Raw genomic sequence first — 55,857 nt, 5'->3', positions numbered from 1 at the left:
CGGCCGCCAGCTGCCGGTGATGGCGCTGATCCTGCCGTTCTACGTGATGGGGCTCTATGGCGGCTGGCGCTCGATCCGCGCGCTCTGGCCGGTGCTGCTGACGGCGGGCCTCAGCTTCGCCGCCGCCCAGTTCGCGGCCTCCAACTACATCGACTACACGCTCACCGACGTGCTCGCCTCGCTGGTCTCACTGGTCGTGACCCTGGCCTTCCTGAAGGTCTGGCGCCCGGCGCCCGACCCGGCCTTCGCGATCCAGGATGAGGCGGCGCTGGAGGTCCGCAAGCCGGGCGCGCCGCCGGCCTGGCAGGGCTGGCTGCCCTGGGCGATCATCTCGGCCGTGGTGGTGGCCTGGACCGCCTTCAAGGTCGCCAACATCGGCCAGCGGGCCATCCATTGGCCCCTGCTGGACAAGGCGATCTCGATCACCCTCTACCACGACAAGCCCTACGCCGCGGTCTGGACCTTCCAGCCGCTGGCCACCGGCACCGCGATCCTGCTGGCCGCCATCCTCACCGCCGTGGTCGTGCGGCTGTCGCCCGGCGGCTTCATCGCCTGCGCGGTGCAGACCGTGCGCCAGGCCTGGAAGGCGGTGGTCACCGTCATGCTGATCGTGGGCCTGGCCTATCTGATGAACTACTCGGGCCTCGCCTACACCCTGGGCCTTGGCGCGGCGTCCACCGGGCGCGCCTTCGTGCTGCTGTCGCCGTTCCTGGGCTGGGTGGCGGTGATGCTTTCGGGCAGCGACACCTCCGGAAACGCCCTGTTCGGCAACCTGCAGGTGGTCGCCGCAAACCAGCTGAACCTGAACCCGGTGCTGTTCGCCGCCACCAATTCATCGGGCGGGGTGATGGGCAAGATGATCTCGCCGCAGAACATCGCCACCGGCGTCTCGGTCACCGGCATGACCGGCCAGGAGGGCCGGATCTTCGCCCGCACCTTCCCGCACAGCATCGTGCTGACGATCATCCTGGGCGCGCTGGTGGCCGCCCAGCAGTATCTGATCCCCTGGATCATCCCGGCGCACTGAAAACCCTCCCCCTAATGGGGAGGGACAGGCGCGCAGCGCCAGGGTGGGGAAGTGTTGTTCTAGGCGGTGAGCTCGGTGTCCTGGCCGAGGCTTCCCCGCCCTGACCGCTCCGCGGTCTGTCCCTCCCCATTAGGGGAGGGCGTTGTCCAACCCTCCAGATCCGCCAGCGCGCGTTCGCCCATCAGCCGCTTCCTGGCCCGGCCGCGCTCCTTATGCGGCAGGCGCTTGCCGTTGGCCCCGTGCTTGGGGCCTTCCAGCGGCGGCAGCAGGCCGTAGTTGATGTTCATCGGCTGGAACGAACCTTTCCCGCCGTCCAGATGCCCGCCGGTGATGTGGCCGATCAAGGCGCCCAGGGCCGTGGTGGGCGGCGGCGGGACGAGCGCGTGGCCCAAGGCCTCGGCGGCGGCGAAACGGCCGGCCAGCAGGCCCACGGCGGCGCTTTCCACATAGCCCTCGACGCCGGTGACCTGGCCCGCGAAGCGCAGGCGCGGGTCGGCCTTTAGCCGCAGCGAGCCGTCCAGCAGGGCGGGCGAGTTCAGGAAGGTGTTGCGGTGCAGGCCGCCAAGCCTCGCGAACACCGCCTTCTCCAGCCCCGGGATCATCCGGAAGACCTCGGTCTGGGCGCCGTGCTTCAGCTTGGTCTGGAAGCCGACCATGTTCCACAGGGTGCCCAGCGAATTGTCCTGGCGCAGCTGGACGACCGCATAGGCCTTCTCGGTCGGATTGTGCGCGTTGGTCAGCCCCACCGGCTTCATCGGCCCATGGCGCAGGGTCTCGCGGCCCCGCTCGGCCATCACCTCGATCGGCAGGCAGCCGTCGAAGTATGGCACGTGCTCCCAGTCCTTGAACTCCGACTTCGGCCCGGCCAGCAGGGCGTCGATGAAGGCCTCGTACTGGGCGCGATCCATCGGGCAGTTGATGTAGGCGGCCGCGTCGCCGCCCGGGCCTTCTTTGTCGTAGCGCGATTGGCGCCAAGCCACGCCCATGTCGACGCTTTCCAGGTGCACGATGGGCGCGATGGCGTCGAAGAAGGAGAGCTGGCCCTCGCCGGTCAGCGCCAGGATCGCCTCGGACAGGGCCGGCGAGGTCAGGGGCCCCGTGGCCACCACCACGCTGTCCCATTCCGGCGGCGGCAGGCCGGCGACCTCGCCGCGCTCGATAGTCACCAGCGGGTGGGCCTCCAGCCGCGCCGTCACCGCTTGTGAGAAGCCGTCCCGGTCCACCGCCAGCGCCCCGCCGGCCGGCACCTGGTGGGCGTCGCCGCAGGCCATGATGATCGAGCTCAGCCGGCGCATCTCGGCGTGCAGCAGGCCCACGGCGTTGCCGGTCCAGTCGTCGGCGCGGAAGGAGTTGGAGCAGACCAGCTCGGCCAGGCGGTCGGTCTGGTGGGCGTCGGTGCCGCGCACCGGGCGCATCTCGTGCAGCACCACCGGCGCGCCGGCCTGCGCGATCTGCCAGGCGGCCTCGGAACCGGCCAGACCGCCGCCCACCACATGCACAGGCCGAAGGGCTTTGCTGGTCGTCATGCGTGGCTAACTAGCAACGATCCCGGCGGATCGCGAGCGGGGCCTTGCGTGCGCCACGGCCCAGCCCCAACCTTGGAACCCGAAGGGGTGGCTGACTCGTTCCTCAACGGAGCGGGCAGGCCGAAGGACGGGGATGTCGGAGTTCAAACCCACTGAGGCCGCGCTGGAGGGCTTTCGCCTCGCGCGGAAGAATCCCAAGGCGTTCCGCACCTGGATTGTCCTCAACCTGGCGGTCAGCGTCCTGGCGGTGATGATCGACGTCTTCATGCCGGCGGAGATCCGCCATGGGCTGGATACGCTCAATGGCCCCGACACGCTCACCCTGCGCCAGTTCGCCGACGCCATGATCCTGGCCGCGCCGGTGCTGGTGCTGGCGCTCGCGGTGATCGCCATGATGGCCGCGGCGGTCTACCGGCTGATCTTCCGCCACGCCGACGACCGCTTCGGCTATGTGCGCCTGGGGCCCGATGAATTCCGGCTGATGGGCACGACGGTGATCTGCAGCCTGATCCTGATCCTGGCGGTGGTCGGCGCGACGGTCGGGATGGGGATCGTGTTCGGCCTGATCGGCCTGTTCGTGCCGCAGTTGAGCGCCATCCTGACGGTGCTGGGCCCGTTGGTGATCGTGGGCGTCGCGGCTTTCACCTTCGTGCGCCTGTCGCTGGCGCCGGCGGCGACCTTCGCCGAGCAGAAGGTGGTGGTCTTCGAGTCCTGGACCCTGACCAAGGGCCATTTCTGGGGCCTGCTCGGCGCCTATGCCCTGGCGATCGCCTGCATCGCCACGATCTGGATCCTGGTGATCTTCATCTGCTTCGGGGTCACCGGGTCGATCGTGCTGATCGAAGGCGGCCAGCTCTCCGAGGTGAAGAGCCTGCTGACCGCCACCGGCGGCTCGCTGACCAGCTATCTCAGCGTCGGCGTCATCGCCTATGGCGTCGTCAACAGCGTGCTGTCGGCCCTCTACTACTCGGTCATGGCCGCGCCGGGGGCGGTGGCCTACCAGCAGCTGCACGGCTGGCCGCCGGAGGGCCATCCGCTGACCATCCAGCCCGAGGCGGGCTGACCCGTCATGCGCGCCTTTTCCGCCAGCGACGCGGCCCTGGAGGGCTTCCAGGTGATCCGCGGCCGATGGCGGCTGGTCCTGGGCTGGTGCCTGTTCTCGCTGCTGAGCTTCGTGGCGCTGCTGATGATCGCCTTCCTGGGCATCGTGGCGGTCGCCGTCGCGGCCAGCACCCAGGATGAGGCGAACCTGATGGGCGGGCTCGTGGGCCTGGTCGTGCTGGGCTTCGGTGGCGCGGCGGTGCAGTGGGTGGTGCTGGCGGCGCTCTACCGGCTGGAACTGCGGCCGCAGGCGGAGCCTGGCCTGTTCTACCTGCGCTTCAGCCGCGACGAGGCGCGGCTGTTCGGCCTGTGGCTCACGGTGGTCGTCCTGCTGGGCGGGCTTTTCCTGCTGGGCACCCTGCCGATGATCTGGGCGCAGAAGTTCAGCCCCTGGGCGTCCCTGGGGGTCCTGGTCGTGGTGCTGGGCGCGCTGACCTGGCTCGGAACGCGGCTCAGCCTGGCGGGGCCGGCCAACTTCGCCACCGGCCGCTTCGGCCTGAAGGACTCCTGGCGCCTGACCCGGGGGCGGTTCTGGAGCCTGTTCGGCATGGCGATGTTGGCCGCCTGCCTGCTGCTGCTGATCGCGCTCGCGGTCTTCATCCTGACCGCGGTGGTCCAGGCGGCGATCGGCGGCTTCCACACCCTGGCGCCGGTGAGCCTGGCCGACCCCGAGGCGTTGGCCGAGCGGCCGGGCGCCTATGTCTTCGCCCTGATCGCCGAACTGCTGATCGCCCCGATCTACATGCTGATCGGCCAGGCGCCGTTCCTGGCGGCCTACAAGGCGGTCACCGCTGAGCCGCAGGCCGCGGCGACGGCCTAGCTAGGCCCGCGCGCTGGGCCGGCCCGCGGCGCGCGCGTGCCAGGCCGCCAGGTTGGCGTGCTCCGGCTCCATTTCCAGGCCGATCCACTTGGCGAAGTCCACCGTGGTCAACAGGCAGATGTCGGCCATGGAATAGCGGTCGCCGGTCAGCCATTCGCGGCCTTCGAGCTCGCGATCCAGCCAGCGCTGGGCGCCCTTGTAGGTCTCGCGGTTGCTCTCGCCGAAGTCCTTGAACTGGGTCAGCAGGGCGGCGGTGCGCGGGTGGGCGTGACGCCAGAACATGCCGACCGGCGTCATCACCGTGAACTCGATGCGGCGCACCCACATGTCGACCAGCGCCTTGTCCTTGGCCGTGGTCCCGAACATCGGCGGGTCGGCCTTGGTCTCGTCGAAGTAGCGGCAGATGGCGACGGTCTCGGAGATGAAGCTGCCGTCGTCCAGTTCCAGCGTCGGCACCTGGCCCATGGAATTGCGCGCCCGGTGCTCCGGCGACTTGTGCTCGCGCTGCATCATGTCGACCGGCGTCTCGGGCAGGTCGATCCCCTTCTCCGCCAGGAAGATGCGCACCCGGCGCGGATTGGGGGCGGGGTACGGCGCGCCGTAGAGGATCATGGGGAGGTTCCTAGGCTTGATCCCTCCCCTAAAGAGGAGGGATGATTTCAGTCTACGCCGACACCGTCTGCTTCTTTGCCGGAGCCTGTTGCGCGCGGCGGCGTCCGGCCTGGCGTTCGAGGAGTTCGGCCAGGTAGCGGCCGGTCCAGCTCTTCTTGTTGGCGGCGACCTGTTCGGGCGTGCCGGTGGCCACGACCTGGCCGCCGCCGTCGCCGCCCTCGGGGCCGAAGTCGACGATCCAGTCGGCGGTTTTCACCACGTCGAGGTTGTGCTCGATGACCACCACGGTGTTGCCCTGGTCGACCAGCTCGTGCAGCACCTCGAGCAGCTTCTTGGTGTCCTCGAAGTGCAGGCCGGTGGTGGGCTCGTCCAGGATGTAGAGCGTCTTGCCGGTGGCCCTGCGCGACAGCTCCTTGCTGAGCTTCACCCGCTGCGCCTCCCCGCCCGAGAGCGTGGTCGACGACTGGCCGACCTTCACATAGCCCAGGCCGACGCGCTTCAAGGTCTGCATCTTCTCGCGCAGCACCGGCACGGCCTTGAAGAACTCCGCCGCCTCGTCGACCGTCATATCAAGAACATCGGATATGCTCTTGCCTTTGAACAGGATTTCCAGGGTTTCACGGTTGTAGCGGTGGCCGTGGCAGACGTCGCAGGTGACATAGACGTCGGGCAGGAAGTGCATCTCGATCTTGATCAGCCCGTCGCCCTGGCAGGCCTCGCAGCGGCCGCCCTTGACGTTGAAGCTGAAGCGGCCGGGGCCATAGCCGCGGGCTTTGGCTTCCGGCAGGCCGGCGAACCAGTCGCGGATCGGCTGGAAGGCGCCGGTGTATGTCGCGGGGTTGGATCTCGGCGTGCGCCCGATCGGCGACTGGTCGATGTCGATGACCTTGTCGAACAGCTCCAGCCCCTCGATCCGCTCGTGTGGCGCGGGCGCGTCGGAGGCGTTGTGCAGCCGGCGCGCGGCGGCCTTGTAGAGGGTCTCGATGGTGAAGGTCGACTTGCCGCCGCCGGAGACGCCGGTGATGCAGGTGAAGGTTCCCTGCGGGATCTCCGCGGTGACGGTCTTCAGGTTGTTGCCGGTGGCGCCGATCACCCTCAGCACCTTGGTCCTGGAGATCGGCCGCCGGTCGGTCGGCACCTCGATCTCGCGCGCGCCGGACAGGTACTGGCCGGTGATGCTGCGCGGTTCGGCCATGATGTCCTGGGCCTTGCCCTCGGCGATGATCTCGCCGCCGTGGACGCCGGCCGCCGGGCCCATGTCGATCACGTGGTCGGCGGTGAGGATCGCTTCCTCGTCGTGCTCCACCACCAGCACGGAATTGCCGAGGTCGCGCAGGCCCTTCAGGCTGGTCAGCAGCCGCGCATTGTCGCGCTGGTGCAGGCCGATGGAGGGCTCGTCCAGCACATAGAGCACGCCGGTGAGGCCCGAGCCGATCTGGCTGGCCAGCCGGATGCGCTGGCTCTCGCCGCCGGAAAGGGTGCCCGAGGCGCGCGACAGGTCGAGATAGTCCAGCCCCACGTTCACCAGGAAACGCAGCCGGTCTGAGATCTCCTTCAGGATCCGGCGCGCGATCTCCATCTGCTTGTCGGTGAGCTTGCCTTCCAGCGCTTCGAACCAGGCTGCGGCGTTCTTGATGGAAAGCCGGCTGACCTGGCCGATGTGGGTCGCGTCGATCTTCACCGCGAGCGCCTCGGGCTTCAGGCGGTAGCCCTCGCAGGCCTCGCACGGCGTCTCGGACTGGTAGCGGCCCAGCTCCTCGCGCACCCACGAGCTGTCGGTCTCGCGCCAGCGGCGCTCGAGGTTCGGCAGCACGCCCTCGAAGGTCTTGTTGACCTCGTACTTGCGCGCGTTGTCGTCGTAGATGAAGCGGACCTTCTCCTCGCCCGAGCCATAGAGGATCACCTGCTTGGCCGCGTCGGGCAGCTTGTAGAACGGCGTGTCCATCGAGAAGTCGTAGTGCCGCGCCAGCGCCTGCAGGGTCTGGGTGTAGAGCGGCGAGGGGCCCTTGGCCCAGGGCGAGATGGCGCCCTTGTGCAGGGTGCGGTCCTTGTCCGGGACCACCATGTCGGCGTCGAAGGCGAGCTTCATCCCCAGGCCGTCGCAGACCGGGCAGGCGCCATAGGGATTGTTGAACGAGAACAGGCGCGGCTCGATCTCGCTGATCGTGAAGCCGGAGACCGGGCAGGCGAACTTCTCGGAGAAGATGATCCGCTTCGGCTCCGCCTCCGTCGGGTCCTTGTCGGCCCATTCGGCGACCGCGATGCCGTCGGCCAGGCGCAGCGCCTGTTCCAGGCTGTCGGCGTAGCGGGTCTCCATCCCGACCTTGGTGACCAGCCGGTCCACGACCACGTCGATGTCGTGCTTGAACTTCTTGTCGAGGACCGGCGCGTCCTCGATCGAATAGAATTCGCCGTTGATCTTCAGCCGCTGGAAGCCCTGCTTCTGCCAGTCGGCGATCTCCTTGCGGTACTCGCCCTTGCGCCCGCGCACCACCGGCGCCAGCAGGTAGATGCGGGTCCCCTCGGGCAGGGCGATCAGCTTGTCGACCATCTGGCTGACGGTCTGGCTCTCGATGGGCAGGCCGGTGGCCGGCGAATAGGGCACGCCCACCCGCGCCCAGAGCAGGCGCATGTAGTCGTGGATCTCGGTCACCGTGCCGACGGTGGAGCGCGGATTGCGGCTGGTGGTCTTCTGCTCGATGGAGATGGCCGGCGACAGGCCCTCGATGAGGTCCACGTCCGGCTTGCTCATCAGCTCCAGGAACTGGCGGGCGTAGGACGACAGGCTCTCGACGTAGCGGCGCTGGCCTTCGGCGTAGATGGTGTCGAAGGCGAGCGAGCTCTTGCCCGAGCCCGACAGCCCGGTGAGCACGACGAGCTCGCCGCGCGGGATGTCGACGCTGACGTCCTTGAGGTTGTGCTCGCGCGCGCCGCGCACACGGATGAGGTTCTGATGATCGGCCATTCGGTTCCGGAAACAGCAAAACGCCCGCGGAAGGTCCTGTCGAGCGCGTTCCCAATGTAGGTCCGCGAGTCAGGTTTATCACGTGAACGTATAGCGAACAAACGCCCAGCGGCGAGGCGCCGCGCCCGTCCTGCTGACATCACGGTGGCAGCAGGCGGGGTTTCCGGGGGCAAAAGGACCTCAGGCCCGGTCGATGCGGGCGAGATAGCAGCCCCAGCCGACGGTGTGGGCGTGCAGGTAGGCGACGTCCGGATTGGCGAAGAAGCGGCCGATCGCGGCTTCCACCTCGCCCCGCTGCGCGAACCCCGCATCGATCATCATCCCGTCCTCGCGGAAGGCGCGCAGCGAGACCGCGTCGCGGGCGGCCAGCGCGCCCGGCAGCCGGTTCACCGTGCGTCGGGTCTCTTCGGCCTTCTCGTTGACGAAAATCGCGTGGCTGGCCCGGAACGGGGTGTCGGCGGGCTGGTGTTCGTAGTTGAGCAGCAGGACCGTGTCGCCGACCTCGGCGTCCTCCAGCTCGACACGGCTCGGGTAGCCCACCGCGCTGTCGACGATTCTGCGGATCACGCCGCGCGCGGCGAGCGCTTCGTCGGACAGGCCGAACAGCGGGGCGAACTGCTCCAGCGGCAGGCCGCTCACGACATAGGCGGCGACCAGGGACGCATCTGGGGTTTCGGGCTTGGACATGGCGGTCTCCTTTGTGGCCGGGAACATCGGGTTGCAGGGACCGCCATCCAATCTGGCGAAATCAACACAGGTCCGAAAGCCGCGACCTTGACCGCATGGATGACGCGTGTAATTCATGTAAATTACAAACATAAATCGGAAAGCCTCATGCGCCTGTCCCATATCCCGCTGATCGTCCTGGCCGCCGGCGCGGCGCTCGCTGTGGCCGGGCCGGCGCCAGCGGAGCTGGCGGTGGTCAGCAAGGTCCCGGCGCAACAGCCGTTCGGCGACCGGCTGGAAGTGCATTCCGACGCGCTGGGCCGGGACATGATCGTCACGGTCACGCCGCCGCTCACCGGCCTGCCGAAGGGCGAGAAGGTCCCGGCGATCTACGCCCTGGACGAGGGCTATGGCGTGGCCGGACCGGCGGGTTCGGCCATGGCCGGTGGCGGGGCCATGGCGCCGGCCCTGGTGGTGGCGGTGGGCTGGGTTCCCGGCCAATGGGACAAGCGCGACGAGGACCTGCTGTATGGCGCGGCCGCCTACGACGGGCGCAGCCTCCACGGCCGCGGCCCCGCGTTCGAGGCATTCCTGCTGCAGGAGCTGAAGCCCTTCATCGAAAGGACCTATCCGGCCGATCCGGCGCGCGCGGTGCTGTTCGGGCACTCCTCGGGCGGCAACTTCGCGGCCGAGATCCTGGGCCGCAAGCCGGACGCCTTCTCAGCCTATGTGATCGGCAGCCCCGCCTTCTGGGTCGACACCGAGGCCCTGCCGGCCGTAACCCAGGCGGTGCGGTCCGGCGCCGCCAAGCAGGTCTTCGTGGCGGCGGGCGGCGCGGAGACCCCGGTGATGCTGCGCGACGAGGCGGCGCTGGTGGCGGCCCTGACCGCGCCGGGGTCACGCATGAGCGTCCGCAGCCACGTCTACGCCGGCGCTCGGCACGGCGGCTATTTCACGCCGCTGTTCGCCGAGTCCTTCCCCTGGCTGTTGCCGCCGCCGGCGGAGCAGGCCGAGGTCCCGGTCCAGGTGCTGGCTGGCTATGCGGGCGCGTTCCGGCTGCCGGACGGCCGCGTGCTGCGGATCACCGCGCGCGGCGGCCAGCTGTTCGCCGACATGGCGGGGTTCGCCGAGCGCGAGCTCCTGGCCGTTGACCGGCAGACTTTCCGCCTGCCCGACGCGCCGATCCGCTACCGCTTCACTGAGGGCGGGAAGGGCGTGGTGATGCACGCCAATGGCGCCGACACCCCGGGGCAGCGGATCGGTACGCCGGGGGCCTAGCCCAGCTCGCTCAGGCGCCCACCGGCGCCAGCAGGGTCGGCGGGGCCGGGGCCTTGGCGGCCTCCTCCAGCAGCCATTCGCGGAACGCCTTGAGGCCGCGCTTCGGCGGGTCGCCCGGCGTCACCAGATGAAAGCGGATCGGCGTCTGCACAAAGCCGCATGGGGCCGCGAGCTTCCCGGCGGCGATGTCGTTGGCGACATAGATCCAGGGCGAGAGCCCCACCCCGCCGCCCGCCATGGCCGCCTCCAGGGTGTAGAAGATGTGCTCGTATTCGCGGTTCTCCCGCGCTTCGGGAATGCGCACATGGGCGTGGTCGGCCCACTCGTCCCAGGCCTGGCGATGGGTGCGGGTGTGCAGGCGGGGCAGGGCGGCGATCGCCTCCAGCCCGCGTCCCTCGCCCAGCAGGGCCGGCGACACCACCGGACCGTGGAAGTTGTCCAGGAACGGCGTGGCGGTCAGCCCCTCGCCGTGGACGCTTTCGGCCAGCCGGATCGCGGCGTCGAAGGGTTCGCGGGTGAAGTCCACCGGACCATAGGCCTCGGTGACCCGGATCGAGAGTTCCGGGTGGCTGGCGTGGAAGCCGGGCAGGCGCGGGATCAGCCACTTCATGGCCAGCGTGCCGACGCAGGAGACGTGCAGCTCCTTGTCGCCGGCGGCGCGGACATCGCGGAACAGGGCCTCCAGTTCGTCGAAGGTGGTGGCCAGGGTCCGGGCCATCCGCTCGCCGGCGTCCGTGAGTTTCAGGGCGTTGCGCGGGCCCTGGGTGAGTTTCACGCCGCAGACCGCCTCCAGGCTGCGGACCTGGCGGCTGACCGCCCCGTGGGTGACGCAGAGTTCGTCGGCGGCCAGGCTCATCTTGCCGAGGCGCGCGAAGGCCTCGAAGGCGCGCAGGGCGGTCAGCGGAAGTTGGCTGCGCTTGGCCATGGGGCCTCGCCGAGGGTGTCCGCTCGTCTGTGAGCTGACCTCAAGTATCAGCGCAAGCCAGCGGCGCCGCAAACGACATCTGGGCGCCCTGTTCGTGATTTCAGATCACGGACGCAAGCGGCGTCAGAACGGCCGGCTGACCTCGACGCCCTCGCCGCCGAAGCGCACGCCCTGGTCGGTCAGCCATTCCGGCTTGGGATCGGCGGGCGTGATCCGCGGGGCGTTGGCCGCCGAGGCCTTGTCGGCCGCGCGCTGGGCCGCGGCGGGGCGCGAGAAGATCGCCGCCGCCAGGGCGCGGCTCTGGTGCGCATCCTGCGGCGCCGGGCCGGTGGCCTCGAGGCTGGAGGTCACATGCGGCTTGGAGGTGGGCGCGCCTTGCACCGGGCTGCGCCACGGCTCCTGGTTGTCCGAGTTGTTGGTGGGCTGCGCCAACGCCGGGGTGGCGCCCAGGGCAAGGGCTGCGACACCGGCGAGAAGCCGCAAGACCCGCGGAGGGGAGGATTGGGTCATGGAAAGCGAACCCCCGCATCGGCGTCGCGGTTCCAGGCGCACCTGAAAGACGGGCGTCAGGGCGGGCCGAAGCCCTTCGCCAATACCACGACAGCCGCGCCCGCGGCCAGCCGGTCGCGGGCGCGGAATGCAGCCTCCGTTACGCCGCGGCTCTCCGCGAGCGGTCGTCCAGCACCTTGAAGACCGCGTTGGCGCGCGCCACCGGCTGGCCGTCGGCGGTGACGAAGGCCTGGGCGAAGGCGAGCGTGCGCCCCGGCTTCACGAACACCGTGTCGAACTCCAGCCACTGGCCGGTGAAGGCCGAGCCCAGGAAGTCGACGCTGAGGCTGACGGTGACCAGGCCGCTGACCTGGCCGAGCCGCCGCGCGCACGACAGGCCCATGGCGTTGTCGCAGAGCGCGCTGATCAGCCCACCATGGACGAAGCCGCGGGCGTTGGCGTGCGCTGTCCCGGCCCAGAGGCCGAGCACGACCGCGCCCTCGGTCTTGCGGCTGTAGAGCGGCTCCCAGGGATCGGTGAGCGGGCTCTTGCGGTCATGCGGCTGGAAGCCCGCGGGCGGGACGAGGGGTTCGGTGTGCATGGCGCTCGCCTCACGCCGCCGCCGAGAGCCGGGCCAGGCTGTTCAGCGCGCCCACGCAGGCCTGCGCCGCCTCGCGTCCCTTCACCCGGAAATGGGCGTGGAAGAACCGCTCATGGACCTCGTGCTCATGGAAGTGGTGCGGCGTCAGCACCACCGAGAAGATCGGCGTCTCGGTGGCGAGCTGCACCTGCATGAGGGCCGACACCACCGTCTCGGCCACGAACTCGTGGCGATAGATGCCGCCATCGACCACGAAGGCCGCGCCGACCACGGCGGCGTAGCGGCCGGTCTTCGCCAGGGTCTGGGCGTGCAGCGGGATCTCGAAGGCGCCGGGCGTCTCGAACAGCTCCACGGTCTCGGCGCCGAAGCCGAGGGCGGCCATTTCTTCCAGGAAGCCCTCGTAGGCCTGGCTGACGATCTCGCGATGCCAGCGGGCGTGGACGAAGGCGATCCGCGCGGCGCGGAAGGCGCCGTTGGCGGTGGGGAACTCCAGCGCCTTGCCGGCCGGGGTCTGGCCTTCGGTGGCCTGGGTTTGGGTCGTTTGGGTCATGGTCTTTCTCCCTGACGGGTTCGAGGAACCACGACTCAGGGAGACGCCGCCCACGCGCGCCTGGCCGAAGCCTGAGCGCACGCGTTCAGCGGTTCTCATAACCGGACTCTAACCGTCGGCCCCGGGATCGCACCGGTGTCTGCTTGTCCCCGCGGCCTTTGGAGGGCCACAGGCGCCCGCGGGCTCGTCCCACCCTCGCGCCGGAAGCGCCAAGGAGGGCATTACCGCCGGTGGGGACTTTCACCCCGCCCTGAGAACGTAGATCGCCGGAAACGCTCCGACGACGGGCGCAGGCTAACGCCGTCCGGGTCGGCGCGTCAAACGGTTGTTTGAATCAGGCGCGTTTGTTGAGTGTGATGGCCACCGCCGCACCGGCGGGGCTCTGGACGCCGTTGGCGCCGTAGCTGACGCCCTTGTGCCGCTGGCTGGCGACTTCCTCGGCGATGGCGCGGACCAGGCCCTCGGTGACGGTCTTGGCGGCGCCGACGGCGCGGGCCTGGCGGGCGAGGACCGCGTCGAACGCCTCGGTGGAGCGCACCAGGCGCAGGCGCAGCTCGCGCGGCGCGGCGGCGACCAGCGCAGGCGCGCCCCGCACCCGCGCCGATTCGTGGCGGTAGAGGTTGGCGAGCCGGCTCACCTCCTCGCCGAACGCCAGCGCGTCCTGCGGGCGGCGGGCCTCGAAGCACTTGGCCTGCTCGGCGACCAGGCCGGTCAGCCGGTCGGTCAGGATGATGAGCTGTTCGACCCGCGCGCGGGCGTCGTCCGGCGTGGCGCTCATCAGTGCAGGCCCTGCATCTTGAGCATCTCGCGCTGCACGGCCGACGCCAGGCCGACGCCGCCGTTGGCGACCATCTTCTTGGCCATGGCCTCGGCCAGGAAGGACTTGAACATCTGGGCGCCGTCGCCGCCGCTGAACGCCTTGTCGACGCCTTCGTCCTCGTGCTCGAACATCTGGCCGATCATCACCGACAGGAACGAGGCCTCGAACTTGTTGGCGGTGTCTTTGATCTGGGCGCGCTTGGCCGCTTCCGAGGCGCTCATCTGCGGGCCAGTGGTCCCGGGAAGGCTCGGGGCGGTCAGCAGGCTGGTCGGGACGACGGCGGCTGAGAGGTCGCTCATCACTGCACCTCGATTTCGGCCTGCAGGGCGCCGGCGGTCTTGATGCTCTGCAGGATGGAGATCATGTCGCGCGGTGTGACGCCCAGGGCGTTGAGACCGGCGACCAGGTTGGACAGCGACGCGCCGGCTTTCAGGGTCACGAATTTCTTGCCCTTCTCCTCGTCCACCGAGACGTCGCTCTGCGGCACGATGGCGGTGGTGCCCTTGGAGAAGGCCCCGGGCTGGCTGACCTGCGAGCTCTCCTTGACCGTGATGGTCAGGTTGCCCTGCTGGATGGCGACGGTGGAGATCCGCACCGCCTCGCCCATCACGATCACGCCGGCCACCTCGTCGATCACCACCTTGGCCGGGGCGTCGACGTCGACGGTCAGGTTCTCCAGCTGGTTCACGAAGGCCACCATGTTCAGGCCGGCCGGCGGGCGGATCGCGACGACCGCGGCGTCCTGCTGCTGGGCGCAGCCGGGGAAACGGGCGTTGATCGCCTCGGCCACGTGCTGGGCGGTGGTGAAGTCGGGATTGCGCAAGGTCAGGCGCATGGTCTGCATGTTGACCAGGTCGAAGTGGGCGTCCGTCTCCATGATCGCCCCACCGGCGATGCGGCCGGCGGTCGGCACGCCTTTCGAGACCGTGGAGCCCGAGGCGCCCGAGGCGCTGATCGAGCCGGTCTGCACCGTGCCCTGAGCCGAGGCGTAGGCGTCGCCGTTCGGCGCGGAGAGCGGAGTCATCAGCAGGGTGCCGCCCAGCAGGCTCTTGGCGTCGCCCATCGCCGAAACCGTGACGTCGAACTTGGTGCCCGGCGTGGCGAAGGGCGGCAGGTTGGCCGTCACGATCACCGCGGCCATGTTCTTGGTGTTCAGCGTCAGGTCGGCGGCGCGGGTGTTGAGGCCCGACCGCTCGAGCATGTTCTCGAGGCTCTGCTTGGTCTCGGCGTTGTTGCGCAGGGCGTCGCCGGTGCCGTTCAGGCCGACCACGACGCCGTAGCCGATCAGCTGGTTCTCGCGGACGCCCTCGAAGTTGACGATATCCTTGATGCGCGACTTGGCGGCGGCCGGAATCGCGGCGCCGAAGGCAAGGCCCAGGGCGGCGAGCGCGATGACGATGGAGCGGAGGGACAGACGCATGGAGTCCTGACGAAGCTTCTTGGCGTTCGTCCCATGCGAGGCCCGTGCCAGCTCAAGGAGGCCGGAATCTTCAAGGAAAACAAATGCCGGCCATGAGCCTTTACGTCGGCGTCGGATGCCCGGCGGCAGATTTTGCCCGGCATTAACCATGCTGCAAGCGTTGCAGCCGAGAACAGGGTCCAAGTGGCTTAGAACTAGAGGGATCAGGCGCTCAGCATGAAGGTCACCGGCCCAAGCGGGATCGGATCGTCCTCGGGCGCTGCGCCGTCGCGCCCGGCTGCGGGCGGCGATGGGTTCCATATCGCCACGCCCGGCCCGGCCGCGGGCGCCGCACAGGTGGCTTCGAGCGGCGCGGTGCGCGGGGTGGTGGGTGTCGACGCCCTGATCGCCTTGCAGGAACTGGGCGGGCCGCTGGAGCGCAAACGCCGCGCCGTGCGCCGTGCGGGCCGGATCCTGGACGTGCTGGACGAGATCAAGGTGGGCCTGCTGGAGGGCGAGATCGGCGGGGCCGACCTGGACCGCCTGCGCCGCGCGATCCGCGACGAACGCGAACTCACCGAGGATCCCGCACTGGAAGCGGTGCTGGACGATATCGAGCTGCGGGCCGCCGTGGAAATGGCCAAGCTGGAGCAGGCCTCCCGTGCGGCGTAAACGCGCGTAACCACACCGCAGCGTTGAAACCACTGTTTTCTTTGCTATAAGCGCCGCGCGTGTCGTCGGAGTCAGGGGCTCGGAGTTGTCGATGAAGGCGTCAGCCGCGTTGGTCGAGAATTCGACTTACAGTCCTTCCGAGGACGAAGAGTTCATGAATGAGCGGCAGCTCGAATATTTCCGGCTGAAGCTGCTCACGTGGAAAGAGGACATCCTCCGCGAATCTGGAGAGACCCTCAAACATCTACAGAGCGAAACCGAGAATCATCCGGACTTGGCGGATCGCGCCTCGTCGGAGACCGACCGCTCACTTGAACTGCGCACGCGCGATCGTCAGCGCAAGCTGATCTCCAAGATCGACGAGGCGCTGCGCAGGATCGAGGACGGCAGCTACGGCTACTGCGAGGAGACCGGCGAGCCGATCGGCGTCGCCCGCCTCGACGCGCGGCCCATCGCCACCCTCAGCCTCGAGGCCCAGGAGCGCCACGAGCGGCGCGAGCGCGTCCACCGCGACGACTAAGATCGTTAGCGTCCTCCTCCCCTTGTGGGAGGAGGTGTCAGCCGGAGGCTGACGGAGGTGGGGTCGCGCCTGCCATCCGTGAATGACGCCAATTCTGCCAACGCCGAGAGTCCCAGAGACCCCACCTCCGACCCGCTCCGCAGGCCACCTCCTCCCACAAGGGAGGAGGCCGATCAATGACTCGCCACCTTCCCCTATGGGGAGAAGGATTTTTGCCATTTCTCAACGCTCCACCTATATATGCTCAAAGTGAGCATTTCTCCCGGGCGGCAAATCGGTCGTTGATGCGGGGATGACCTGACGAGGGGCAGCCACTCGTGAGCCGACCGTTCCACGCGATCCACAGTCACGGCTTCGTGCGCGTCGCCGCCTGCACGCCGGCGCTGGCGGTGGGCGACCCGGGGTTCAACGCCGCCGAGACCCTGGCCTTGGCGAAACAGGGCCACGCCGAAGCCTGCGACCTGATGCTGTTCCCCGAGCTGGGGCTTTCCGCCTACGCCATCGACGACCTCTTGCTGCAGGACGCCCTGCTGGAACGGGTCGAGGCCGAGATCGCGAGCCTCGTGGCGGCCAGCGCCGACTTGGCGCCGGTGCTGATCGTCGGCGCCCCGGTGCGCGCGACCGGCGCGCTCTACAATTGCGCGGTGGTGATCGCCCGGGGCAGGATCCTCGGAGTCACGCCCAAAAGTTTCCTGCCCAACTATCGGGAATTCTACGAGAATCGCTGGTTCGCACCGGGCGCGGGCCTGGGCGGCCTGACGGTCCGGCTGGCGGGGCAGGAGGCGCCGTTCGGGACCGACCTGGTGTTCGAGGCGGCAGACCTGGCCGACTTCAGCTTCGCCGCGGAGATCTGCGAGGACCTCTGGGCGCCGGCCCCGCCGTCGACCCGCGCGGCGCTGGCCGGCGCGCTGATCCTCTGCAACCTCTCGGCCTCCAACATCGTGGTCGGCAAGGCCGATGACCGCGAACTGCTCTGCGCCTCGCAGTCCATGCGCTGCCAGGCGGCCTACCTCTATTCGGCGGCAGGGCCGGGCGAGAGCACCACCGACCTGGCCTGGGACGGCCAGGCCTCGATCCACGAACTGGGCAAGCGGCTGGCCGAGACCGCGCGCTTCCCGGCCCACGCCCAGATGGCGGTGGCCGACATCGACGTGGAGCGGCTGCGGCTGGAGCGGCTGCGCACCCCCACCTTCAACAACGCCGCCGTCGCGGCCGGGCGGCCGGAGGCCAGCTTCCGGCGCATCCGCTTCGAGCATCGCCCGGCGTTCGAGGACGTGGGCCTGATCCGCCCGCTGGACCGTTTCCCCTTCGTGCCGTCCGACCCGGCGCGCCTCGATCAGGACTGCTACGAGGCCTTCAACATCCAGGTGCAGGGCCTGACCCAGCGCCTGCGCGCGACGAAGTCCAAGCACATCGTGATCGGCGTCTCCGGCGGCCTGGACTCCACCCATGCCTTGCTGGTGGCCTGCAAGGCGTTTGACGCGCTCGGCAAGCCGCGGTCGGACATCCTGGGTTTCACCATGCCGGGCTTCGCCACCAGCGAAGGGACCAAATCCAACGCCTGGGCGCTGATGAAGGCGCTGGGCGTCACCGGCGCGGAGATCGACATCCGCCCCGCCGCCAACCAGATGCTGGGCGACATGGGCCACCCCTTCGCCAAGGGCGAGGCGGTCTATGACGTGACCTTCGAGAACGTCCAGGCGGGCCTGCGCACGGACTATCTGTTCCGCTTGGCCAACCACAACCGCGCCCTGGTCGTCGGCACGGGCGACCTGTCGGAACTGGCGCTCGGGTGGTGCACCTATGGCGTCGGCGACCAGATGAGCCACTACAACGTCAACGCCTCCCTGGCGAAATCGCTGATCCAGCACCTGATCCGCTGGGTGGTGAAGACCGGCCAGCTCGAGAAGGCGGCCAGCAAGACCCTGCTGGCGATCCTCGACACCGAAATCTCGCCGGAACTGGTGCCGGCCGACGCGACGGGGGCCATCCAGTCCACCCAGGCCAAGGTCGGCCCCTATGAGCTGCAGGACTTCAGCCTGTTCCACATCACCCGCTATGGCCTCAGGCCTTCCAAGGTGGCGTTCCTGGCCTGGCACGCCTGGCGCGACGCCAAGGCTGGCCCCTGGCCGCCCAACTTCCCGGAGGAAGCGCGCCACCAGTACGACCTCGCCGAGATCAAGGCCTGGCTGAAGCTGTTCCTGTTCCGCTTCTTCGAGATCAGCCAGTTCAAGCGCTCGGCCGTGCCCAACTCGCCGAAGGTGATTTCCGGCGGCGCCCTCTCGCCCCGCGGCGACTGGCGCGCGCCCTCCGACGGCACGGCGCGGGTGTGGCTCGAGGAACTGGAGGCGAACGTCCCCTGACACCCTCCCCTAATGGGGAGGGACAGATCGCGCGGCGATCAGGGTGGGGAAGTCTGCTTCATTTGCTGAGTTCAGCACTCCGGCCGACACGTCCCCACCCGACCTCGTTTCACGCGGCCACCCTCCCCATTAGGGGAGGAGGTCAGCTGATCGCGGTCAGCAGGTTCGCCTTGCCGGCCGGGGCGCCCTTGTACAGCGACGGCACAACGGCCTCGATACGGTCGACCACGTTCCAGGCGCCCATGAAGCTGGGCGGGGTCAGCTTGGCGTCGACGGTGTGCTGGAACAGCTTGAACAGCGGCTCCCAGAAGTTGTCGGGGTTGTAGAAGACCACCGGGCGGGTGTGCAGGTCGAGCCGGCGCCACGACAGCAGCTCGACGATCTCCTCCAGGGTGCCGATGCCGCCCGGCAGGATCACGAAGCCGTCGGATTCCTCGAAGAACTTCTGCTTCCGCTCGTGCATGGAGCGCACGATGATGTGCTCGACGACCTCCAGGGCCCGCTCCTTGCCCACCAGGAAGTCCGGGATGATCCCCAGCACCTTGCCGCCCGCCTCGTGCGCGCCGCGCGCGCACGCGCCCATCAGCCCCACGCCGCCGCCGCCATAGACCAGGCGCAGGTCGGCCGCCGCCAGGGCGGCCCCCAGGTCGCGCGCGGCGGCCAGCCAGGCCGGCTTGGCCGCGTCGGAAGAGCCGCAGAACACACAGACGGACTTCAGGCTGTTGGGCGCTTCGCCCATCGATTGGATCTCCCAGGAAAGCTTGGGGCGGAATCTCACGCGCGCTTGTCGCGGCGCGGCGAAAGCCTGATTAGCTAGGCCCAGGGTTAAGGAGTTTCAACCGAACCGTGACTTTCCGGATCCTTGCGGCGCGTTTCGCCCTGGGCGGGTTCGCCCTCGGCCTGCTCGCCGCCTGCAGCGAAAAGCCGTCGGCAGCCGCCGACAGCGACACCACCCAGGAGGCGGGCTATCTCGCGCCGCCGCGCGTGGAGACGGTGCGCCCCGGCCCCGGCGGGGTGACGCTGAGCGGGATCGCCGCGCCCGGCGGGCAGGTGCGCCTGGCGACGCCCGCGGGCCAGGTGCAGTTCGCCCCGGCCGACGCCAGGGGCCATTGGACCGTGGTCCTGCCGGCTTCGGCCCAGGCGCGCATCTTCGGGCTTTCGGCCACCACCCACGGCCGCTCGGCCCAGGCGGAGGGCTACCTGCTGGTCACGCCGTCGGGGCAGGGCGCCCTGCTGCGCGCCGGCGCGAGCGCGGTGCGGATCGATCCCCCGGCCAAGCCAGGCTTGCGGGCCGTCGACTTCGACCGCGGCGGCGGCATGGAGATCAGCGCCGGCGTGGCGCCCGGCTCGGTGGTGACGATGCTGATGGACGGCCGCCAGATCGCCCAGGGCCGCGCCGACTCCGCCGGCCGCTATCAGGTCAGCCTGGGCGGCCAGACGCCGGTCAAGCCCGGCGCGCATCGCATCCAGGTTTTCGGCGACGGCTACGCCCTGATGGACCAGGCCACGGTGCAGGTCTCGGCCGCCGCGCCCCTTGCGGAGGGGCCCGTGCGTAGCCAGCTCACCTCCGCCGGCCTTCGCGTCGACTGGTTGACGCCCGGCGGCGGCGTGCAATCCACCCTGCTGGTCCACTGACGGAGCTTTCGCCCTGGCTTTCGCCCACCCTGGAATGGCCGGACGGTTCGGCGGCGCGCCCGCCGCGGCCGGGGTGAAGTTCGACTTCTGGCGCTCCATGGCCGACCTGGGCCGCCTGGTCATGCGCTCCGGCGCGCCCTGGCTGCGCCTGCGGATCACCGCGGCGCTCGGCCTGGTGATCGTCGGAAAGTTCGCGGGCGTCTGGGCGCCGGTGGTCATCGGCGACGCCATCGACGGGCTCAAGGAAGGCCTGGGCGGGATCACCAGCGCCGCCCTGCCCATGGGCTTCGTCCTGGGCGCGGTGAGCTATGCGGGCCTGATGCTGCTGGCCGCCTGGGTGCCGTTCGTCCGCGACGCGATCTTCGCGCGGGTCTCGCAGGCGACCATGGCCAAGGCGGCGGTCGAGACCTTCCGCCACGCGCTTTCGCTGTCGATGGACTTCCACCAGTCCAAGCAGCTGGGCGCGCTGTCGCGGATCATCGACCGCGGGTCGCGCTCGACGGACTTCCTGATCCGCAGCGTGGTGTTCAACATCGGCCCGACCGCCATCGAGCTGATCATGGCCATGGCGGTGTTCTGGACCAGGCTCGGCCTGCGCTTCTCGCTGACCACGCTGGCGACCATCGTCATCTACACCGTGGTCACCTTCCGGATCACCGACTGGCGGCTGTCGCACCGGCGCGAATGGGCCGAGGCGGATTCCCGCGTCGCCGGGCTCTCGGTCGACGCCCTGATCAACTACGAGACGGTCAAGACCTTCGGCTCCGAGGTCCGGGTGGTGGAAGGCTACAGCGGGGCCATGGACCACTACGTCGACGTGGCGGTGCGGGCGAACAATTCGCTGAACCTGCTGAACGCCGCCCAGTCGCTGATCCTCAACGTCGGCCTGGCGATCATGACGGTGATGGCCGGCGCGGCGGTGTCGCACGGGACCCTGCGCATCGGCGAGATCATGATGGCGGTGCTCTTGCTGCGCGGCCTCTACCAGCCGCTCGGCATGCTGGGCTTCAACTACCGCGAGATCCGCCAGGCCTTCATCGACATGGAGCAGATGGTGGAGCTGCGCGCGGTCGACCCCGACATCGTCGACGCCGCCGACGCCCGTGAGCTGCCGCCGGAAAGCGGCAAGGGCGCTTCGATCGCCTTCGACCACGTCGCCTTCCAGCACGACGCCCGCTCCGTGGGCCTGCGCGAGGTGAGCTTCGCGGTCGCGCCGGGGACCACCACGGCCATGGTGGGCCCGTCAGGCTCGGGGAAGACCACGGCCGTCCGGTTGGCCATGCGCCTGCTCGACCCGAAGCAGGGCCGGGTGCTGATCGACGGCCTGGACATGCGCCAGGTGAAGCAAACGGCCCTGCGCCAGGCCGTCGCCCTGGTGCCGCAGGACGTGGCGCTGTTCAACGAGAGCCTCTACGCCAACATAGCCTTCGCCCGGCCCGGGGCCTCCAACGACGAGGTCCGCGCGGCCGCCGAGGCCGCCGAGCTCGGCCCCTTCATCGACAGCCTGCCGAACGGCATGTCGACCCTGGTGGGCGAGCGCGGCCTGAAGCTCTCCGGCGGCGAGCGCCAGCGGGTGGGCATCGCGCGGGCCCTGCTGGCCAACCCCCGGGTGCTGATCCTCGACGAGGCCACCAGCGCGCTCGACGGCCCCACCGAGGCGGCGATCCAGGAGACCCTGCGCAAGGTCAAGGCCGGGCGCACCACCCTGGTCATCGCCCACCGCCTGTCGACCATCGTCGACGCCGACCAGATCCTGGTCCTGCGCCGCGGCCGCATCGTCGAGCGCGGGACCCACGCCGAGCTGCTGGCCAAGACCGGCGAATATGCGGCCCTGTGGCGCCGCCAGACCCGGGAAAGCTAGTTCAACCGTCATCCCCGGGCCTGTCCCGGGGACCCATACGCGCGGGCGGCGCCAGTCTTCCTGCGGCGGCGGAGTTCATGGGTGGCCGCGACAAGCCCGGCCATGACGGTCAAATGGATCTGCCCATCCGCACCAGCGGCACCGGCGCGCCGCCGCGCCGATCGACGATCTCCTCGATCGGCGCGAAGCCGTAGCTCTCGTAGAGCGGGCGGCCGGACAGGGTCGCCATCAGCTCCAGGCGGGCGAAGCCCTCGGCGCGGGCGGCGGCCTCGCACAGCGACAGGATCAGCCGGCCGACGCCGCGGCGCGCGAAATCGGGATGGGTGTACATGGCGCGGACCCGGGCCGCGTCGTGCGCCGGGTCCAGCAGGTCCGGATCGCGGCCCGGGGTGTGGTCGCCGCCATAGAGGGTGGCCCTGCGGCTCCAGCCGCCGCAGCCGGCGATGCGGCCCGCCTCCTCGACGATGAAGTAGGTGCGGTCGGCGACCAGCTGGCGGTCCAGGCCCATGATCGTGCGGCTGGCGGCGATCTGCTCGGGGCTCAGGAACCCCTTCTGCAGTTCGCCGATGGCGGCGTCCATCACCGCCTCCAGGGCCGGCAGGTCGGCTTCGAGCGCCAGGCGCGACGTCAGCCCGCTCAAACGCCTACTCCGCCGCCCTCATTCCGCGGCCCTCACTCCGCGGCCCTGGGGACTTCGTAGGGCTTCACCGGCTTGGGCGCCGGCGCGCCGCGCACCAGCCGCCACAGCCATTGGAAGCGGGCGGACATCACCTTCGGCGCGGCCAGCATCACCGGCGTCAGCATCAGGGTCAGCAGGGTCGAGAACGACAGGCCCCAGATCACGGCGGCCGACAGCTGCACCCACCATTCCGACCCCGGCGACTTCAGCTCGATATGGCCGTTGCCGAAATTGGGGCTGATCTGGAACATCATCGGCAGCAGGCCCGCCACCGTCACCACCGTGGTCAGCATCACCGGGCGGAAGCGCTGGGCGGCGGCGCGGACCGCCGCCTCGTCGGCCGGGAAGCCCTGGCGGCGCAGTTGGTAGAAGGTGTCCACCAGCACGATGTTGTGGCCCACCACCACGCCGAACAGCGCCACCACCCCGGTGCCCACCAGGATCACCGAGATGTAGTCGAAGGTGTGCAGGAAGTTCACCTCGATCCCCAAGATCACCCCGATGGTCGACAGGATCACCGCGAACAGGGTCACGACCATCCCGTAGAAGCTGTTGAACTGCCAAAGCAGGATGGTGCCCATCAGGAAGATGGTGGCCCCCGCGGCGCCCAGGAAGAACAGGATGGCGTTGTTGCCCTCCTCGTCGGCGCCGACGAACTTGACGTGAACCTCGGGGTCGAGCCCGGCCTTGGCGATCCAGGGCTTCAGCTGGGCGATCTTCTGGTTGGCGGCGACGCCCTTGACCGTGTTCGCCTGCACCAACACCAGCCGCTGGCCCTCGCGCCGCTGGATCTGGGAGACCTGCTGGGCCGGCACCTGCTTGACGAAATAGCTGGCGGGCACCGGGCCCGACGGCGTGGTGATCTTCAGCTGGTCGAAGGCCGCCACGGTGCGTGACGTGGCCGGGAAGCGGACGCGGATGTCCAGCTCGTCCTGAACGTCGTCGGGCCGGTAGCGGCCGACCAGCACCCCGTCGGTGAGGAACTGGATCGCCTGGCCCACCGACAGCACGTCGACGCCGTAGCGGCCCGCGGCCACCCGGTCGACGGCCAGGTTGTACTCGATCCCCGGCGAGGTGCGGTTGTCCTCCTGGTCGATGAGCTGCGGGTCGGCGGCGAACTTGGCCTTGACGATGTCGGCGGCCTTGTTGAGCGCCGCCGGGTCGTGGCTCTGGAGCTGCACCTGGATCGCCTTGCCGATCGGCGGCCCGCTTTCCGGCTCGCGCACCTCGATCTGCATGCCGGGCAGGTTGGCCACGCGGTTGCGGATTTCGGTGGCGACGTCCTCGCCGCTCAGGCCCAGCGCCTTGCGGCCCGCGTAGCTGTCGAACTGGACCTCGATGCGGCCCACCGTGTCGTTGGGCGGCGAGCCCGGCCCGCCGTTCGACAACACCCCGCCGGCGCGCACATAGAGATCCTGGACGCCCTTGATCCCCATCAGGCGAGCCTCGACCTGGCGGGTCAGCTCGTCCTGCGCCTCGGGCGACAGGTTGCCCCGCGCCTTGATGTAGACCGTCACCTCGTCGGGGTCCTGGTTGATGAAGAACTCGGTCCGGTGCGGCGTGACGATGAACCCGCCCAGGATGACGACGATCACCAGCAAGGCGGCGGCGCCCGTGCGCCCGGGATGGTGGCCCAGGTAGTCGAGCGATCGGGCGTACCAGCCCATGAAGCCGGTCATCTGGCGCGGATCGCCGTGCTCGGACTTCTCGATCTCGGCCAGGTGGGCCGCGTCCACCGCCGCGGCGCGCCCGAAGATCGAACCCAGGGCGGGCGTGAAGATCAGCGCCACGAAGATCGAGGCGCCCAGGACGAACAGCAGGGTGAGCGGCAGGAAGCTCATCATCTTGCCCACCACCGAGTCCCAGAACAGGAACGGCAGGAAGGCGGAAAGGGTGGTGAGCGTGCCGTTGACCACCGGCCAGAACATCCGCTTGCCCGCCGCGGCGAAGGCCTCGGCCTTGGGCATGCCCTCGGCCATCTTCCGATCGGCGTACTCCACCACCACGATGCCGCCGTCGACCAGGATGCCCACCGCCAGCACCATGCCGTACATGACCATCTGGTTGAGCGTCACGCCCATGCCGTGGATCATCATGAAGGCGATCAGGAAGCAGACCGGGATCGCCAGGCCCACCAGGATCCCCTGGCGGATGCCGAGGCTGGCCACCACGATCAGCATCACCAGCAGGCTGGCGGTGATGATGCCGCTCTGCAGCATGGTCAGGATGCCGCCGATGTAGTCGGAGGTGTCGTGGGTGTAGTCGACGCGGACCGTCGCGGGCCACTGCTTCTGTTCGTCTGCCACCACCTTGCGGACGGTCCTGACCGTTTCCAGGATGTTGGCCCCGTTGCGCTTGGTGACGTCCAGCGCCACCGCCGGCTGGCCGTTGAAGCGGGTGATGAAGTCCGGCTCCTTGAAGGTGCGCCGCACGCTGCCGATGTCGCCGATGGTGACCAGCTTGTCGCCGTTCTTCTTGATCGGCAGGGCCAGGATGTCGGCCGGTTTCTGCACCACGCCGGGGATCTTCATGGCGAACAGGCCCGCGCCGGAGCGCAGGTCGCCGGCCGGCACCAGCTGGTTGTTGCGCGCGATCACCGCCGACAGGTCGTTGGCGGTGACGTTGTAGGCCTCCATCCGCAGGGGATCGATGGCCACTTCCAGCATCTCGGTGCGCGCGCCGCTCTCGAAGGCCTCCTGCACGCCCGGCGAGCTTTCCAGCCGTTCCTTCAGGTCGCGGGAGATGCGCGCCAGCTCCCGCTCCGGCGCGGCGCCGTGCAGCACGATCTCGATCACCGGCTGGTCGGCGTAGCTCTGCTCCTCGATGTCCGGCGGCTCGGCGTCGGGCGGGAACCTGGCGCGCGCCAGGTCGACCTTGGAGCGGACGTCGTCGAGCGCCTTCTGCTTCGGGAAGTTGGGGTCGAACTCCAGGACGGCGACGGCCACGCCCTCGCGCGCCACCGCGCTCAGGTGCTTCACCCCCTGGATGGTCTGCAACTCGACCTCCAGCGGCTTGATGATCAGCCGCTCGGCGTCCTCCGGCGACACGCCGGGGAAGGGCACCGTGACGTAGATGTAGGGCAGGTCGATATCCGGATTGGCCTCCCGGGGCATCGACAGATAGGCGAACAAGCCGAACAGGCAGGCGATAACCGTGACGCCCAGGACGACCTTCCTGCGCTTGATGGCTCCGTCGATCAGGGCCCCGATCATCTGTCCTCTCCTGTCGCCTGGACGCTAGCGCGCCTGGGCGACCTGAACCTTCTGGCCATCGGCGACGTAGGACTGGCCGACGGTGATCAACTGCACCGGGCCGCTGAGGCCGGTGACCCACAGGCCCTGCGGCGTCTCCTCGACCACCTTGATCGCCGCGAAGGCCACGCGGCCGTCGGCCTGGACGTAGCGCACGCCCTGGCGGCCGGCGCTGTCGAGCACCAGGGCCGAGGTCGGCACCAGGTGCGCCGGGCCGGAGCCCGCGCCGATCTGCAGTTCCGCCGACAGGCCGGAGCGGATGTCGAGGCGGGGGTTCGGCGCGGTGACCTCCAGGTGATAGGTGCGGGTCTGCGGGTCGGCGTCGTGGGCGACATAGCGGATGTGGCCGGCGATGGTCTGGCCGCTGACCAGCTTGGCGGTGGCGGCCGCCCCGACCTTGACGGCGGCGGCCTCGGTCTCCGGCACGTCGCCGACGATCAGCATCGGGTCGATTTCGATCACCGTGCCGCACGGCTGGCCCGGCGCGAGATAGGCGCCGACCTCGGCCGCGCGCTGGTCGAACACGCCGTTGAAGGGCGCCTTGATGTTCACCTGGGCGAGCGCGATCTCGGCGGTGCGCACGGCGGCCTTGGCGGCGTCGAGGTTGGCCTGGCCCTGCAGCACCTGGGTGGGCGAGCGGTAGCCCTTCTTCGCCAGCTCCTCGTTCTGCTGCTGGGCCAGCACCGCCGACTGCTGGGCCGCGTGCGCCTGGTCCAGCGCCGCCTGGCGCGCGTCCACCGCCAGCCGGCAGAGCACCTGGCCCTGCTTAACGTAGGCGCCCTGCAGCACCGGGGTCTGGGCGACGACGCCGGCGGTCTCCGAGCGGACGACGACGGTGCGGGTCGCCTGGGTGCGGCCGCGCACCATGACCTCATAGGTGCGGATGGCCTCGGGGATCAGCTTGGCCTGGACGGTAGGCGGGCCGGCGGCCGGCGCCTTCGGCTTGGCCTGGGCCACATGCGCGCCGCCGCCGAACAGGCTGCGCGCGATGAAATAGACCGCGATCACCGCCACCACGACGACGACGAACAGGTATTGGGACTTCATCCGCATCGAGCCGGTCTATCCCCCTAGTCGCTCCGGCGAATCACGCCACCTGAAGTTTAGCGCCTCTCATGGTAGAGGCTTGCGCCGCTTGTGATGCCGCTGTTACGCGAGTTCAACCGAATTCACGGGCAGTTTGGCGCAATCGGCGTTTATGGGCCGTTCGCGCCGGGCTATTCAGGCGTCCGCTATTGCAGCACAGAAGCGCAGGCTTCGCCGCGTGACCCCGTGTCGCGCAGGCTCACGGCGCAAGGGATGGTTGAAGTGAAGTATCTGCACACCATGGTCCGGGTCACCGACCTCGACGCCTCGCTGGCGTTCTATTGCGACAAGCTGGGGTTGTCGGAGGTCTCGCGCGTCGAGAACGAGCGCGGTCGCTTCACCCTGGTCTTCCTCTGCGCCCCCGGCGACGAAGCCGCCGCCAAGGCCCACAAGGCGCCCATGGTCGAGCTCACCTACAACTGGGACCCGGAGGCCTATGAGGGCGGTCGCAACTTCGGCCACCTGGCCTATGCGGTGGACGACATCTACGCCACCTGCGAGCGGCTGAAGGACAAGGGCGTCACCATCAACCGCCCGCCGCGCGACGGGCACATGGCCTTCGTCCGCTCGCCCGACAACATCTCCATCGAACTGCTGCAGGCCGGCCCGGCCCTGCCGCCCGCCGAACCCTGGGTCTCGATGCCCAACGTCGGCGCCTGGTAGCCGCGAAGGCCTGCTTTCGGCCAGCCCGCGACAAGGCCGGCTTCGACCCGTTGCGGACGTTTGGGGAGTCCGCCCCTCTCCCAGGCGCGGCAGCGCCGTGGGAGAGGCTGGGAGAGGGCGGCGCCGGCCGGCGGGACCACGCGGCATTGGACCCGAAGGTCCCCGATCCACGCTATCTGGCTGTTCCAGAACCGCAGCACCCGAAGGCCTCTGGCGCGGAGATCGTTGTCGCGGCGGGCGTCATAATCCACCCGCTCCGCGCCGGCCAACACGCCACAGCCCCCACTCGCCGACACCGGCTAAAACCCCCGCTCATCCCGGCGAAAGCCGGGACCCAAGCTGAGTCTGCAATCCTGCCGCCGCGCGCGCCGAGACCCCCTGCGCCCTATGGGTCCCGGCTTTCGCCGGGATGAGCGGGAGTCAAAGCCACGAACCCACGCGGAAGGCGGCCGGGGAAACCTGTCCGTGTGGTCCGTGTATTCCGTGGTTCCCCTTAGGGCGCGCCACCCGCGCCACCGCCGCACCCTTGGCGTCTTGGCGGTTCCTGAAGGCGTCTCCCGCTGCGCCCGCCGATCCGGGTTTCAATCCGCGACAGTCGCGACATCATCCTAACCTCGCGCTAAGCGATCCTGGCTAAGGCGGCTCAAGTTCGAGTCGTCGTCCGGAACTCTCCATGGGCCACATCCCGCAGGTGGGCGAACCCGCGCCGTTCTTCGCCGCCGCGACCGACGGCGTCGACCGCTACAGCCTGGACGTGGCGGCGGGGCGCTGGATCGTGCTGATGTTCTTCGGCACCGCCGGCCAGGCCGCGACCGCCGAGGGCCTGGCCCTGGCGCTCGAACGCCGCGAGCTGTTCAACGGCCGCGACGCCGCCTTCTTCGGGGTCAGCATCGATCCCGCCGACCGGGCCCAGCGGGGCCTGGTCAACTCCGACCCCGGCGTGCGGTTCTTCTGGGATTTCGACCTGGCGGTCTGCAAGCTCTACGGCGTGGCCGACGCGGCCAACCTGCAGCCCTGCCTGTTCCTGATCGACCCGGCCTTCCGCATCGCCATGAGCGCGCCGATCGAGGCGACTGCCGTGGTCCTCGACCGCCTGGCGCAGGAGCTGGCCGACGCGGCGGCGGCCGCCGAGCGCCAGAACGCCCCTGTGCTGACCCTGCCGCGGATCTTCGAGCCGGAGCTGTGCGCGGCCCTGGTGGAGTTCTACCGGATCGGCGGCCCGACGCCCTCCGGCTTCGCCAGGGACGTGGACGGCCAGACCGTCCAGCAGATCGACACCTTCCTGAAGCGGCGCAGCGACGTCTTCATCGAGGACCAGGCGGTGCTCGACGCCCTGCGCGAGCGCCTGGAGGCGCGGCTCTTCCCGATGGTGCGCCGCGCGCTGGGCTGGCAGCCGCAGCACATCGAACGCTATCTGATCTGCCGCTATGGCGAGGAGGAGGAGGGCTTCTTCTCCCGCCACCGCGACGACGTCACCGCCGGCACCGCGCACCGCCGCTTCGCCGTCTCCCTGAACCTCAACGACGGCTATGAGGGCGGCGACCTCTGCTTTCCGGAGTTCGGGCCCCGGCTCTATCGGCCGCCGCTGGGCGGGGTCACGGTCTTCGCCTGCGGCCTGCTGCACGAGGCGACGCCGGTGACCCGGGGCGAACGCTTCGTCTTCGTGCCCTTCCTCTACGACGACGAGGGCGCGAAGCTGCGGCAGAAGAACCTGGCCCGGGTCTCCGTCGACCTGCGCGGCAACCGCCAGCAGCGCCGGGCCGAGCGGCGGCGCTAGGCCGCCCGCATTTCGCGAGGCGTCCGCCGATCATCGCTGGGATCGACCAGGCCTGGCTCGCTTCCGGCCCGGCTGCGCTAGGCTGGCGGTCGGAAGGGGAGCGATTCCATGGCTTCACGCGGGCGATCGAACAGCCTGGCCCTGGCGGCCGCCATCGGCATGGCCGCCGGCCTCTGCGGCCTGGGCGTGCTCAGCCTGATCTACCAGGACACCGCCCTGCAGTGGGAGCCGGTCCCGGCGTCCTGGCCGCAGCACGCGGTGTTGGGCGCGCTGTCGGGCCTGGTTCTGCTGGGCGCCGGCGTGATGATGGCCATGAGCCGCTACCGCGCCCTGGGCGCGGGGATCGCCGGCGCCTTCATCGGCCTGTGGGTGCTGGGGCTGCACCTGCCGAAGGTCGTGGCTCATCCGGCCGACCTCACCTTGTGGCTGGCGGTCGCGGAGTGCGCGGCCATGGCGCTGGGCGGCTTCCTGCTGCGCCGCGAGATGCTGGCCGGGCCGGGGACGCTCACCGACATCGAACTTCGGCTGTTCGGCGCCTGTTGCGTGATGTTCGGCGTCTCGCACTTCGCCTACGCCAGGTTCACCGCGGGCATGGTCCCGGCCTGGCTGCCGGAGCGGCTGGGCCTGGCCTATCTGACCGGCGCGATCCACCTGGGCGTGGGCCTGGCCCTGGTGGCCGGCATCCGGCGGCGCTGGGCGGCGACGGCCGAGGCGTTGATGATGACGTCCTTCGTCCTGCTGGTGCATCTGCCGCGGGTGGCGGCCAAGCCCGGCGACCGCACCGAGCTCACCCTCCTGTTCGTGGCCGTGACGCTCACCGCCGCCGCCTGGATCGTGGCGACCTCGCGCACGGCGCTGAAGGGCCGCTAGGAGCAGGAAGGTTCGATGGCTCCCCGAGCAGGACTCGAACCTGCGACAAGTCGGTTAACAGCCGACTGCTCTACCAGCTGAGCTATCGGGGATCAGGCCGTCGAGGGTGGGGCCTATACGCTGGCCCGTCCGTCCATGCAAGCCGGCCAGGACCACAGGCGGAACCGGCGCGGCGCCGCACTCGAAAAAAGAGCCCGGCGCGAACGCCGGGCTACACAAAGTCGGTGATGGTGGGGTGTCTTCAAGGAAGACAGTGCGAGGTTGGACTCGTGTGGTTAAACGTCGGTTAACGCCGCGCGGGCTTCGAAAGGCGATCGTAAGGACGCTTAAGGCGCGACGCCTGCGGCGCCGGGTCCCGATTGGAGCGCGAGGGGCTCTGGGCTAGTCCTGGGGCGTCCGGGCGCGGCGGGCGAATCGACGCGCCCAAGCTCAACGGGTCACCAGGATGCGCATCCACTTCACGGGCATCGCCGGCGCCGGCATGAGCGCCGCCGCGGTGATGATGCGTGGGGCGGGCCATCAGGTCTCCGGCTCCGACGAGGACGTCTTCCCGCCGATCTCGACCTATGTGGAAGGCCTGGGCTTCCCGTTCTTCCGCAGGTTCGACGCCGCCAACCTGCCGGCCGATCTCGACATCCTGGTGCTGGGGACCAGCGCCAAGCTGGGCGGCGAGGCCAATCCCGAGGTGGCCGCGGCCCGCGCACGCGGGATCAAGGTGACCACCTTCCCCGAGCTGGTCGGCGAGGCGACGGCCGGGCGCGTCAACACCGTGGTGGCCGGCTCGTTCGGCAAGTCCACCTGCGCGGCGCTGATGGCCCATGTCCTGCGCCAGGCGGGCGTCGACGCGGGCTGGATGGTGGGCGCCATCTCGCCGTCGCTGCCGGACACCGGCCATTGGGGCGCGGCGGCCCAGGTGGTGCTGGAGGGCGACGAATACATCGTCTCGGCCGCCGACCGGCGCTCGAAGTTCGTGCTCTATCACCCGCGCGACGTGCTGCTGACCTCGCTGGTCCACGACCATGTCAACGTCTTCCCGACCTTCGCCGACTACCAGGCGCCGTTCCGCGAGCTGCTGCGCCTGTTGCCGGCCGACGGCCTGCTGACGGCCCGCGCGCATCCGGCGATCCGCGCCATCGCCGGCGAGGCCGCCAGCCGCATCGTCTGGTACGACACCGATCGCTGTGACGGCTGGTGGGCCGACGCGGTGGCCTTCGGCGAGACCACCCGCTTCGACCTCGTGCGGCCGGACGGCGGGCGGATCGCGCTCGCCACCACCTTGCTGGGCGCCCACAACATCGAGAACATCGTGGGGGTCTCGGCCTACCTCTTGGAGCGCGGCCTGGTGGCCGAGGCGCAGCTGGCGGCGGCCGTGGCGAGCTTCGCCGGCATCCGCCGCCGCCTCGATCGGCTCACGAGCGGCTCCGCTATCCCGGTGATCGAGGGCTTCGGCTCGTCCTACGAGAAGGCGCGCTCGGCCATCGAGGCCTTGCTGCTGCACTATCCGCACCGACCGCTGGTGGTGGTCTTCGAGCCGCACACCTTCTCCTGGCGCAGCGCCGACGCGCTCTCCTGGTACGACACCGTGTTCGAGGGCGTGAGCCGCGTGCTGATGCTGCCGCCGCCGACCCACGGTGCGGCCAGCCACCACCAGTCGAGCCAGGCCGACATCCTGGCCCGCACCGCCGCGGCCGGCGTCGATGTGCGTGGCGTCTCCGGGGCGGAGGAGACGACGCGCGCGCTCTCGGCGCTGCAGGGCGACGAGGTGGTGCTGCTGCTCTCCTCCGGCCCGCTGTTCGGCCTGCCCGACAGCCTGCCGCCGGTGTTCGACCGCCTCTACGGCGACGCCGCGGCGGCCTAGACCCTGATGGGTTCAGGCCGAAGCGGCCTGAACGCTGAATCAGGGTCTACATCTTTGAATCTAGGCCCCGATGCCCTGTTCCTTGAAGGCCCGGCGCTTGGGCCCGGCGTAGCCGAACAGATAGGCGGCGACCTTGCGGATCTGGATCTCCTCCGAGCCCTCGGTGATCCGATAGCGGCGGTGGTGGCGGTAGATGTGCTCGAAGGGCTTGTGGCGCGAATAGCCGATGCCGCCGTGGACCTGCATGGCCCGGTCCGCCGCCTCGCAGACCAGGCGGTTGGCCCAGTAGTTACACATCGACACCTTGTCGGAGATGGTCCGCTCGATCTCCTTGTGGTCCATCCGGTCCATCTGCCAGGCGGTCTTGCGGATCAAAAGGCGCAGCATCTCGGCCTGGGTCGAGAGCTCCACCAGCGGCCACTGGATCGCCTGGTTCTCGGCCAGCGCCTTGCCGAACGGCTTGCGCTCGCGGGCGTACTTCACGCTCTCCTCGATGCAGAAGACCGCCGCGCCCAGCGACGAGGCCGCCTGGCGGATGCGGTTCTGGTGCACGAAGCTCTGGCCGAGGCCCAGGCCGCCGCCGATCTCGCCCCAGTAGCTGTCCTCCGGCACCCAGACGTCGGTGAAGCTGACCCGCGGGTGGTCGGTGGGCATGTTGAAGGTCCACAGGTACTCCTCGACCTTCACGCCGGGCGTGTCGGCCGGGACGATGAAGCAGGTGATGCCGGCGGCGTCGCCGTCCTGGCCCGAGGTGCGGGCGAAGACCATGCAGTGGGTCGCCACGTGCATGCCCGTCGTCCACATCTTCTCGCCGCGGATCAGCCAGCCGGGCTTGCCGTCCTTGTCCTGGCGGACGGCGGTGGTCTCCATGAAGGTGGCGTCGGAGCCGTGGTTGGGCTCGGTCAGGCCGAAGCCGGTGCGCATCTTGCCGTTCAACAGCTTGTCGGCGTCGCGCTCGTACTGGGCGTTGGTGGCGAACGCCTTGAACATCAGGATGAAGGGGTTGTTGCCGACGATCGAGTGCTCGTTCTGCAGGTCGTTGTGCAGGCCAAGTCCCTTGGCCGCCAGGTGCTCGCGGATCACCGCCAGGTCGAGCTGGCTCCCGCCGCCGCCGCCCAGCTCCTTGGGCCAGCCGTAGCGCAGGTGGCCGGCCGCGTCGGCGCGCCTCCGCGCCTCGCCCAGCAGGGCTTCCCATTCGTGCTTCGGCAGGCCGCCGCGCTCCCAGTCCGTGCGTTCGTATTCGCGGCGGTGGTCGAAGAAGCGGATGTTGTCGTCCTCAAGCTCCAGCGGCTTGATCTCGCGCTCGATGAAGTCGTCCAGCTCCGCCAGATAGGCCACGAGTTGGGGAGGCAGGTCGAAATCCATGGGCTTCCTCTGGGTCGGTCTGGGGCGCGTTTGGACGGCTCTTGCCTCGACCTTAGCGCATCCGGGGCATTTACAAGCCGCCTGAACCGCTTCCTGATCGCCGGCGAGGAAGAGGCAACCGGGGTTCCGCAAGGTCATGACCGTCGACGTGCTCGCCGCGCTTCCGGCGCTGGCCCGCAGGCTGGGCGGCGAAGGCGCCGTCCTGGCTTCGGCCGAGCGGCTGTCGGGCGGGGCCAGCATGGAGACCTGGTCGTTCGCGCTGGAGGGCGCGGACAAGGTGCGCCGCGACCTGATCCTGCGCCGCCGTTCCGCGCCCTTCGACCCCGAGACCGCGCGCTCCACCAGCCTGGCGGCCGAGGCCGCGCTGATCACCGCGGTCCGCGCCCGGGGCGCGCCGGCCCCGCCGCTGGTCCACGTCTGCGATGAGGCCGACGGCCTGGGCGAGTGCCACGTGACCCAGAAGGTCGCCGGCGAGGCCCTCGGCCGCCGCATCGTTTCCGACCCGCGGTTCGAGGATGTGCGCCCGAAGCTGGCGGCCCAGTGCGGCCAAGTGCTGGCCCAGATCCACGCCACGCCGCCGCCGCCGCAGGCCGACCTCAAGACCTTCGACTTCCTGGCGGAACTGGCCCGCTACGAAGAGACCTACCGCGCCTCGGGCGCCGAGCGGCCGGTGCTGGAATTGGCGTTCCAGCACCTGAAGAAGCACGCGCCGCCGCCGGTCGACCCCGTGCTGCTGCACGGCGACTTCCGCAATGGCAACCTGATGATTCATCCGGAGACCGGCCTGGCCGCGGTGCTGGACTGGGAGCTGTCGCACATCGGCGATCCGGCCGAGGACCTGGGCTGGATCTGCGTCAACTCCTGGCGCTTCGGCCGTCCCGATCGGCCGGTCGGCGGCTTCGGGGACTATGCCGAGCTGCTGGAAGGCTATGAGGCGGCGGGCGGGACGCCGATGCCGCTCGCCCGGGTGCGCGCCTGGCAGGCGCTGGGCTCGCTGAAGTGGGGCGTCATGTGCCTGATGATGTACCTGAGCTGGGCGCAGGGGACCGAGGCCTCGGTCGAGCGGCCGATGATCGGGCGGCGCGTCTCCGAGACGGAGATCGACCTGGTCCACCTCTTGGAGGCCGGGCTGTGATCACCCATCCGCGCACCGAGGAGCTGGCCGAGGCCGTCGCCCGCTGGATCGACGCGATCCGCCCCGAACTCGGCCCGCGCGAGGCGTTCCTGGCCCGGGTGGCGGCCAATGTGCTGGGCGTGGTCGGCCGCGAGCTGACCCTGGGCCCCGCCGCCCAAGCCGCCGCGACCGAGCGCCTGACCGTCCTGCTCGACCACGGCGGCGACTATGCCGAGCTCAACAGCGAGCTCTGCCGCAAGCTGCGCGAGGGGACGATGGACGCCGCCACGCCCGGCCTGATCGCCGCGCTGAAGGCCAACGTCCTGGACCAGCTGGCGATCGACCAGCCGAACTACAAGCATGAGGGAAGCCGCTAGGCCGCCTCCAGCACGCGGATGATTTCGCTCTCGTCCTCGTCCCAGAGGACGGCGACATTGGCGGCGCGGCCGGCGAGCTTGCCGAGCGCTTTCTTCACCTCCGGCGCGCGCAGGCGCTTTTCGGACAGGCGCAGCAGGGTGCGGCCCGGGCCCTGGTCGGTGACTTCGTCGTGGTAGCGGAGCACGGCGTCGACCACCGAGCCGGGCAGGGCGGGGCGTTCGAAGGCGGCCGTCTCGATCGTGCTGGCGGCGAGGCGGGGACGGAAGCGGCGATAGGCGGACATCGTTCTGAACTCCGTTGCAGGTTTCAACGCGTTCAGGTCTGATCGGTCGCCACGACAGAATCGGACGTAGCGATGCGCTCCAATCCCAATGCGTCATGAAAAGGCCAGCCAGCTCTTGGCGCTGGCGCGGATGCTGGCCGCCACCGCCGAGGGCCTGACCCTCGACGAAATGGCCGAGCGCCTGGGCGTCGGGCGGCGGACGGCCGAGCGGATGCGCGACGCCGTGCGCGACGTCTTTCCGCAGCTGGAGGAGGTCGACGAACCGCCGACGCGGCGCTTCCGCATCCCGGCCGGCCTGGACGGCCTCTTCCAGGCGCCGACCGCTGAGGAGCTCGCCGCGCTCGCCGCCGCCGCCGAGGTCTTTGCCCAGCAGGGCGCCGTGGCCCGGGCCGGCGCGCTCAAATCACTCGAACAGAAGGTGCTGTCGGCCACCCGCGCCGCGGCGCGCCGCCGGCTCGCGCCAGACCTGGAGGCCCTGCTGCAGGCCGAGACCATCGCCGTGCAGGCTGGCCCGCGGCCGTTCGAGGACGAGGCGGTGCTGGCGGCGGTGCGCGAGGGCTTGCTGTCGCTGCGCGCCCTACGCTTCCGCTACGAGGGCGGCTCGCAGCCGGGGCGGATGCGCGAGGTGACGCCCTTCGGCCTGCTGTTCGGCCGCTCCAACTATCTGGTGGCCGACGAAGGGCAGGGGCCGCGCAACTGGCGCCTGGACCGCATCCGGGAGATCGCGGTCATCGACCGGCCCGCGGCCCGCCCGGAAGGCTTCTCGCTGCAGGACTACGCCGACGAGAGCTTCGGCATCTATCACGACGATACCGAGGACGTGGTGCTGCGCGCGACACCGGCCGGCGCAGAGGACGCCCTGCGCTGGCGCTTCCACGCCAACCAGTCGGTCGAGCCGCACGCGGACGGCGCGGTGGTCGTGCGCTTCCGGGCGAGCGGCATGCGCGAGCTCGCCTGGCACCTGTTCACCTGGGGCGACAAGATCGAGGTGCTGGCCCCGGCGGTGCTGAAGGCCACCCTGGCGGCGGAGATCGAGACCGCGCGGAACGCCCTGCGTCCGAAGTTGTCGTAGCTGCGGCCGATTGACTCTCCTCAACCTAGAGGAGGTCCCGAATGACCGTCATCGCCGACTACGCCCAGTTGTATGAAACCGAGATCCGACCGCGCAAAAAGGGCCTCAGGCGCCTGGGCGTCCTGGTCGTCTGGGGCCTGCTGTTCGTGATCCGGCCCCGACTGGCGCTCGCGATCTGGCACGAAAAATCCAGATAATTCAGTCCACTATACTTCAGATGAAAGAACGGGCGTGGCCGTAGCGGACGCTACGGTCAAGCTTCCACCACTCCTACGGGAAACCCCGTAGGTAGTCGCCTCAGGGTGATTCGGGCGAATCAGCGTGGTTAAAAGCATTAACCATAAGTCAACAGCTGGTTGTGCCGCCGATGACCGCCCTTCGCCTCGTTCCTCAGGACCCTAGCCGCGCCGGCGGCAAGGTCCTGTTGATCGACGACGATCCGGCGTTGCTGGACCTGATGGCCCAGGCCTTCACCCAGGCGGGCTATGTCACGCTGACGGCCACCAACGGCCGCAAGGGCCTGGGCCTCGTCGACAGCTATCAACCGGACCTGGTGGTGACGGACATCGTCATGCCGGAGATGGAAGGCATCGGCGCGATCCTGCAGATCAAGCGCAAGCCGCAGCCCCCGTTGATCATCGCGATCAGCGGCGCGGGCCCGGGCGGCCGGCGCGACTACCTGAGCTGGGCGCGGCATCTGGGCGCCGACGAGGTGCTGGCCAAGCCGTTCCGCACCTCGCAGCTTCTGGCGATCTCCGATCGCCTGATCGCAAAGAAAACCAAGCACTTAAACTGACTGGGCAAGGGAGCTGACCAATGCATATCCTTCTGGTGGAAGACAATCCTGTGGCGGCCAAGAGCATCGAGCTCAAGCTCGTCGCCGAAGGCCACAACGTGTTCACGACCGACATGGGCGAGGACGCCGTCGAACTGACCGGCATCTATGACTACGACCTGGTGCTGCTCGACCTCGACCTGGCCGACATGGACGGCCTGGACGTGCTGCGCGCCGTCCGCCTGAAGAAGATCCGCACCCCGGTCATCATCCTGACCGCCACCGGCGACATCGAGACCAAGGTGAAGGCGCTGGGCGCCGGCGCCGACGACTTCATCACCAAGCCGTTCCACAAGGCGGAGCTCGCGGCCCGCATCAACGCCGTCGTCCGCCGCTCGCGGGGCCATTCGGAATCGATCATCCGCACCGGCAACATCGCGCTCAACATCGACACCCGCACCGCCGAGGTCTGCGGCACGCCGGTCCACCTGACGCCGTCCGAATACAAGGTGCTCGAGCTGCTCTCCCTGCGGAAGAACTCGGTGCTGACCAAGGAGATGTGCCTTAACCACCTCTACAATGGCCTGAAGGAGCCGGAGGTGAAGATCATCGACGTCTTCATCTGCAAGCTGCGCAAGAAACTGGCCGCGGCCGCCCAGGGCGACAACCAGATCGAGACCGTCTGGGGCGGCGGCTACATGCTGCGCGACACCCCGGCGTCGCGCGAAGCCATCGAGCCGGCCCAGCCGCTCGCCGCCTAGTTCCCCCAAGTACCTCCCAGCCAGAGGGGCCGGCCGCCTTCGGGTGTCCGGCCCTTTTGCTGTGCGGGATCGGCGCTCAGCGGAGCCAGCACCTTCATCAGGGTGCGCATAAGGCCTATCAAGGCCGGCAGATCCGGGACGAAGCCCGTCGGGTTCGAAGCAAACCAGGATGGGCGATGTCCCCGAACGGACCAAACCGGTCCTGAGAAAGGCGTCGCCATGGCGACTGAACCCGCTCCGCTGACCCGTCGGACCCTCTTACCGGCTTCCGCAGCCACCCTGCTGGGGCTGCTCGCGACGTCCCGGGCCGGCGCAGACGAAGATGTTCAGCCGATGGCCCTCGCCAGTCATTTTCCGCAGATGCCCACGGGCGGCCATGGCGTCACGCCGTGCGGGTCTTATGCGCCACCCGCTCAGATCCCAAGCTTCGGTCGCATCGCGCCGGGCGACGAACCGGGCGAGGCGCTCGAAATCACCGGCGTCGTCTACGCGACGGACCGCAAGACACCGGCGCCAGATATTGTGGTTTTCGCCTATCACACCGACCGCCGGGGACTTTACAACACCCCGAATTCCCCATTCCGCCCGCGCCTGTTCGGCTGGGTGAAGAGCGATGCCCAGGGCCGCTATGGCTTTCGCACGATCAAGCCTGCGCCCTATCCACAGCTCGACACGCCGGCGCATATTCACGCGTCGCTGTTTTCGCCATCGGTGCCTGAATACTGGATCGACGACTACTGGTTCGCCGGCGATCCCTTGATAACCCCCCATCAGCGCAGCCTGCTCACGGGGCGCGGCGGTGGCGGCGAAACGCTTTCGCTGGTGCGCGGGGCAGATGGCGTGCTGCGCGGGCGGCGCAATCTGATGCTGGGTAAGGTCAAGATCAGCGGTGGCTGCCGACTTTTCAAAACCTGAGGGTCGATTCCCTGACGCGGGGAAGGACGGCGGACGTCCAGGCTGATCCTAGGCCGCGACGGCGGCGGGGTCGGCGTGCAGCAGGGGCAGGTAGAGGGTGGCCGTGGTCCCCTGGCCCTCGCGGGACCACAGGGAAAGCGTCCCGCCGGAGGCGCGGGCGAAGTCGAGCACCGAGCTCAGGCCCAGGCCCGTGCCGGTCGACTTGGTGGTGAAGAGGGGATCGGTGGCGCGGGCCAGCACCTGCGGCGCCATGCCCTGGCCGGTGTCGCGCACGCTGAAGGCGGCATAGGCGCCGGGCTCCAGGCCCAGGCGCTCGGCGGCGTCGATTTGCACCGTCTGGACCTGCACGGTCACGCGCCCGCCGTCCGGCGTGGCGTGGCCGGCGTTCAGGCAGAGGTTCAGCAGCGACATTTCCAGGCCCGTGCGTTCGCCGCGGCAGGCCAGGGGAAGTTCGGGGTCATGCACGTCCAGGCGCACGCCCGGCGCGATCGCCTGGCGGGCCATGCGGCGCAGGGTGTCGAGCGTTTCCCCGGCATCGACCGCCGTCGGCCCGGCCTCGCGGCCCTGGGCCAGGTCGAGCGCGCGGCGCAGCAGTTCGGCCCCGCGTTCGGCGGCTTCGGTGGCCAGGAGCGCCAGCTTGCGCTGCTCGCCGCCCTCCGGCAGTTCGGCGGCCAGGCGCTCGCTGGCGGAGAGGATCACGCCGAGCAGATTGTTGAAGTCGTGGGTGAGCGCGCCCGACTTCAGCCGCAGCGCATCCAGCCGCTCGCCCGCGATATCGTCCGTGACCCCGCCTTCGTTGGCCGGCAGGCGATCCGATCGCGCGGAGGGAGCGGGGGCGAAGCTACTCATCAGGGCTGCGAATCAAGCACAGCCGGCGGCGGTTTTCACGCCAGCGCGAATACCTAGGTACATTCCCTTAAAAGTTGCGGCGCCCCGCGGCCCCTAGGCCGCGCCGCTGGCGAGAGTCATGCGGATCAGTTCCGACAGGCTGTCGGCGCGCATCTTCGACATCACATTGGCCCGGTAGATCTCGACGGTCCGGGGGCTGATGGCCAGGCTGGAGGCGATCAGTTTGTTGCTGGCGCCTTCCATGATCAGGTCCAGCACCTGGCGCTCGCGCACCGTCAGGCTTTCGATGCGGCTCAGCACCCGGGTGCGACGCGCGTTGGCGTCGACCGCCTCGTCGTTCTCCTCAAGGGCCGCGCGTACCAGCCGCAGGATGAGCTCGCTCTCATAGGGCTTCTGCACGAAGTCGGAGGCCCCGGCCTTCATGGCCTGGACCGCCACCGTCACGTCGGCGTGGCCGGTGATCAGGACGATGGGCAGGGCCGAGCCCATCTGCTTCAGCGAGCGGACCAGTTGCACGCCGTCCATGCCGGGCATCCGCACGTCGCTGATCACGCAGCCCCGGGCCTCCGGGGGCAGGGCTTCAAGAAAGGTCATCGCGGAAGAATACCCGCTAGGGTTGAGCCCATCGGACCGCAGAAGGAGGACCAGCGAATCCAGCGCTGCGGCGTCGTCATCGACGACGAACACGGTCCGATCGGCCGCCTGCGTCATCCTCACTCACACCCGTCCGCGCCAGTACGAAACAGAAAGCGGCGCCTCCCAGCGAACTGGATTCAACCCAAATCCGACCGCCGTGGTTTTCGACTATAGCGCGGCAAATTGACAATCCTAGCCCCATTCCTGATGGTTTGGTGCTTGCCAAGGGCTGGAAGACGCGGCCAAGAACGGCGCTATCGACACCTGGCCCGCTATCCTCGACTGACGTCAGTAGTTTACCATCTGCATCCAGGCGGGTTGAGATTTTGATTTCCCGATCAGGGAACTTTGAGACTGCCTCTATGGCATTTCGGACCAAGTTAACCACAAGTTGCTGTATCTGGATGCGATCCGCCACGACAATATCCGGACCCTGATACAGGTCGTAGAATACCCTCGCATCGGCGTCCCGAACCATTAACCCTATGATGAATTCGATCTCCGACAAGATGGCGGAAAGGCTCTCGGACTTCTGCTCGACGCCCCCGCGGGTGGCCAGATCGCGCATGGTCCGGATGATCTCGCCGGCTCTCACCGCCTGGTCGCCGGCCCGTGAAACTGCGTCGATCAAATCGTCGTCATCGATCTCCTGATTGGCGATCAGGGTGCGCGCGGCGCGCAGGTAGTTGGCCACCGCGGACAATGGCTGGTTGAGTTCATGCGCCAGGACCGAGGCCATCTCGCCCATGGAATTCAGGCTCCAGACCTGGGACAGATGGGCCTGAAGCTCGTCCGAGCGGCGCTCGGCCTCGCGCATGGTGGAAAGGTCCCGCGCCACGCCGGTGATGTAGCGGCGACGGCCGATCCGCGCCTCGCCCAGCCGCAGTTCCATCGGGAAGAGGGAACCGTCCCGCCGCCGCCCCGAGACCATGCGGGAGGAGCCCATCACCCGCCGTTCGCCGGTCTCCACGAAGCGGCGGACGTGGCCGTCGTGCGCCTTCGCCTCGGTTTCGCTCATCAGGACGCTGGCGTTGCGGCCCAGCACCTCCTCGGCCGGCCAGCCGAACAGGATCTCGGCGGCCGGGCTGAAGCCGATCACGAAACCCTCCTCGTCGATCACCACGGTGGCGTCGGTCGCCGCGTCCAGGCTGGCGCGCTGGATGGCCCCACGCTCCTCCAGCTCGGCCATCCGCCGTCCCTGGGCGGAAAGCACTCGCCGCAACTGGCCGCCGCCCAAGGCCACGATCGCGCCCAGCAGCAGGAAGACAGCCGCGCGGCCGAACTGCTCGGCCGGCGGCAGGGCCGCAGTGCTGTCCGCCAGATAGGCGCCGACCGTCAGGATCGCCGTGGCGCTCATCGCCGAGGGGAAGCCGCCGACCGCCGCGCAGAGCAGCACCGCGGGCACGCAGAACAGATAGACGGAATGGGCGAAGAGCGGGCCGAGCAGCAGATGCAGCGCCAGCGCCGCCACGGCGGCGAGCACGGCCACGCTCTGGCCGATGAAGAAACCGCGGAGCGCCGCGCCGCCGCCGTTCGTCGTGGCCGCGGGAAGCGCGGACCGCAGTCTGGTCATGGGCTCGCAATCAGCCGGCGTTACCCCAGCCTATTCTGCCCGACTGGGACGAATGATCAATCAGGGCAAACACCTAGCTCGTGCAAAACGCCGGCGCGCGCGCTCCGGTGGAGCAGGGGGCCGCCCGCAAGGACGGGCGCGCGACGATCGCCGGAAAGGGGGTTTTGGAGGCCTGATCGGGAATCGAACCCGAGTTCACGGATTTGCAGTCCGTTGCGTCACCACTCCGCCATCAGGCCGCCGAGGGCCCTGGGGGCCCTTCGGAAGGGGCGGATCGCTAACAGAAGGCGCCGGCGAGGGCAACGGTCGAGCGCCGCCGGCCGCCGCGCCTGGCCCTGCGGCGCGCGGCCCGATTGCCTTGCCCCACGGGCGCAACCTATAAGCCGCCGCAGACTCTTTTGGCGTCCAGGGACCTTCCGATGGCCGATCTCGCCGCCGCACGGCTGAACATGGTGGAAAGCCAGGTGCGCCCCGCCGACGTGACCGACGTGCGCATCCACGACGCCATGCGCGTCCTGCCGCGCGAGAGCCTGCTGCCCGCCGCCAGGGCCTACCTCGCCTATGCCGACATCGAGGTGGAATACGCGCCGGGCCGCAGCCTCTTGAAGCCGCGCGACGTCGCCAAGCTGCTGCAGGTGATCCGCCCCATGCCGGGCGAGCGGGCGCTGGCGATCGCCGCCCCTTACGCCGCCGCGGTGCTGGAGGCCATGGGCCTTTCGGTGACCCGCCTGGACGACGGTGATCTCGCCCAGCCGCCGGCCGGATCCTATGACGTGATCGTCTGCGAAGGCGCCGTGGGCCGCGCGCCGGCCGCCTGGACCGCCGCACTGTCCGTTTCCGGACGCCTGGGCGTCATCGAACGCGACGGCCCGGTCGGAAAAGCCTGCGTTTATGTGCGCGCCGAGGACGGCGTCGGCCGCCGTGAAGCCTTCGACGCCACACCGCCCGTCATGGCGGGCTTCGCCACCGAACACGGTTTCGCCTTCGAATAGTCCTCAAAACTCTTCACGAGGTGTTTTGAAGGCCGATCGGATGCAAAATAGGGCGTGAAAAAAGCTTAAGGTGACGCGGCCCTGGCCTTGGTGGAAACAGCCGCAAAACGAGAACAACTCGCTCGCCCACATCGGGGATTAGGTAATGTCGAAGACCCATCGCGGGCCAAGGCTGGTCGCGATCCTGCTGGCCGGTGCGGCCGCGACCGCCGCGGCGCCGGCCAGCGCGGAGACCCTGGCTGACGCGATCTCGCTGGCCTATCAGACCAACCCGAACCTGCTGGCTCAGCGCGCCACCCAGCGGGCGCTGGACGAGAACTATGTCCAGGCCCGGACCGGCTACCGGCCGACCATCAATTTCCAGGGCAGCGCCAGCTACGTCCAGACGCGGACGCCCCGCGCCGCCGGCGGCGGCCTGATCGACACCAATGGCGACGGCATCCCCGACACGCCCGCCGGCAGCGGGCTCGTCGAGAGCAACAGCGCCTTCATCGGCCTGGACTTCAACCAGCCGATCTGGACGGGCGGACGCGTCGCCGCGGCGCTGTCGGCGGCCGAAGGCGATATCCTGTCCGGCCGGGAGCAACTGCGGCAGGTGGAAGCCCGGGTGATGTTGGCGACCATCCAGGCCTACCTGGACGTGCGCCGCGACCAGGAAGCCCTGCGCATCCGCAAGCTGGACCTGGAGGCCCTGCGCGCCCAACTCGACGAGACCCGCGCCCGGCGCGAGGCCGGCGAACTCACCCGCACCGACGTCGCCCAGTCGGAAGCCCGCTACGCCCAGTCCCAGGCGGCCCTGTCCAACGCCACGGCCCAGCTTGCGATCAGCCGCGCGAACTATGCGCTGGCGGTCGGCCAGAACCCCGGGGACCTGGCGCCCGAACCGTCGCTGGCGTTCCTGATGCCGAAGACCGTCGATGAAGCCTTCTCGGTCGCCGAGCAGAACAACCCCGTGCTGAAGGGCCAGGTCTACGCCGAGCAGGCCAGCCGCGCCCGCGTCGCCCAGGCGCGCGCCGAGCGCATGCCGCAGGCCTCGCTGCGCCTCGACTACGGCTTCACCGGCGTCGTGACGCCCTTCGACCAGGGCAAGTACACGCGCGACATCGTGGGCCAGGCGGTGGTGACCATGCCGATCTTCTCCGGCGGGCTCACCTCTTCGCGCATCCGCCAGCAGGTGGAGCGGAACAACACCGACAAGATCACCATCGAGACCCAGCGCCGTTCGGTGCTGCAGCAGGTCACCCAGGCCTGGAACCAGTTGATCGCCTCGCGCGCCAACATCGATTCCACCCAGCAGTCGGTGGAGGCCGCCCAGGTCGCCGCCGACGGCACCGAGCTTGAGCTGAAGCTCGGCCTGCGCACCACCATCGACGTGCTGAACGCCGAGCAGGAGCTGCGCGCCGACCAGCTGTCCGCCACCACGGCCAAGCACGACGAATATGTGGCCTCGGCCACCATGCTGTCGGCCATGGGCCGGCTGGAGGCCAAGAACCTGATCCCCGCGGTGACCCAGTACGACCCGGCGCGGAACCTGCGGAAGCTGCGCTTCTCCCTGGGCTATGTGCCTTGGGAAGAGCCGATCGCCGTTGTGGACAAGGCCGTGGCCTATCCGCCGATCCCGCAGAGCAGGACGGTCCCCGGCGAGGGCGCCGTGGGGCCCGGCCTGCAGCCGCAGCCGGCCGTGGCGCCGCCCGTCGAGGCGCCCAAGAAGTAGGGACCATTTGAAGCGGCTCCCCTTCGGCTGAAAATGGGCTAGGCTGGTGGCCTACGGATTCCATTTCTCTGAGGCGGCCGCCGGCCCATGTCTGAACAGACGTCCCAAGAACCGACGATGGAGGAAATCCTCGCCTCCATCCGACGCATCATCTCCGAAGACGATGCGCCGGCCGCCGAAGAAGGCGAGGCCGCGCCGGCCGAGGAGCCGGCCGCAGCGGCCGCCGCGCCGGAGCCCGAGCCTGAACCCGCCCCCGTCGCGGAGCCGGAACCGGAGCCGGTGGCCGCCGCCGCGGCGCCCGAGCCGGAACCCGCGCCGGCCGTCGCCGAAGAGGAAGAGGCGCTGGAATTGACCGAGAAGGTCGAGACCCACGGCGATCTGGACGTGTTCACCGCGCCCGCCGCCGAGGCCCCGCCCGCGCCGCCGGCCGTCGAGGGCCTGGTGAGCGAGCGCGCCGCCAGCGCCGCCGCCTCGGCCTTCGGCCAGCTTTCCGCGGCCATCGCCATGCCGCGCGCCGACCGCACCCTGGAGGACGTGGTGCGCGAACTGCTGCGCCCGCTGCTGCAGGACTGGCTGGACACCAACCTGCCCGGCATCGTCCAGCAGGCGGTCGAGGCCGAGGTCGAGCGCATCGCCCGTGGGCGAGTACGCTAGGGCTCTACCTCCCCCGCGAAGCGGCGGGAGGGGGACCGTTGGCCGAAGAACCAATGGTGGAGGGGGCCAGCCCCGTCCACGAACCTCGACCTAGCCTGACCCCGCCGCAGAGCTTGAGGCTTGCCCCCTCCACCGCTCGCTCTACGGCGAGCGGTCCCCCTCCCGCCGCCATGCGGGGGAGGTAGCTTCCATCCGTATGCCTGTGTAATCACCAGCCAGACCCCATGCTTGAAAAGACCTTCGACCCCAAATCCGCCGAGCCGCGCCTCTATGCCGCCTGGGAGGCCTCGGGCGACTTCGCGCCGACGTCCGACCCGGCCGCCGAGCCGTTCTCCATCGTCATCCCGCCGCCGAACGTCACCGGCTCGCTGCACATCGGCCACGCGCTGAACAACACCCTGCAAGACGTGCTGATCCGCTTCGAGCGGATGCGCGGCAAGGCGGCGCTGTGGCTGCCCGGCACCGACCACGCCGGCATCGCCACCCAGATGGTGGTGGAGCGCCAGCTCGCCGCCGAGGGCAACCAGAGCCGCCGTGATCTGGGCCGCGACGACTTCGTCGCCAAGGTCTGGGAGTGGAAGGCCAAGTCCGGCGGGACCATCGTCAACCAGCTGAAACGCCTGGGCGCGAGCTGCGACTGGAGCCGCGAGCGCTTCACCCTGGACGAGGGCCTGTCGGCGGCGGTTCGCAAGGTCTTTGTGACCCTTTACAGGGAAAAGCTCATCTACCGAGACAAGCGACTGGTGAACTGGGACCCGCACTTCCAGACCGCGATCAGCGACCTGGAGGTCGAGCAGCGCGAGGTCGACGGCCACTTCTGGCACTTCGCCTATCCGCTGGAGGACGGCTCCGGCGAGATCGTGGTCGCCACCACCCGGCCGGAGACCATGCTGGGCGACACCGCCGTCGCTGTGCATCCCAGCGACGAGCGCTACAAGGCCCTGGTCGGCCGGGCCGTGCGCCTGCCGATCGTGAACCGGCCGATCCCGATCATCGCCGACGAATATCCCGACCCGGAAAAGGGCTCCGGCGCGGTGAAGATCACGCCGGCGCACGACTTCAACGACTTCATGGTCGGCAAGCGCAACAACCTGCCGATGATCAACATCTTCGACGACTTCGCGCGGCTGAACGACAATGTGCCCGCGGCGTACCGCGGCCTGGACCGCTTCGCGGCGCGCAAGAAGGTGGTCGAGGAATTCGAGGCCCTGGGCCTGCTGCGCGAAGTCGAGAAGACCCGCCACACCGTGCCGCACGGCGACCGCTCCGGCGTGGTGGTCGAGCCCTATCTGACCGACCAGTGGTACGTGAACGCCGAGGTGCTGGCTCAGCCCGCCATCAAGGCGGTGGAAGAGGGCGCCACCGTCTTCGCGCCCAAGGCCTGGGAGAAGACCTACTTCGAGTGGATGCGGAACATCCAGCCCTGGTGCGTCAGCCGCCAGCTCTGGTGGGGCCACCGCATCCCGGCCTGGTTCGGGCCGGACGGCAGGATCTTCGTCGCCGAAACGGAGGAGGGCGCCAGGGCCGAGGCGCGCGAGCACTACGGCCGCGACGAGCCCCTGCGCCAGGACGAGGACGTGCTCGACACCTGGTTCTCCTCGGCGCTGTGGCCGTTTTCGACCCTGGGCTGGCCGGAGAAGACCCCAAGCGCGACAAGCGACCTCGCCCGGTTCTATCCGACCCACACCCTGGTCACCGGTTTCGACATCATCTTCTTCTGGGTCGCCCGGATGATGATGCAGGGCATCCATTTCATGGGCGAGGTCCCCTTCAAGCGCATCTTCATCAACGCCCTGGTCCGCGACGCCGAGGGCAAGAAGATGAGCAAGTCCAAGGGGAACGTCATGGACCCCCTGGAACTGGTCGACGACTACGGCGCCGACGCCCTGCGCTTCACGCTCACCGCCATGTCGGGCCAGGCGCGCGACATCAAGCTCAGCCGCGAGCGGATCGAGGGCTACCGCAACTTCGGCACCAAGCTGTGGAACGCCACGCGCTTCACCCAGATGAACGGCGCGGCGCGGGCGGAGGGTTTCGATCCGGCCCAGGTGAAGCTGCCGCTCAACCGCTGGATCGTCGGCGAGACCACGCGGACGGCGCGCGCGGTGACAGCCGCGCTCGACAGTTGCGGCTTCGACGCCGCGGCCGACGCCCTCTACCGCTTCATCTGGCGCCAGTACTGCGACTGGTACGTGGAACTGGCCAAGCCGGTGCTGGGCAAGCCGGACGAGGCCAGCGCCGACGAAGCCGCCCGCGACGAGACCCGGGCCACCGCCGCCTGGGTGTTGGACGTGATGCTGACGCTGCTGCATCCGGTGATGCCGTTCCTCACCGAGGAACTGTGGGCGCAGACGGCGCTGCTGGGCGCGACGCGGGCGCACAAGGGCTTCCTGATGACCGCGCCCTGGCCGGACCTGCCGGAGAGCCTGATCGACCCGGAGGCCGACGCCCAGATCGGTCTGATCGTCGAGACCATCGCCGAAGGCCGCTCGGTCCGCGCCGAGCTCAATGTACCCAATTCGGCCCGCCCGCCGCTGATGGTGATCGAAGCCAGTAAGGACCAGCAGGCGGTGCTGCGCGACGCCGAACCGCTGATCCGCCAGATGCTGCGCGTCGATGGCGTCCAGGTCGTCGAGGCCGCGCCAGCCGGGGCCATCCCCTATGTCGTCGATGGCGCGACCCTGGCCCTGCCGGTGGCTGAGTTCATCGACGTGGCCGCCGAGCGCGCGCGGCTGGGCAAGGAGGTCGGCGCGCTCGCCGCCGACGTCGAACGCACCGCCAAGAAGCTCGCCAATCCCGACTTCGTCGCCCGCGCGCCGGAGGAGGTGGTGGAGGAGAACCGCGACCGCCTGGCCGAAGCCGAGGCCGCGAAGGTCAAGCTGGAGGCCGCCCTGGTGAGGCTGGGGGCTGTGGTCTAGCCCGCCGCGGCCAAGGCGGGCGGCGCGGCGGCTTCGGCGTCCAGCACGCCGGCGATCGCGGCGACCAGCCCCGCGGCGGTGACCGGCTTGGCGAGGTGCAGGTCGGCGCCGGCCGCCAGGGCCTCGGCGCGGTGTTGCTGCATGGCGTTGGCGCTCAGCATGATGATCGGCGTCCGCCGGCGGTCCGGGCGGGCCTGTTCGGCGTCGCGGATGGCGCGGGTCGCGGCCAGGCCGTCCATCACCGGCATCTGCATGTCCATCAGCACCAGGTCGTAGGCGCCGGCGGCCATGGCGTCGACGGCGTCGCGGCCGTTCTCCACCACCACGACCTCGGCGGCATAGGGGGCGAGGATCAACTGCACGACCCGTTGGTTGGTCGGGTGGTCCTCCGCCAGCAGGATGCGCAGCGGGGCCTCGCCCACCGACGGGGCCGCCTTCTGCGCAACGGGCGCCTGGGCGAGCAGGCGGCCGGCGTCGTAGGCCTCGAGCGCCTGGAGCCGGGCGAGGGGAATGACCACGCGGAACAGGCTGCCCTTGCCGGGCTGCGAGCGGGCGGCGATCTCGCCGCCCATCATCTCGGCGAGCGACTTGCAGATCGAAAGCCCCAGGCCGGTGCCGCCGAAGCGGCGGGTGATGGTGGTGTCCGCCTGGCTGAAGCGCTGGAAGAGCGCGGCCCCGGATTCGGCGTCGAAGCCCACGCCGCTGTCGTGAACCTCCAGGGTCAGCACGGAGGGTTCGTTCGCGGCGTCCGGATCGGCCACCTCGACCACCAGGCGGACCTCGCCTGCGGCGGTGAACTTCACCGCGTTGGACAGCAGGTTGCCGAGGATCTGGCGGATGCGCGTGCTGTCGCCATGGAACTCCCCGCGCGCCCGCGGCCCGAACTCGGCGCGGAAGGCGAGCCCCTTTTCGTGAGCGCGCAGCTGGTGCAGGTCGGCGAGCGCGGCCAGTTCCCCGTGCAGGTCGAAGATCCCCTTCTCGATCTCCAGCCGCCCGGCCTCGATCTTGGAGACGTCCAGGATGTCCGAGACCAGGCGTTCGAGCGTGACGGCCGAGCCTTGGATCAGGTCCACCATCTCCCGCTGCGCCGGCGTCAGTTCGGTGCCGCTCAGCATGTCCACCACACCGATCACCCCGTTGAGCGGGGTGCGGATCTCGTGGCTCATATTGGCCAGGAACTCGCTCTTGGCCCGGTTCGCGGCTTCGGCGGCCTGCTTGGCGGCCTTCAGTTCGTCCTCGGCGGCCAGGCGCTCGGTCACGTCGCGGGCCACGCCGAACACCCGGTCGCCGACCCGGCGCGCGCGCCACTCCAGGTTCCGGTAGCCACCGTCCCGGTGGCGGTAGCGGTTGACGAAACCCCGCACCTCTTCCTCGGTGCGGATCCGCTGCATGTGCCCATCGGTGCCGCCGACGTCGTCCGGATGGACGAAGTCCAACATGGGCATGCCTTCGAGCTCGCCGGCCGGATAGCCGAGCGCCAGCTCCCAGGCCCGATTCACCTTCACGAAGCGGCAGTCCATGTCGCGGATGCAGAGCATGTCCAGCGACACCTCGAAGAAGGTGGTCAGGTCGCGGGCCGTCTCGCGCTCGACCTCCAGGGCGCGCCGCGCCCGGGCCTCGCTCCGCGCCAGCTCGTCGAGCGACCGCTTGCGGGTGATGGCGATAGCCGCGAGTTCCGCGGCGGTCTCGATGAAGGTGATGTCGCGCGCCGAGGGCGCGGCGACCTGCCGGTGGTAGATGGCGAAGGTGCCGATCACCTCGCCGCGGCTGCCCCGGATCGGCTCGGACCAGCAGGCCTTCAGCCCCGCCTGGCCGGCGAGGTCGCGGAAGTTGACCCAGTAGGGATGGGCCTGGATGTCCTCGACGATCACCCGCTCGTTGAGGGCGGCGGCATGGCCGCACGATCCCACCTCAGGGCCGATCTCCAGGCCTTCGATGGCGTCGTTGTAGAAGGTCGGCAGGCTGGGGCCCGCGCCGAGGGTTATCCGCTTTCCGGTCTCGTCCAGCAGCAGGATGCTGCAGAGGATTCCGGGCGCCTCCTCCTCCACCGAACGGACGATGGTCTCCAGCACGGCCGACAGCGGCGTGTCGGCGGCGATCAGCGTCATCGTTCGACGGAAGGCGTTGTCGGAAGGCATCGGCGGCGTCCGCGGCGAACGTTTCAAGGCGCCCGCTCACTGCGCGCAGCTGAACGCTTCAATCCGGTTAAGTTCGCCGGCCCGGCCGGGCGATGGCGGCTCGCGTGGGTTGGGCAGGTCGTCTAGCATCCCACTCCGGCGGCCGCGGCCGCTCAAGACCAGTGGAGGGCGCGATGGGCGGACGGCGGTTTGGACGCCTGTGGCGAGGCGTCGGCGCGGTCCTGGCGGCGGGCGCCCTGGCCCTGCCTGCGGCCGCTCAGCAGACCCCGGCGCCCGGGGTGCAGAGCCTCTTCCTGCTGTCGGACGCCAGGTCCCGCGAGATCGGGCCGGAAAACCTGACCGGCGCCCCCGGCATGGGCGCACGCACCGAGCTGAAGGATGGCAGCGCCAAATACGCCGCCAAGGACCTGGGCCGCGGCTGGAAGGTCAACCCCTACATCGTCATCCCGGCCGGCAAGACCTTCACCCTGGGCGACGCCAAGGGGCCGGGCGTGATCAACCACATCTGGATGACGCTGGGCGGCGGGGCCGAGTACCGCTCGGCGATCCTGCGGATCTATTGGGATGGCGAGGCCACGCCTTCGGTGGAGACGCCGGTCGGTGACTTTTTCGCCGCCGGCTGGGGCCGTGGCGCCGAGCCGGTGATCGATTCCGCCGTGGTCGCGGTCAATCCCGGCAGCGGCCTCAACAGTTTCTGGCAGATGCCTTTCCGCAAACGGGCGCGGCTGACCCTGGAAAACCGCAGCGCCCAGGCGCTGGTCATCTACTACGCCGTCGACTACGCCCTGACCGCCGTGCCGGCCAACGCCGGTTACTTCCACGCCCAGTTCCGGATGGGGAAGGCCGACCCCAAGACCGGCGACTACACCCTGCTCGACGGCGTGAAGGGCCACGGCCAGTACGTCGGCACCTACCTTCGCCATCGGGCCTTCAGCCCCGGCTGGTGGGGCGAGGGTGAGGCCAAGTTCTACATCGACGGGGACAAGGACTTCCCGACCATCGCCGGCACCGGCGAGGAGGACTATTTCCTCGGCTCCTATTCGTACCAGCGGAAGACGGCCCAGGGTGGGCGCGTCGAGACCTCCTATTCGGCGGCCTATTCGGGTTTCCTGTCGGTGCGGGACCAGCCGATCGACGCCGACTACCTCAAGCCCGGCGACCGCCGCTATGGGGAGTACCGCTGGCACATCCTGGACCCGATACGGTTCCGGAGCGACCTGCGGGTCACGATCCAGAACCTCGGCTGGAAGGGCGTGACGCCGACCAAATTCATCGGCGAGGCGACCTATCTGCCGCTGCATGACGATCTGTCATCGGTGGCGTTCTGGTATCAGGCCGAGCCGCACGCGCCGTTCCCGAAGCTGCCGGATGACGGCGCGCTCAATGCGCTGCCGAAGCCCGCCGCGCCGTGAGCTAGATCGTGCCGGCGTCGCGCAGCCGGATCAGCTCGTCCACCGACAGCTTGCGCCCCAGCGCCGAGGCGCGGCGCAGGGCGTTCGCCGACAGGCCGCGGTCGCGCATCTTGACGATGTCCTGCGCCGGCAGGTCGCCGTAACCCACGGCCACCACGTCCTGCACGAAGTCGGAACTGACGCCGTGGTCGTGGAACTGGACGATCTCGTCCACGCTGAGCCGGTGGTATCCGGCATGCTTCAGCGCGGCCAGGTAGTCAGGCGAGACGCCGCGGTCGCGAAGCACGAGGAGCTGGTCGACGCTGAGCCCGCCGTAGCCGGCCTGCTGCAGTCCCGCCAGCCAGTCCGTCGAGACGCCGTGGTCGCGCAGCTTGACGACGTCGGTGATCGGCAGACGCTGAAAGCCCAGGCGCTGCAGGGTGACCATGAAGCTCGACGGGACGCCGCGCTCGCTGAGGTAGATGAGGTCGGTCGGCGTGAGCTTGTCGTAGCCCACCTTGCGCAGGGCGCCGACCCATTCGGTCGACACCCCGTGGTCGTGCAGCTGGACGGCCTGGTCGGGGCTCATCCGGCCCAGGCCCGCGTGGCGCAGGCCGGCCATGAACTCGGCGGAGACCCCGTGATCGTGCAGCAGGACCAGCTCGTCCGTGGACGGCGAGGTCAAGCCGGCGGCCACCATCCCCGACACATAGTGGGGCTCGACCCCGTGATCGTGCGCCAGGATCAGGCGGTCCACCTTGCCGGGCGGGAAGCCCGCGACCGCCATGTCGCGCATGTACCGCAGGTTCACGCCGTGCTCGCCGGCCTTGGCCAGCTCCTCCACGGTGGGCGTGTCATAGTGCAGGCTCTTCAGCTCATCGAGATAGCTGGCGCCGACATTGTGTACGGTCATCCGGTAGAGGTCCGCCGTGTCGGCCCGCCCGGCGCCGCGCGCCGCCAGCAGCTGGGCGAAGGACTGGCTGCCCTGGAAGACGCAATCCCCGGAGGCATGGCGGGATTCCGCGAAGCCTTCGCACTCGAACTGGCCGGCGTCCCGCTCGACCCGGAACTTCACCGGGCGTTTCTGGCCGCTGGCGAGCTGATCGGCGGTCAGGCCCACCAGGACGTTCAGCGAGGCGGGGCTGGAGATCATCTGGCCGCCGCGGGCCGGGTCGCCGGTCAGCGTGAACTGCACCACGTCGGCGCTGTAGCCGCGGTCGGCGTCCACCTGCCAATGGATGGCTTCCGATCCGGCGGCCCGGGCGGACAGGCCGGCAAGCGCGATCATGGCTCCGGCGGCCGCAGCGCCGGCCAGCATGGCCGGGCGAAGGCTCTTGGCGCGCATCGAACTCTATCTCCGGTCGAGGAATTCCCAGCCGGACTCTCCCACAGGCGCAGCCCGCGGGCGCATTAAATTTTCGACAGGGGTCCTTTAGCGTGGGGCCGGCGCGGGCGGCGGCGGCAGGGTCCCGCCCTCGGCCAGGATCTTCATATTGGCCACGCCGCGCTCGAAGGCCGTCCGGCGGCGCTGTATTTCGGCGGCCTTGGCCGCGTCGTCGCCGGGGATGCGCGAGTTGTCGTACATCAGGGTGTAGACGATCCGCGAGGTCTTGGCGCTCAGCGGCCGGACCTCCAGGGTCCCGTGATAGAGGTTGTAGGGCCGGCCCTCATAGACGGGCTGGGTGTAGGTGTAGGAAAGCTCGGTCTTCCCCACCAGGATCTCGCGCCCCACCGTCCGCACCGCGCCCACTTCGCCGTCCTTGCCCGAGGTGATCTGGCAGCCGCTGGCGATCTGCAGCCATTCGGCGATGTCGCAGTACTTGCCGATGCGCTTCCAGACCTCGGCCGCCGGCCGGTTCACGTCGATCTGCATGGGGATCGAGACATAGTTCGGCGCCTCGGTCTGCATCTTCGGCGGCGTCGGCGGCTGGGCCAGCGCCGGGGCGGCGGCGAGGGCCAGGGCTGCGATCAGGACGGCTTTCATTCAGGGCTCCAGGGGTTGGGACAGGACGGCCAGTTCGGCCTGCTGCTTCTTGGTCAGGCCCGCGCGGACCTGGTCGTAGGAGTGGTCGACCAGGCGCAGGACCTGCTCGGTCGGCGCGTCGCCTTCGAAATCCACATGGATCCAGAAGCGCGGGTCCAGGTGGCTGCGCCGGCCGATGCCGGCGTACTGCTCGCGCATCGCCTCGGCCAGGTGCGGATCGCACTTCAGGATCACGCCGGTCAGCTTGTTCACCTCCAGGATGGCGAACATCTTGCCCATCACCTTGTAGAGGGTGACGCCGTTTGCCATGGGCGAGCCCGCGGCGCCGGGCTTGGCCGCGATCGCGGCGGTGACCACGGCGGTGCGCTCGGCCAGGCTCGTGTCAGGAAGGCTCATGAGCTTGAGCTTGGCGCCGCACGCACACGGAATCTATCGCCGGTTTCACTTGGCCAGCGCGGGCGATCGCGGCCAATGTGCCGCCAGCAGTTGGGGATTCTCCGTATGCGCAAGCTGACCTTGGCGGCCATGGCCGCCCTTTGCCTCTCGTTCGCCTTCGCCATGGCCGCCGCGCCGGCCTTCGCCGCCGACGACCCGCCCAAGGCCGACGCGGCCCAAAAGGACGGCAAGAAGGATGCGGACAAGGACAAGAAGGACGACATCGACCTGCCGCCGTTCCCGGCCGACGCATCGGTCAAACAGGTGACCCATGTGGCCGGCAAGACGCTCAGCTACACCGCCACCGTCGGCTCGCTGCCGGTGCGCGACGAGAAGAGCAAGAAGATCGCCGAGGTGGTGTTCACCGCCTACACCCTGGACGGGCCGAAGGATCCGAACCGGCCGGTGACCTTCGCCTTCAACGGCGGCCCGGGCGCGGCCAGCGTCTACCTGAACCTCGGCGCCATCGGGCCCAAGCGGGTGCAGTTCGGGGCGCAGGGCGACGCGCCGTCCGACCCGGCGACCCTGGTCGACAACCCCGGCACGTGGCTCGATTTCACCGACATGGTGTTCATCGACCCGGTCGGCACCGGCTTCTCGCGCTCGCTGGTCGACAAGGACGAGACCAAGAAGCGGTTCTATTCGATCAAGCCGGACATCGAGTACCTGTCGCGCATCGTCTACGACTGGCTGCTCAAGAACGGCCGGATGGCCTCGCCCAAGTACATCACCGGCGAGAGCTATGGCGGCTATCGCGTGCCGCGCATCACCTACTTCCTGCAGACCCGTCTTGGCGTGGGGATCAACGGCATGGTGATGGTCAGCCCCTACCTCGAGCCGCCCATGGACCAGGCGCCGAATTTCTCGCCCATGCCCTGGGTGACGACGCTCCCGTCCATGGCCGCCGCCAACTATGAGCGGCACGGCAAGGCGCTGTCGGCCGCCCAGATGAAGGAGGTCGAGGACTACGCCCGCGGCGAGTTCGCCGCCGACCTCCTGAAGGGCCGCCGCGATCCGGCCGCCGTGGACCGCATCGTCTCCAAGGTCACCGCCTACACCGGCCTCGATCCGACCTTCGTCAAGCGCTCGGGCGGGCGCATCGAGATCGGCGCCTTCCTGCGCGAGCTCTATCGCGACCAGGGCAAGATCGGCAGCGTCTACGACAGCAACGTCACCCAGGACGATCCCTTCCCCTGGGCGCCGGACGGGCGGCGCAACGACCCGATCCTCGACGCGATCATCGCGCCCACCACCAGCGCCATGGTCGATTTCGACACCCGCGTGATCGGCTGGAAGGTCGAGGGCCGCTTCAACGCCTTGAGCTATGAGGTCGGCAACGACTGGGAAAAGGGCGTCGAGGCCACCGAGGCCACGCCGGACCTGCGCCAGGCCATCGCCGCCGACCCCAAGATGAAGGTGCTGATCGCCCACGGCTGGGATGACCTCAGCTGCCCCTACTTCGTCTCGCGCATTGTCATCGACCAGATGCCGATCACCGGCGATCCGAACCGGGTGAGGCTCGCCGTCTACCCCGGCGGCCACATGTTCTACTCCCGCCCCGCCAGCCAGGCGGCCTTCCGCGAGGACGTGAAGCAGGTCTTTGGGGTGAAGTAGGCTCCGGCGCCGGCGCCCCTACCTCCCCCGCGAAGTGGCGGGAGGGCGACCGCCCGCCGAGCCCGGCCCCGCCGGGCGCAGAGCGGGTGGTGGAGGGGGCAAGCCGCCTCCACCCCTCCCGCCACGGGCGTGGCGCGGCTTTGCGCCAGAAGCGGCCCTTGGATCCGCTCCAGTTTCAGGACGACGGCGCCGGCGGGATGCCCTTTAGCCGATTGTATTCAGCCATCGACGCGCCGGCGGCCGCGAGGTCCAGGTCCGGGGCGATGGTTCCGCGGAATTCGC

General features: G+C 69.4%; 50 protein-coding genes, 2 tRNA genes and 1 pseudogene (1 of these 53 only partly in view). 26 read left to right on the top strand and 27 right to left on the bottom strand.

The window, feature by feature from the left end; genetic code table 11:
• Positions 1–1,027: the 3' portion of an L-lactate permease gene (locus tag VGL85_RS16410; protein WP_331590046.1), read on the top strand. It extends 584 nt beyond the left edge of the window; the window shows 1,027 of its 1,611 coding nt (coding positions 585–1,611); its start codon lies off the left edge, out of view; its stop codon occupies positions 1,025–1,027.
• Positions 1,028–1,086: 59 nt separating this feature from the next.
• Here the strand turns inward: VGL85_RS16410 and trmFO are convergent, their stop codons facing one another.
• Positions 1,087–2,553, bottom strand: coding sequence for a methylenetetrahydrofolate--tRNA-(uracil(54)-C(5))-methyltransferase (FADH(2)-oxidizing) TrmFO (trmFO, locus tag VGL85_RS16405; protein WP_331590045.1), 1,467 nt, complete (start codon positions 2,551–2,553; stop codon positions 1,087–1,089).
• A gap of 133 nt (positions 2,554–2,686) precedes the next feature.
• Here trmFO and VGL85_RS16400 point away from each other — a divergent pair, with 133 nt between their 5' ends.
• Positions 2,687–3,616: a hypothetical protein gene (locus VGL85_RS16400; RefSeq protein WP_331590044.1), complete on the top strand. Its 930-nt coding sequence runs from the start codon at positions 2,687–2,689 to the stop codon at positions 3,614–3,616.
• Positions 3,617–3,622: 6 nt separating this feature from the next.
• Entirely contained in the window at positions 3,623–4,474 is an 852-nt protein-coding gene (locus tag VGL85_RS16395) for a hypothetical protein (protein ID WP_331590043.1), read from the top strand.
• Here the strand turns inward: VGL85_RS16395 and VGL85_RS16390 are convergent, their stop codons facing one another.
• The 3 genes from VGL85_RS16390 to VGL85_RS16380 form a co-directional block, all read right to left on the bottom strand.
• Positions 4,475–5,086: a glutathione S-transferase family protein gene (locus VGL85_RS16390; RefSeq protein WP_331590042.1), complete on the bottom strand. Its 612-nt coding sequence runs from the start codon at positions 5,084–5,086 to the stop codon at positions 4,475–4,477. It abuts the gene before it with no gap.
• 52 nt (positions 5,087–5,138) lie between these two features.
• The gene (gene uvrA, locus VGL85_RS16385; RefSeq protein WP_331590041.1) at positions 5,139–8,051 is read right to left on the bottom strand and encodes an excinuclease ABC subunit UvrA; all 2,913 of its coding nucleotides are present in this window, start codon (positions 8,049–8,051) and stop codon (positions 5,139–5,141) included.
• Between the two features lie 180 nt (positions 8,052–8,231).
• The gene (locus VGL85_RS16380; RefSeq protein WP_331590040.1) at positions 8,232–8,738 is read right to left on the bottom strand and encodes a DUF1203 domain-containing protein; all 507 of its coding nucleotides are present in this window, start codon (positions 8,736–8,738) and stop codon (positions 8,232–8,234) included.
• 147 nt (positions 8,739–8,885) lie between these two features.
• On the opposite strand from VGL85_RS16380, the gene VGL85_RS16375 reads away from it, so the two are divergent.
• Positions 8,886–9,995 (top strand): alpha/beta hydrolase, encoded by a 1,110-nt coding sequence (locus VGL85_RS16375; protein ID WP_331590039.1) that lies wholly within the window; start codon positions 8,886–8,888, stop codon positions 9,993–9,995.
• Positions 9,996–10,005: 10 nt separating this feature from the next.
• Here the strand turns inward: VGL85_RS16375 and VGL85_RS16370 are convergent, their stop codons facing one another.
• From VGL85_RS16370 to VGL85_RS16340, 7 genes are all read right to left on the bottom strand, one after another.
• Positions 10,006–10,920 carry a LysR substrate-binding domain-containing protein gene (locus VGL85_RS16370; protein ID WP_331590038.1) on the bottom strand — a complete coding sequence of 305 codons (915 nt, stop codon included), beginning with the start codon at positions 10,918–10,920 and terminating at the stop codon, positions 10,006–10,008.
• 123 nt (positions 10,921–11,043) lie between these two features.
• Entirely contained in the window at positions 11,044–11,430 is a 387-nt protein-coding gene (locus VGL85_RS16365; RefSeq protein ID WP_331590037.1) for a hypothetical protein, read from the bottom strand.
• A gap of 139 nt (positions 11,431–11,569) precedes the next feature.
• Positions 11,570–12,010: a PaaI family thioesterase gene (locus VGL85_RS16360; RefSeq protein WP_331590036.1), complete on the bottom strand. Its 441-nt coding sequence runs from the start codon at positions 12,008–12,010 to the stop codon at positions 11,570–11,572.
• 10 nt (positions 12,011–12,020) lie between these two features.
• The gene (locus VGL85_RS16355) at positions 12,021–12,560 is read right to left on the bottom strand and encodes a 6,7-dimethyl-8-ribityllumazine synthase (RefSeq protein WP_331590035.1); all 540 of its coding nucleotides are present in this window, start codon (positions 12,558–12,560) and stop codon (positions 12,021–12,023) included.
• Between the two features lie 334 nt (positions 12,561–12,894).
• Positions 12,895–13,338, bottom strand: a complete 444-nt coding sequence (locus VGL85_RS16350; RefSeq protein WP_331590034.1) for a flagellar basal body protein — start codon at positions 13,336–13,338, stop codon at positions 12,895–12,897.
• Positions 13,338–13,679, bottom strand: a complete 342-nt coding sequence (locus tag VGL85_RS16345) for a rod-binding protein (RefSeq protein WP_414695286.1) — start codon at positions 13,677–13,679, stop codon at positions 13,338–13,340. Before VGL85_RS16345 ends, VGL85_RS16350 begins: the two co-directional genes overlap by 1 nt.
• Complete coding sequence (locus tag VGL85_RS16340) at positions 13,679–14,800, bottom strand: flagellar basal body P-ring protein FlgI (RefSeq protein WP_331590033.1); 1,122 nt, start codon at positions 14,798–14,800, stop codon at positions 13,679–13,681. The genes VGL85_RS16345 and VGL85_RS16340 overlap by 1 nt, the downstream gene beginning before the upstream one ends.
• 216 nt (positions 14,801–15,016) lie before the next feature.
• Between VGL85_RS16340 and VGL85_RS16335 the strand changes: the two genes are divergently transcribed.
• The 3 genes from VGL85_RS16335 to VGL85_RS16325 all read left to right on the top strand — a co-directional run bounded on the left by VGL85_RS16335 (position 15,017) and on the right by VGL85_RS16325 (position 18,334).
• Complete coding sequence (locus tag VGL85_RS16335) at positions 15,017–15,451, top strand: flagellar assembly protein FliX (protein WP_331590032.1); 435 nt, start codon at positions 15,017–15,019, stop codon at positions 15,449–15,451.
• 91 nt (positions 15,452–15,542) lie between these two features.
• On the top strand, positions 15,543–15,971 hold the full coding sequence (gene dksA, locus VGL85_RS16330; protein WP_331590031.1) for an RNA polymerase-binding protein DksA: 429 nt from the start codon (positions 15,543–15,545) through the stop codon (positions 15,969–15,971).
• Positions 15,972–16,288: 317 nt separating this feature from the next.
• Positions 16,289–18,334, top strand: a complete 2,046-nt coding sequence (locus VGL85_RS16325) for an NAD(+) synthase (RefSeq protein ID WP_331590030.1) — start codon at positions 16,289–16,291, stop codon at positions 18,332–18,334.
• 142 nt (positions 18,335–18,476) lie between these two features.
• Here the strand turns inward: VGL85_RS16325 and VGL85_RS16320 are convergent, their stop codons facing one another.
• Complete coding sequence (locus VGL85_RS16320; RefSeq protein ID WP_331590029.1) at positions 18,477–19,073, bottom strand: TIGR00730 family Rossman fold protein; 597 nt, start codon at positions 19,071–19,073, stop codon at positions 18,477–18,479.
• 107 nt (positions 19,074–19,180) lie between these two features.
• Here VGL85_RS16320 and VGL85_RS16315 point away from each other — a divergent pair, with 107 nt between their 5' ends.
• Both VGL85_RS16315 and VGL85_RS16310 read left to right on the top strand, forming a co-directional pair.
• The gene (locus tag VGL85_RS16315; RefSeq protein WP_331590028.1) at positions 19,181–19,969 is read left to right on the top strand and encodes a hypothetical protein; all 789 of its coding nucleotides are present in this window, start codon (positions 19,181–19,183) and stop codon (positions 19,967–19,969) included.
• A 34-nt stretch (positions 19,970–20,003) separates the two neighbouring features.
• A complete protein-coding gene (locus tag VGL85_RS16310) occupies positions 20,004–21,830 on the top strand; it encodes an ABC transporter ATP-binding protein/permease (protein ID WP_331590027.1) in 1,827 nt (608 codons plus the stop codon).
• A 109-nt stretch (positions 21,831–21,939) separates the two neighbouring features.
• On the opposite strand, the gene VGL85_RS16305 is transcribed toward VGL85_RS16310, so the two are convergent.
• The 3 genes from VGL85_RS16305 to VGL85_RS16295 are packed head-to-tail and all read right to left on the bottom strand — an operon-like array spanning position 21,940 to position 26,813.
• Positions 21,940–22,470, bottom strand: a complete 531-nt coding sequence (locus VGL85_RS16305; protein WP_414695285.1) for a GNAT family N-acetyltransferase — start codon at positions 22,468–22,470, stop codon at positions 21,940–21,942.
• A 32-nt stretch (positions 22,471–22,502) separates the two neighbouring features.
• The gene (locus VGL85_RS16300) at positions 22,503–25,721 is read right to left on the bottom strand and encodes an efflux RND transporter permease subunit (RefSeq protein ID WP_331590026.1); all 3,219 of its coding nucleotides are present in this window, start codon (positions 25,719–25,721) and stop codon (positions 22,503–22,505) included.
• 24 nt (positions 25,722–25,745) lie between these two features.
• On the bottom strand, positions 25,746–26,813 hold the full coding sequence (locus VGL85_RS16295; RefSeq protein WP_331590025.1) for an efflux RND transporter periplasmic adaptor subunit: 1,068 nt from the start codon (positions 26,811–26,813) through the stop codon (positions 25,746–25,748).
• 255 nt (positions 26,814–27,068) lie between these two features.
• Here VGL85_RS16295 and VGL85_RS16290 point away from each other — a divergent pair, with 255 nt between their 5' ends.
• Positions 27,069–27,509: a VOC family protein gene (locus VGL85_RS16290; RefSeq protein WP_331590057.1), complete on the top strand. Its 441-nt coding sequence runs from the start codon at positions 27,069–27,071 to the stop codon at positions 27,507–27,509.
• A 182-nt stretch (positions 27,510–27,691) separates the two neighbouring features.
• Here the strand turns inward: VGL85_RS16290 and VGL85_RS22185 are convergent.
• Positions 27,692–27,760: pseudogene (locus tag VGL85_RS22185) on the bottom strand (DUF559 domain-containing protein); the annotation flags it as partial.
• A gap of 422 nt (positions 27,761–28,182) precedes the next feature.
• On the opposite strand from VGL85_RS22185, the gene VGL85_RS16285 reads away from it, so the two are divergent.
• Together VGL85_RS16285 and VGL85_RS16280 are read left to right on the top strand one after the other, a co-directional pair.
• Positions 28,183–29,286, top strand: coding sequence for a redoxin domain-containing protein (locus VGL85_RS16285; RefSeq protein WP_331590024.1), 1,104 nt, complete (start codon positions 28,183–28,185; stop codon positions 29,284–29,286).
• Between the two features lie 108 nt (positions 29,287–29,394).
• Positions 29,395–30,156 (top strand): hypothetical protein, encoded by a 762-nt coding sequence (locus VGL85_RS16280; protein ID WP_331590023.1) that lies wholly within the window; start codon positions 29,395–29,397, stop codon positions 30,154–30,156.
• A 16-nt stretch (positions 30,157–30,172) separates the two neighbouring features.
• Here the strand turns inward: VGL85_RS16280 and VGL85_RS16275 are convergent.
• Positions 30,173–30,248, bottom strand: a tRNA-Asn gene (locus VGL85_RS16275).
• Positions 30,249–30,601: 353 nt separating this feature from the next.
• Between VGL85_RS16275 and VGL85_RS16270 the strand changes: the two genes are divergently transcribed.
• On the top strand, positions 30,602–32,014 hold the full coding sequence (locus tag VGL85_RS16270; RefSeq protein ID WP_331590022.1) for a Mur ligase domain-containing protein: 1,413 nt from the start codon (positions 30,602–30,604) through the stop codon (positions 32,012–32,014).
• A gap of 60 nt (positions 32,015–32,074) precedes the next feature.
• Here VGL85_RS16270 and VGL85_RS16265 read toward each other — a convergent pair whose 3' ends face one another.
• On the bottom strand, positions 32,075–33,379 hold the full coding sequence (locus VGL85_RS16265) for an acyl-CoA dehydrogenase family protein (RefSeq protein WP_331590021.1): 1,305 nt from the start codon (positions 33,377–33,379) through the stop codon (positions 32,075–32,077).
• A gap of 136 nt (positions 33,380–33,515) precedes the next feature.
• On the opposite strand from VGL85_RS16265, the gene VGL85_RS16260 reads away from it, so the two are divergent.
• On the top strand, positions 33,516–34,514 hold the full coding sequence (locus VGL85_RS16260) for a phosphotransferase family protein (protein ID WP_331590019.1): 999 nt from the start codon (positions 33,516–33,518) through the stop codon (positions 34,512–34,514).
• Positions 34,511–34,870: a DUF6285 domain-containing protein gene (locus tag VGL85_RS16255; protein ID WP_331590018.1), complete on the top strand. Its 360-nt coding sequence runs from the start codon at positions 34,511–34,513 to the stop codon at positions 34,868–34,870. Before VGL85_RS16260 ends, VGL85_RS16255 begins: the two co-directional genes overlap by 4 nt.
• On the opposite strand, the gene VGL85_RS16250 is transcribed toward VGL85_RS16255, so the two are convergent.
• On the bottom strand, positions 34,867–35,154 hold the full coding sequence (locus VGL85_RS16250; RefSeq protein WP_331590017.1) for a hypothetical protein: 288 nt from the start codon (positions 35,152–35,154) through the stop codon (positions 34,867–34,869). The genes VGL85_RS16255 and VGL85_RS16250 overlap by 4 nt on opposite strands.
• An 88-nt stretch (positions 35,155–35,242) precedes the next feature.
• Between VGL85_RS16250 and VGL85_RS16245 the strand changes: the two genes are divergently transcribed.
• The 5 genes from VGL85_RS16245 to VGL85_RS16225 all read left to right on the top strand — a co-directional run bounded on the left by VGL85_RS16245 (position 35,243) and on the right by VGL85_RS16225 (position 38,677).
• Positions 35,243–36,226, top strand: a complete 984-nt coding sequence (locus tag VGL85_RS16245) for a helix-turn-helix transcriptional regulator (RefSeq protein WP_331590016.1) — start codon at positions 35,243–35,245, stop codon at positions 36,224–36,226.
• 41 nt (positions 36,227–36,267) lie between these two features.
• Positions 36,268–36,423 carry a hypothetical protein gene (locus VGL85_RS16240; protein WP_331590015.1) on the top strand — a complete coding sequence of 52 codons (156 nt, stop codon included), beginning with the start codon at positions 36,268–36,270 and terminating at the stop codon, positions 36,421–36,423.
• 170 nt (positions 36,424–36,593) lie between these two features.
• The gene (locus VGL85_RS16235; protein WP_331590013.1) at positions 36,594–37,022 is read left to right on the top strand and encodes a response regulator; all 429 of its coding nucleotides are present in this window, start codon (positions 36,594–36,596) and stop codon (positions 37,020–37,022) included.
• 20 nt (positions 37,023–37,042) lie between these two features.
• The gene (locus VGL85_RS16230) at positions 37,043–37,762 is read left to right on the top strand and encodes a response regulator transcription factor (protein WP_331590012.1); all 720 of its coding nucleotides are present in this window, start codon (positions 37,043–37,045) and stop codon (positions 37,760–37,762) included.
• 219 nt (positions 37,763–37,981) lie between these two features.
• Positions 37,982–38,677 (top strand): hypothetical protein, encoded by a 696-nt coding sequence (locus tag VGL85_RS16225; RefSeq protein WP_331590011.1) that lies wholly within the window; start codon positions 37,982–37,984, stop codon positions 38,675–38,677.
• Positions 38,678–38,725: 48 nt separating this feature from the next.
• Here VGL85_RS16225 and VGL85_RS16220 read toward each other — a convergent pair whose 3' ends face one another.
• The 4 genes from VGL85_RS16220 to VGL85_RS16205 form a co-directional block, all read right to left on the bottom strand.
• Positions 38,726–39,526 (bottom strand): two-component system sensor histidine kinase NtrB, encoded by an 801-nt coding sequence (locus VGL85_RS16220; protein WP_331590010.1) that lies wholly within the window; start codon positions 39,524–39,526, stop codon positions 38,726–38,728.
• 93 nt (positions 39,527–39,619) lie between these two features.
• Positions 39,620–40,237 carry a response regulator FixJ gene (gene fixJ / locus VGL85_RS16215; protein ID WP_331590009.1) on the bottom strand — a complete coding sequence of 206 codons (618 nt, stop codon included), beginning with the start codon at positions 40,235–40,237 and terminating at the stop codon, positions 39,620–39,622.
• A complete protein-coding gene (locus tag VGL85_RS16210) occupies positions 40,197–41,735 on the bottom strand; it encodes a PAS domain S-box protein (protein WP_331590008.1) in 1,539 nt (512 codons plus the stop codon). The genes fixJ and VGL85_RS16210 overlap by 41 nt, the downstream gene beginning before the upstream one ends.
• Positions 41,736–41,900: 165 nt before the next feature.
• Positions 41,901–41,974, bottom strand: a tRNA-Cys gene (locus tag VGL85_RS16205).
• A 180-nt stretch (positions 41,975–42,154) separates the two neighbouring features.
• Between VGL85_RS16205 and VGL85_RS16200 the strand changes: the two genes are divergently transcribed.
• The 4 genes from VGL85_RS16200 (at position 42,155) to VGL85_RS16185 (ending at position 48,013) form a co-directional block, all read left to right on the top strand.
• The gene (locus tag VGL85_RS16200) at positions 42,155–42,727 is read left to right on the top strand and encodes a protein-L-isoaspartate O-methyltransferase (protein WP_331590007.1); all 573 of its coding nucleotides are present in this window, start codon (positions 42,155–42,157) and stop codon (positions 42,725–42,727) included.
• 145 nt (positions 42,728–42,872) lie between these two features.
• Positions 42,873–44,441: a TolC family outer membrane protein gene (locus VGL85_RS16195; protein ID WP_331590006.1), complete on the top strand. Its 1,569-nt coding sequence runs from the start codon at positions 42,873–42,875 to the stop codon at positions 44,439–44,441.
• Positions 44,442–44,528: 87 nt separating this feature from the next.
• Positions 44,529–45,095, top strand: coding sequence for a DUF2497 domain-containing protein (locus VGL85_RS16190; RefSeq protein ID WP_331590004.1), 567 nt, complete (start codon positions 44,529–44,531; stop codon positions 45,093–45,095).
• 224 nt (positions 45,096–45,319) lie between these two features.
• Positions 45,320–48,013, top strand: a complete 2,694-nt coding sequence (locus VGL85_RS16185; RefSeq protein ID WP_331590003.1) for a valine--tRNA ligase — start codon at positions 45,320–45,322, stop codon at positions 48,011–48,013.
• Here VGL85_RS16185 and VGL85_RS16180 read toward each other — a convergent pair.
• Positions 48,010–50,151 carry an ATP-binding protein gene (locus tag VGL85_RS16180; protein ID WP_331590056.1) on the bottom strand — a complete coding sequence of 714 codons (2,142 nt, stop codon included), beginning with the start codon at positions 50,149–50,151 and terminating at the stop codon, positions 48,010–48,012. The genes VGL85_RS16185 and VGL85_RS16180 overlap by 4 nt on opposite strands.
• Before the next feature lie 173 nt (positions 50,152–50,324).
• Between VGL85_RS16180 and VGL85_RS16175 the strand changes: the two genes are divergently transcribed.
• Entirely contained in the window at positions 50,325–51,563 is a 1,239-nt protein-coding gene (locus VGL85_RS16175) for a glycoside hydrolase family 172 protein (protein ID WP_331590002.1), read from the top strand.
• A gap of 1 nt (position 51,564) precedes the next feature.
• Here the strand turns inward: VGL85_RS16175 and VGL85_RS16170 are convergent, their stop codons facing one another.
• The 3 genes from VGL85_RS16170 to VGL85_RS16160 all read right to left on the bottom strand — a co-directional run bounded on the left by VGL85_RS16170 (position 51,565) and on the right by VGL85_RS16160 (position 53,922).
• Entirely contained in the window at positions 51,565–52,887 is a 1,323-nt protein-coding gene (locus VGL85_RS16170; RefSeq protein ID WP_331590001.1) for a hypothetical protein, read from the bottom strand.
• An 87-nt stretch (positions 52,888–52,974) separates the two neighbouring features.
• Positions 52,975–53,526: an SRPBCC family protein gene (locus VGL85_RS16165; RefSeq protein WP_331589999.1), complete on the bottom strand. Its 552-nt coding sequence runs from the start codon at positions 53,524–53,526 to the stop codon at positions 52,975–52,977.
• On the bottom strand, positions 53,527–53,922 hold the full coding sequence (locus VGL85_RS16160) for an MmcQ/YjbR family DNA-binding protein (protein ID WP_331589998.1): 396 nt from the start codon (positions 53,920–53,922) through the stop codon (positions 53,527–53,529). It abuts the gene before it with no gap.
• Positions 53,923–54,027: 105 nt separating this feature from the next.
• Here VGL85_RS16160 and VGL85_RS16155 point away from each other — a divergent pair, with 105 nt between their 5' ends.
• Positions 54,028–55,575 carry a S10 family peptidase gene (locus VGL85_RS16155; protein ID WP_331589997.1) on the top strand — a complete coding sequence of 516 codons (1,548 nt, stop codon included), beginning with the start codon at positions 54,028–54,030 and terminating at the stop codon, positions 55,573–55,575.
• The last annotated feature ends 282 nt before the right edge of the window (positions 55,576–55,857 follow it).

Source organism: Phenylobacterium sp., assembly GCF_036501465.1.
In the GTDB taxonomy this organism is placed as follows: domain Bacteria; phylum Pseudomonadota; class Alphaproteobacteria; order Caulobacterales; family Caulobacteraceae; genus Phenylobacterium.
The sequence above is the reverse complement of the archived record's forward strand: the minus strand, read 5'-3'. Positions and strand labels throughout refer to the sequence as shown.

Coding starts and splice junctions, on each gene's coding strand:
- VGL85_RS16395 (WP_331590043.1), top strand. CDS start 3,623: ATGCGCGCCTTTTCCGCCAGCGACGCGGCCCTGGAGGGCTTCCAGGTG.
- VGL85_RS16310 (WP_331590027.1), top strand. CDS start 20,004: ATGGCCGGACGGTTCGGCGGCGCGCCCGCCGCGGCCGGGGTGAAGTTC.
- VGL85_RS16390 (WP_331590042.1), bottom strand. CDS start 5,086: ATGATCCTCTACGGCGCGCCGTACCCCGCCCCCAATCCGCGCCGGGTG.
- VGL85_RS16360 (WP_331590036.1), bottom strand. CDS start 12,010: ATGCACACCGAACCCCTCGTCCCGCCCGCGGGCTTCCAGCCGCATGAC.
- VGL85_RS16220 (WP_331590010.1), bottom strand. CDS start 39,526: ATGAGTAGCTTCGCCCCCGCTCCCTCCGCGCGATCGGATCGCCTGCCG.
- VGL85_RS16280 (WP_331590023.1), top strand. CDS start 29,395: ATGGCTTCACGCGGGCGATCGAACAGCCTGGCCCTGGCGGCCGCCATC.
- VGL85_RS16185 (WP_331590003.1), top strand. CDS start 45,320: ATGCTTGAAAAGACCTTCGACCCCAAATCCGCCGAGCCGCGCCTCTAT.
- trmFO (WP_331590045.1), bottom strand. CDS start 2,553: ATGACGACCAGCAAAGCCCTTCGGCCTGTGCATGTGGTGGGCGGCGGT.
- VGL85_RS16250 (WP_331590017.1), bottom strand. CDS start 35,154: ATGTCCGCCTATCGCCGCTTCCGTCCCCGCCTCGCCGCCAGCACGATC.
- VGL85_RS16195 (WP_331590006.1), top strand. CDS start 42,873: ATGTCGAAGACCCATCGCGGGCCAAGGCTGGTCGCGATCCTGCTGGCC.
- VGL85_RS16295 (WP_331590025.1), bottom strand. CDS start 26,813: ATGCGGATGAAGTCCCAATACCTGTTCGTCGTCGTCGTGGTGGCGGTG.
- VGL85_RS16180 (WP_331590056.1), bottom strand. CDS start 50,151: ATGCCTTCCGACAACGCCTTCCGTCGAACGATGACGCTGATCGCCGCC.
- VGL85_RS16170 (WP_331590001.1), bottom strand. CDS start 52,887: ATGCGCGCCAAGAGCCTTCGCCCGGCCATGCTGGCCGGCGCTGCGGCC.
- VGL85_RS16190 (WP_331590004.1), top strand. CDS start 44,529: ATGTCTGAACAGACGTCCCAAGAACCGACGATGGAGGAAATCCTCGCC.
- VGL85_RS16335 (WP_331590032.1), top strand. CDS start 15,017: ATGAAGGTCACCGGCCCAAGCGGGATCGGATCGTCCTCGGGCGCTGCG.
- VGL85_RS16300 (WP_331590026.1), bottom strand. CDS start 25,721: ATGATCGGGGCCCTGATCGACGGAGCCATCAAGCGCAGGAAGGTCGTC.
- VGL85_RS16340 (WP_331590033.1), bottom strand. CDS start 14,800: ATGCGTCTGTCCCTCCGCTCCATCGTCATCGCGCTCGCCGCCCTGGGC.
- VGL85_RS16285 (WP_331590024.1), top strand. CDS start 28,183: ATGGGCCACATCCCGCAGGTGGGCGAACCCGCGCCGTTCTTCGCCGCC.
- VGL85_RS16165 (WP_331589999.1), bottom strand. CDS start 53,526: ATGAAAGCCGTCCTGATCGCAGCCCTGGCCCTCGCCGCCGCCCCGGCG.
- VGL85_RS16365 (WP_331590037.1), bottom strand. CDS start 11,430: ATGACCCAATCCTCCCCTCCGCGGGTCTTGCGGCTTCTCGCCGGTGTC.
- VGL85_RS16270 (WP_331590022.1), top strand. CDS start 30,602: ATGCGCATCCACTTCACGGGCATCGCCGGCGCCGGCATGAGCGCCGCC.
- VGL85_RS16225 (WP_331590011.1), top strand. CDS start 37,982: ATGGCGACTGAACCCGCTCCGCTGACCCGTCGGACCCTCTTACCGGCT.
- VGL85_RS16400 (WP_331590044.1), top strand. CDS start 2,687: ATGTCGGAGTTCAAACCCACTGAGGCCGCGCTGGAGGGCTTTCGCCTC.
- uvrA (WP_331590041.1), bottom strand. CDS start 8,051: ATGGCCGATCATCAGAACCTCATCCGTGTGCGCGGCGCGCGCGAGCAC.
- VGL85_RS16245 (WP_331590016.1), top strand. CDS start 35,243: ATGCGTCATGAAAAGGCCAGCCAGCTCTTGGCGCTGGCGCGGATGCTG.
- VGL85_RS16155 (WP_331589997.1), top strand. CDS start 54,028: ATGCGCAAGCTGACCTTGGCGGCCATGGCCGCCCTTTGCCTCTCGTTC.
- VGL85_RS16260 (WP_331590019.1), top strand. CDS start 33,516: ATGACCGTCGACGTGCTCGCCGCGCTTCCGGCGCTGGCCCGCAGGCTG.
- VGL85_RS16355 (WP_331590035.1), bottom strand. CDS start 12,560: ATGACCCAAACGACCCAAACCCAGGCCACCGAAGGCCAGACCCCGGCC.
- fixJ (WP_331590009.1), bottom strand. CDS start 40,237: ATGACGCAGGCGGCCGATCGGACCGTGTTCGTCGTCGATGACGACGCC.
- VGL85_RS16345 (WP_414695286.1), bottom strand. CDS start 13,679: ATGAGCGACCTCTCAGCCGCCGTCGTCCCGACCAGCCTGCTGACCGCC.
- VGL85_RS16175 (WP_331590002.1), top strand. CDS start 50,325: ATGGGCGGACGGCGGTTTGGACGCCTGTGGCGAGGCGTCGGCGCGGTC.
- VGL85_RS16350 (WP_331590034.1), bottom strand. CDS start 13,338: ATGAGCGCCACGCCGGACGACGCCCGCGCGCGGGTCGAACAGCTCATC.
- VGL85_RS16235 (WP_331590013.1), top strand. CDS start 36,594: ATGACCGCCCTTCGCCTCGTTCCTCAGGACCCTAGCCGCGCCGGCGGC.
- VGL85_RS16160 (WP_331589998.1), bottom strand. CDS start 53,922: ATGAGCCTTCCTGACACGAGCCTGGCCGAGCGCACCGCCGTGGTCACC.
- VGL85_RS16210 (WP_331590008.1), bottom strand. CDS start 41,735: ATGACCAGACTGCGGTCCGCGCTTCCCGCGGCCACGACGAACGGCGGC.
- VGL85_RS16375 (WP_331590039.1), top strand. CDS start 8,886: ATGCGCCTGTCCCATATCCCGCTGATCGTCCTGGCCGCCGGCGCGGCG.
- VGL85_RS16265 (WP_331590021.1), bottom strand. CDS start 33,379: ATGGATTTCGACCTGCCTCCCCAACTCGTGGCCTATCTGGCGGAGCTG.
- VGL85_RS16370 (WP_331590038.1), bottom strand. CDS start 10,920: ATGGCCAAGCGCAGCCAACTTCCGCTGACCGCCCTGCGCGCCTTCGAG.
- VGL85_RS16240 (WP_331590015.1), top strand. CDS start 36,268: ATGACCGTCATCGCCGACTACGCCCAGTTGTATGAAACCGAGATCCGA.
- VGL85_RS16380 (WP_331590040.1), bottom strand. CDS start 8,738: ATGTCCAAGCCCGAAACCCCAGATGCGTCCCTGGTCGCCGCCTATGTC.
- VGL85_RS16230 (WP_331590012.1), top strand. CDS start 37,043: ATGCATATCCTTCTGGTGGAAGACAATCCTGTGGCGGCCAAGAGCATC.
- VGL85_RS16200 (WP_331590007.1), top strand. CDS start 42,155: ATGGCCGATCTCGCCGCCGCACGGCTGAACATGGTGGAAAGCCAGGTG.
- VGL85_RS16320 (WP_331590029.1), bottom strand. CDS start 19,073: ATGGGCGAAGCGCCCAACAGCCTGAAGTCCGTCTGTGTGTTCTGCGGC.
- dksA (WP_331590031.1), top strand. CDS start 15,543: ATGAAGGCGTCAGCCGCGTTGGTCGAGAATTCGACTTACAGTCCTTCC.